General features: G+C 69.4%; 58 protein-coding genes, 1 tRNA gene and 1 riboswitch (2 of these 60 running past the window's edge). Of the genes, 34 read left to right on the top strand and 25 right to left on the bottom strand.

Annotated features, from left to right (window positions below; all coding sequences use genetic code 11):
- Positions 1-441, bottom strand: the 5' portion of a protein-coding gene (locus tag PKE85_RS07865) for an RNA methyltransferase (RefSeq protein WP_271204250.1). 369 nt of this gene lie to the left of the window's left edge; only the first 441 of its 810 coding nucleotides appear in the window; the start codon lies at positions 439-441; its stop codon lies beyond the left edge, outside the window.
- A 71-nt stretch (positions 442-512) separates the two neighbouring features.
- The gene (locus tag PKE85_RS07870) at positions 513-1709 is read right to left on the bottom strand and encodes an MFS transporter (protein ID WP_271204251.1); all 1197 of its coding nucleotides are present in this window, start codon (positions 1707-1709) and stop codon (positions 513-515) included.
- A 193-nt stretch (positions 1710-1902) separates the two neighbouring features.
- Between PKE85_RS07870 and PKE85_RS07875 the strand changes: the two genes are divergently transcribed.
- Entirely contained in the window at positions 1903-3114 is a 1212-nt protein-coding gene (locus tag PKE85_RS07875; protein ID WP_271204252.1) for an NADP-dependent isocitrate dehydrogenase, read from the top strand.
- Between the two features lie 181 nt (positions 3115-3295).
- On the opposite strand, the gene ahcY is transcribed toward PKE85_RS07875, so the two are convergent.
- Both ahcY and PKE85_RS07885 read right to left on the bottom strand, forming a co-directional pair.
- Positions 3296-4732 (bottom strand): adenosylhomocysteinase, encoded by a 1437-nt coding sequence (ahcY, locus tag PKE85_RS07880; protein ID WP_271204253.1) that lies wholly within the window; start codon positions 4730-4732, stop codon positions 3296-3298.
- A gap of 193 nt (positions 4733-4925) precedes the next feature.
- Positions 4926-5744 (bottom strand): outer membrane protein, encoded by an 819-nt coding sequence (locus PKE85_RS07885; RefSeq protein ID WP_271204254.1) that lies wholly within the window; start codon positions 5742-5744, stop codon positions 4926-4928.
- Positions 5745-5974: 230 nt separating this feature from the next.
- Here PKE85_RS07885 and PKE85_RS07890 point away from each other — a divergent pair, with 230 nt between their 5' ends.
- Positions 5975-7006 (top strand): TIM44-like domain-containing protein, encoded by a 1032-nt coding sequence (locus tag PKE85_RS07890; RefSeq protein ID WP_271204255.1) that lies wholly within the window; start codon positions 5975-5977, stop codon positions 7004-7006.
- A gap of 75 nt (positions 7007-7081) precedes the next feature.
- On the opposite strand, the gene PKE85_RS07895 is transcribed toward PKE85_RS07890, so the two are convergent.
- From PKE85_RS07895 to PKE85_RS07905, 3 genes are all read right to left on the bottom strand, one after another.
- Entirely contained in the window at positions 7082-7597 is a 516-nt protein-coding gene (locus PKE85_RS07895) for a DUF3617 domain-containing protein (RefSeq protein ID WP_271204256.1), read from the bottom strand.
- Between the two features lie 83 nt (positions 7598-7680).
- Positions 7681-9291, bottom strand: coding sequence for a phosphoenolpyruvate carboxykinase (locus PKE85_RS07900; protein ID WP_428981332.1), 1611 nt, complete (start codon positions 9289-9291; stop codon positions 7681-7683).
- Between the two features lie 265 nt (positions 9292-9556).
- Entirely contained in the window at positions 9557-10288 is a 732-nt protein-coding gene (locus tag PKE85_RS07905; protein ID WP_271204258.1) for a HugZ family pyridoxamine 5'-phosphate oxidase, read from the bottom strand.
- A gap of 144 nt (positions 10289-10432) precedes the next feature.
- Here PKE85_RS07905 and PKE85_RS07910 point away from each other — a divergent pair, with 144 nt between their 5' ends.
- From PKE85_RS07910 to PKE85_RS07930, 5 genes are all read left to right on the top strand, one after another.
- Complete coding sequence (locus PKE85_RS07910; RefSeq protein ID WP_271204259.1) at positions 10433-11152, top strand: response regulator transcription factor; 720 nt, start codon at positions 10433-10435, stop codon at positions 11150-11152.
- 210 nt (positions 11153-11362) lie between these two features.
- The gene (locus PKE85_RS07915) at positions 11363-13153 is read left to right on the top strand and encodes a sensor histidine kinase (RefSeq protein WP_271204260.1); all 1791 of its coding nucleotides are present in this window, start codon (positions 11363-11365) and stop codon (positions 13151-13153) included.
- Complete coding sequence (locus PKE85_RS07920) at positions 13150-13677, top strand: HPr kinase/phosphorylase (protein WP_271204261.1); 528 nt, start codon at positions 13150-13152, stop codon at positions 13675-13677. Before PKE85_RS07915 ends, PKE85_RS07920 begins: the two co-directional genes overlap by 4 nt.
- Before the next feature lie 68 nt (positions 13678-13745).
- A complete protein-coding gene (locus tag PKE85_RS07925) occupies positions 13746-14147 on the top strand; it encodes a PTS sugar transporter subunit IIA (RefSeq protein ID WP_271204262.1) in 402 nt (133 codons plus the stop codon).
- 73 nt (positions 14148-14220) lie between these two features.
- A complete protein-coding gene (locus tag PKE85_RS07930) occupies positions 14221-14502 on the top strand; it encodes an HPr family phosphocarrier protein (protein ID WP_271204263.1) in 282 nt (93 codons plus the stop codon).
- 173 nt (positions 14503-14675) lie between these two features.
- Here PKE85_RS07930 and PKE85_RS07935 read toward each other — a convergent pair whose 3' ends face one another.
- The 9 genes from PKE85_RS07935 to sciP all read right to left on the bottom strand — a co-directional run bounded on the left by PKE85_RS07935 (position 14676) and on the right by sciP (position 23544).
- Positions 14676-15605, bottom strand: a complete 930-nt coding sequence (locus PKE85_RS07935) for a glutaminase (protein WP_271204264.1) — start codon at positions 15603-15605, stop codon at positions 14676-14678.
- 5 nt (positions 15606-15610) lie between these two features.
- Complete coding sequence (locus PKE85_RS07940; protein ID WP_271204265.1) at positions 15611-17092, bottom strand: helicase HerA domain-containing protein; 1482 nt, start codon at positions 17090-17092, stop codon at positions 15611-15613.
- A gap of 116 nt (positions 17093-17208) precedes the next feature.
- Entirely contained in the window at positions 17209-17811 is a 603-nt protein-coding gene (locus PKE85_RS07945; RefSeq protein WP_271204266.1) for a L,D-transpeptidase, read from the bottom strand.
- Positions 17812-17992: 181 nt separating this feature from the next.
- Positions 17993-19357: a sigma-54-dependent transcriptional regulator FlbD gene (gene flbD, locus PKE85_RS07950; protein ID WP_271204267.1), complete on the bottom strand. Its 1365-nt coding sequence runs from the start codon at positions 19355-19357 to the stop codon at positions 17993-17995.
- A 16-nt stretch (positions 19358-19373) separates the two neighbouring features.
- On the bottom strand, positions 19374-19721 hold the full coding sequence (gene fliN, locus PKE85_RS07955; RefSeq protein WP_271204268.1) for a flagellar motor switch protein FliN: 348 nt from the start codon (positions 19719-19721) through the stop codon (positions 19374-19376).
- On the bottom strand, positions 19718-20365 hold the full coding sequence (locus PKE85_RS07960) for a FliH/SctL family protein (protein WP_271204269.1): 648 nt from the start codon (positions 20363-20365) through the stop codon (positions 19718-19720). Before PKE85_RS07960 ends, fliN begins: the two co-directional genes overlap by 4 nt.
- Positions 20366-20401: 36 nt before the next feature.
- Complete coding sequence (gene fliG, locus PKE85_RS07965; RefSeq protein WP_271204270.1) at positions 20402-21427, bottom strand: flagellar motor switch protein FliG; 1026 nt, start codon at positions 21425-21427, stop codon at positions 20402-20404.
- A gap of 4 nt (positions 21428-21431) precedes the next feature.
- Positions 21432-23111 (bottom strand): flagellar basal-body MS-ring/collar protein FliF, encoded by a 1680-nt coding sequence (gene fliF, locus PKE85_RS07970; RefSeq protein WP_271204271.1) that lies wholly within the window; start codon positions 23109-23111, stop codon positions 21432-21434.
- Between the two features lie 157 nt (positions 23112-23268).
- Positions 23269-23544 (bottom strand): CtrA inhibitor SciP, encoded by a 276-nt coding sequence (sciP, locus tag PKE85_RS07975; protein ID WP_271204272.1) that lies wholly within the window; start codon positions 23542-23544, stop codon positions 23269-23271.
- Between the two features lie 292 nt (positions 23545-23836).
- On the opposite strand from sciP, the gene fliK reads away from it, so the two are divergent.
- Both fliK and PKE85_RS07985 read left to right on the top strand, forming a co-directional pair.
- Positions 23837-25030, top strand: coding sequence for a flagellar hook-length control protein FliK (gene fliK / locus PKE85_RS07980; protein WP_271204273.1), 1194 nt, complete (start codon positions 23837-23839; stop codon positions 25028-25030).
- A 14-nt stretch (positions 25031-25044) separates the two neighbouring features.
- Positions 25045-25719: a flagellar hook assembly protein FlgD gene (locus PKE85_RS07985; protein WP_271204274.1), complete on the top strand. Its 675-nt coding sequence runs from the start codon at positions 25045-25047 to the stop codon at positions 25717-25719.
- A gap of 19 nt (positions 25720-25738) precedes the next feature.
- Here the strand turns inward: PKE85_RS07985 and fliP are convergent, their stop codons facing one another.
- Both fliP and PKE85_RS07995 read right to left on the bottom strand, forming a co-directional pair.
- Positions 25739-26431 (bottom strand): flagellar type III secretion system pore protein FliP, encoded by a 693-nt coding sequence (fliP, locus tag PKE85_RS07990; RefSeq protein ID WP_271204342.1) that lies wholly within the window; start codon positions 26429-26431, stop codon positions 25739-25741.
- Positions 26432-26525: 94 nt separating this feature from the next.
- The gene (locus PKE85_RS07995) at positions 26526-27707 is read right to left on the bottom strand and encodes a flagellar biosynthetic protein FliO (RefSeq protein WP_271204275.1); all 1182 of its coding nucleotides are present in this window, start codon (positions 27705-27707) and stop codon (positions 26526-26528) included.
- Positions 27708-28015: 308 nt separating this feature from the next.
- Here PKE85_RS07995 and PKE85_RS08000 point away from each other — a divergent pair, with 308 nt between their 5' ends.
- The 12 genes from PKE85_RS08000 (at position 28016) to nusB (ending at position 39573) form a co-directional block, all read left to right on the top strand.
- On the top strand, positions 28016-28351 hold the full coding sequence (locus PKE85_RS08000) for a flagellar basal-body rod protein FlgB (protein WP_271204343.1): 336 nt from the start codon (positions 28016-28018) through the stop codon (positions 28349-28351).
- Between the two features lie 23 nt (positions 28352-28374).
- Positions 28375-28785: a flagellar basal body rod protein FlgC gene (gene flgC, locus PKE85_RS08005; RefSeq protein ID WP_271204276.1), complete on the top strand. Its 411-nt coding sequence runs from the start codon at positions 28375-28377 to the stop codon at positions 28783-28785.
- 34 nt (positions 28786-28819) lie between these two features.
- Positions 28820-29125 carry a flagellar hook-basal body complex protein FliE gene (fliE, locus tag PKE85_RS08010; RefSeq protein WP_271204277.1) on the top strand — a complete coding sequence of 102 codons (306 nt, stop codon included), beginning with the start codon at positions 28820-28822 and terminating at the stop codon, positions 29123-29125.
- 25 nt (positions 29126-29150) lie between these two features.
- A complete protein-coding gene (gene fliQ, locus PKE85_RS08015; RefSeq protein WP_271204278.1) occupies positions 29151-29417 on the top strand; it encodes a flagellar biosynthesis protein FliQ in 267 nt (88 codons plus the stop codon).
- A gap of 19 nt (positions 29418-29436) precedes the next feature.
- Positions 29437-30198, top strand: a complete 762-nt coding sequence (fliR, locus tag PKE85_RS08020; RefSeq protein WP_271204279.1) for a flagellar biosynthetic protein FliR — start codon at positions 29437-29439, stop codon at positions 30196-30198.
- 12 nt (positions 30199-30210) lie between these two features.
- A complete protein-coding gene (gene flhB, locus PKE85_RS08025) occupies positions 30211-31275 on the top strand; it encodes a flagellar biosynthesis protein FlhB (protein ID WP_271204280.1) in 1065 nt (354 codons plus the stop codon).
- Between the two features lie 136 nt (positions 31276-31411).
- A complete protein-coding gene (cckA, locus tag PKE85_RS08030; RefSeq protein ID WP_271204281.1) occupies positions 31412-33937 on the top strand; it encodes a cell cycle histidine kinase CckA in 2526 nt (841 codons plus the stop codon).
- Positions 33938-34061: 124 nt separating this feature from the next.
- Positions 34062-35141: a recombinase RecA gene (gene recA / locus PKE85_RS08035; protein ID WP_271204282.1), complete on the top strand. Its 1080-nt coding sequence runs from the start codon at positions 34062-34064 to the stop codon at positions 35139-35141.
- 164 nt (positions 35142-35305) lie between these two features.
- Positions 35306-37957, top strand: a complete 2652-nt coding sequence (gene alaS / locus PKE85_RS08040) for an alanine--tRNA ligase (protein ID WP_271204283.1) — start codon at positions 35306-35308, stop codon at positions 37955-37957.
- Between the two features lie 13 nt (positions 37958-37970).
- Positions 37971-38585 (top strand): riboflavin synthase, encoded by a 615-nt coding sequence (locus PKE85_RS08045; protein ID WP_271204284.1) that lies wholly within the window; start codon positions 37971-37973, stop codon positions 38583-38585.
- Between the two features lie 38 nt (positions 38586-38623).
- Positions 38624-39109: a 6,7-dimethyl-8-ribityllumazine synthase gene (gene ribH / locus PKE85_RS08050; RefSeq protein ID WP_271204285.1), complete on the top strand. Its 486-nt coding sequence runs from the start codon at positions 38624-38626 to the stop codon at positions 39107-39109.
- Between the two features lie 2 nt (positions 39110-39111).
- On the top strand, positions 39112-39573 hold the full coding sequence (gene nusB, locus PKE85_RS08055) for a transcription antitermination factor NusB (protein WP_271204344.1): 462 nt from the start codon (positions 39112-39114) through the stop codon (positions 39571-39573).
- A gap of 72 nt (positions 39574-39645) precedes the next feature.
- Here nusB and PKE85_RS08060 read toward each other — a convergent pair whose 3' ends face one another.
- From PKE85_RS08060 to PKE85_RS08085, 6 genes are all read right to left on the bottom strand, one after another.
- Positions 39646-40245 carry a HupE/UreJ family protein gene (locus tag PKE85_RS08060; protein ID WP_271204286.1) on the bottom strand — a complete coding sequence of 200 codons (600 nt, stop codon included), beginning with the start codon at positions 40243-40245 and terminating at the stop codon, positions 39646-39648.
- A gap of 20 nt (positions 40246-40265) precedes the next feature.
- Complete coding sequence (locus PKE85_RS08065) at positions 40266-40781, bottom strand: hypothetical protein (RefSeq protein WP_271204287.1); 516 nt, start codon at positions 40779-40781, stop codon at positions 40266-40268.
- A gap of 12 nt (positions 40782-40793) precedes the next feature.
- Positions 40794-41999: an agmatinase family protein gene (locus PKE85_RS08070; protein WP_271204288.1), complete on the bottom strand. Its 1206-nt coding sequence runs from the start codon at positions 41997-41999 to the stop codon at positions 40794-40796.
- An 88-nt stretch (positions 42000-42087) separates the two neighbouring features.
- A complete protein-coding gene (locus PKE85_RS08075) occupies positions 42088-42867 on the bottom strand; it encodes an ABC transporter ATP-binding protein (RefSeq protein ID WP_271204289.1) in 780 nt (259 codons plus the stop codon).
- Positions 42864-43685 (bottom strand): ABC transporter permease, encoded by an 822-nt coding sequence (locus tag PKE85_RS08080; protein WP_271204290.1) that lies wholly within the window; start codon positions 43683-43685, stop codon positions 42864-42866. Before PKE85_RS08080 ends, PKE85_RS08075 begins: the two co-directional genes overlap by 4 nt.
- 73 nt (positions 43686-43758) lie before the next feature.
- A complete protein-coding gene (locus tag PKE85_RS08085) occupies positions 43759-44817 on the bottom strand; it encodes a putative urea ABC transporter substrate-binding protein (protein ID WP_271204291.1) in 1059 nt (352 codons plus the stop codon).
- A gap of 100 nt (positions 44818-44917) precedes the next feature.
- Positions 44918-45025: riboswitch (guanidine-I (ykkC/yxkD leader) on the bottom strand.
- Positions 45026-45284: 259 nt separating this feature from the next.
- On the opposite strand from PKE85_RS08085, the gene PKE85_RS08090 reads away from it, so the two are divergent.
- From PKE85_RS08090 to PKE85_RS08115, 6 genes are all read left to right on the top strand, one after another.
- Positions 45285-45731, top strand: coding sequence for an urease accessory protein UreE (locus PKE85_RS08090; protein WP_271204292.1), 447 nt, complete (start codon positions 45285-45287; stop codon positions 45729-45731).
- On the top strand, positions 45728-46426 hold the full coding sequence (locus PKE85_RS08095) for an urease accessory protein UreF (RefSeq protein ID WP_271204293.1): 699 nt from the start codon (positions 45728-45730) through the stop codon (positions 46424-46426). Before PKE85_RS08090 ends, PKE85_RS08095 begins: the two co-directional genes overlap by 4 nt.
- On the top strand, positions 46423-47055 hold the full coding sequence (ureG, locus tag PKE85_RS08100; RefSeq protein ID WP_271204294.1) for an urease accessory protein UreG: 633 nt from the start codon (positions 46423-46425) through the stop codon (positions 47053-47055). The genes PKE85_RS08095 and ureG overlap by 4 nt, the downstream gene beginning before the upstream one ends.
- A gap of 13 nt (positions 47056-47068) precedes the next feature.
- Complete coding sequence (locus tag PKE85_RS08105; protein ID WP_271204295.1) at positions 47069-47950, top strand: aldose 1-epimerase family protein; 882 nt, start codon at positions 47069-47071, stop codon at positions 47948-47950.
- 281 nt (positions 47951-48231) lie between these two features.
- Positions 48232-48316: transfer RNA gene (locus tag PKE85_RS08110), tRNA-Leu, on the top strand.
- Between the two features lie 617 nt (positions 48317-48933).
- Entirely contained in the window at positions 48934-49206 is a 273-nt protein-coding gene (locus tag PKE85_RS08115) for a hypothetical protein (protein ID WP_003168944.1), read from the top strand.
- A gap of 18 nt (positions 49207-49224) precedes the next feature.
- Here the strand turns inward: PKE85_RS08115 and PKE85_RS08120 are convergent, their stop codons facing one another.
- Positions 49225-50001 carry a 2-keto-4-pentenoate hydratase gene (locus PKE85_RS08120; RefSeq protein ID WP_003168943.1) on the bottom strand — a complete coding sequence of 259 codons (777 nt, stop codon included), beginning with the start codon at positions 49999-50001 and terminating at the stop codon, positions 49225-49227.
- A gap of 320 nt (positions 50002-50321) precedes the next feature.
- Between PKE85_RS08120 and PKE85_RS08125 the strand changes: the two genes are divergently transcribed.
- The 7 genes from PKE85_RS08125 to kdpF all read left to right on the top strand — a co-directional run.
- A complete protein-coding gene (locus PKE85_RS08125) occupies positions 50322-51467 on the top strand; it encodes a porin (RefSeq protein ID WP_003168942.1) in 1146 nt (381 codons plus the stop codon).
- Between the two features lie 64 nt (positions 51468-51531).
- Positions 51532-51840, top strand: coding sequence for a hypothetical protein (locus PKE85_RS08130; RefSeq protein ID WP_003168941.1), 309 nt, complete (start codon positions 51532-51534; stop codon positions 51838-51840).
- Positions 51841-52247: 407 nt separating this feature from the next.
- A complete protein-coding gene (locus tag PKE85_RS08135; RefSeq protein WP_062068714.1) occupies positions 52248-52610 on the top strand; it encodes a hypothetical protein in 363 nt (120 codons plus the stop codon).
- 35 nt (positions 52611-52645) lie between these two features.
- Complete coding sequence (dapA, locus tag PKE85_RS08140) at positions 52646-53554, top strand: 4-hydroxy-tetrahydrodipicolinate synthase (RefSeq protein ID WP_003168936.1); 909 nt, start codon at positions 52646-52648, stop codon at positions 53552-53554.
- 172 nt (positions 53555-53726) lie between these two features.
- The gene (locus tag PKE85_RS08145) at positions 53727-53930 is read left to right on the top strand and encodes a hypothetical protein (protein ID WP_003168934.1); all 204 of its coding nucleotides are present in this window, start codon (positions 53727-53729) and stop codon (positions 53928-53930) included.
- A gap of 54 nt (positions 53931-53984) precedes the next feature.
- Positions 53985-54233: a hypothetical protein gene (locus PKE85_RS08150; RefSeq protein WP_003168933.1), complete on the top strand. Its 249-nt coding sequence runs from the start codon at positions 53985-53987 to the stop codon at positions 54231-54233.
- 475 nt (positions 54234-54708) lie between these two features.
- A protein-coding gene (gene kdpF / locus PKE85_RS08155; protein ID WP_067179871.1) for a K(+)-transporting ATPase subunit F crosses the window boundary here: on the top strand, positions 54709-54761 show its 5' portion. The gene runs 37 nt beyond the window's last position; 53 of the gene's 90 nt are visible here — the first part of the coding sequence; its start codon is at positions 54709-54711; the stop codon falls past the right edge of the window.

The following is a 54761-nucleotide window of genomic DNA, read 5'->3' on the forward strand; positions in this document are numbered from 1 at the left end:
AAAGGTGACGATGCGCCCGGCGCGGGCCACCTCGTCGTTTTCGAGCCCCGCGCGCTCGCGGCCGAACAGCACGCCCGCGCGGCCCGCATGAGCCGCCAGCCGGACCGCCGCCTGTTCCGGCGTGTCCACGGGCTTGAACTGCCCCCGCTCCCGGGCGGTGGTGGCGAACAGCAGCGTCAGGTCGGCGACCGCGTCCTCCAGCGTCTCGAACGCCTGCGCGGCGTCCAGCACATGATGGGCGCCGGCGGCGAAGGCGCGGGCGGTCTCGGAGCCGATGTCCGCGCGGCCCTTGACCACGCGTAGCTCGGTGAGGCCGAAGTTCGCCATGGCGCGGGCGACTGCGCCCACGTTCTCCGCCAGCTGCGGCTGCACCAGCACCACGGCGGGCCCCGCCGGCAGGGCGGCGGCGAGGTCGGCTTTGCTGCGATTGGTTCCGGCCATGGGGCTCGCGTCGATGAGTTCCGGGACGAACGCGCCGCATAGCACGGCGGGCCCGGCTCCGCGACGTCCCGTCAGTCGCGGCCGTCGTCGCCCGCCGCGAAGGCGAGCGCGACGAGCGGCAGAAGGGTTCCGGCCGCGGCCACGCCCGGCCAGCCGAAGGTCTGCATCAGCGGGCTCACCATGGCGGAGCCGGCCGCGCCGCCGAAGAACAGGATCGCCACATAAAGCCCGTTGATGCGGCCGCGCGCCGCCTCGTCCAGCCCGTAGATGGCGCGCTGGCCGAGGATCATGTTGATCTGCACCCCCATGTCCACCACCACCGCGCCGAACAGCAGCGCCGCCACGCCGCCGAACCAGCCGTCGAAGCCCGCGACGGCGAAGCTGGCGGAGGACATGGCGAGCGCGGCGAGGGTGCCGGCGTAGGTGCGGCCCGAATCCGCCAGCCGCCCCGCCCAGGGCGCGACCAGCGCGCCGGCCGCGCCCGCTAGGGCGAACAGGCCGATCAGGCTGTGCGACCAGCCGTAGCCCTCGGCGAGGCGCATGGGAACGGCGGTCCAGAACAGGCTGAAGGTGGCGAACATGGCGGCCTGATAAGCGGCGCGCCGGCGCAGCACGCGATGGCGCTTCAGCAGCGTTCCCATGGAGGCGATGAAGGCGCCGTAGCCGAGGCCGCCGGTCGCGGAGCGCTTCGGCAGCATGGCGAACACAACGGGCGCGAGCAGGGCCATCAGCAGCGCCGACAGGCCGAACACCGCCCTCCAGCCAGCGTAGTCCGCGAGCACCGAGGCGACCGGCCGCGACAGCAGGATGCCGAACAGCAGCCCGCTCATCACCGTGCCCACCACACGGCCGCGCACGGCGGCGGGCGCCGCGCCCCCCACCACCGGCAGCAGCATCTGCGCCGCGGTGGAGGTGACGCCGATGGCGAAGGCGGCGAGGAAGAACAGCGCGGCGGAAGGCGCCAGCGCCGCGGCTGCGAGGGTCAGCACCGCGGCGGCGAGCGTGATCGCGATCAGCCGCCGCGCCTCCACCAGATCCACCAGAGGGGCGAGGAGGATGAGGCCGACGCCGTAGCCGATCTGCGTCAGCGACACCACGGAGCTGGCCGCGACCGGCGACAGCGCCAGATCGCGCGCGATCAGATCCACCAGCGGCTGGGCGTAATAGAGATTGGCGACGATGACGCCGCAGGCGACGGCCGCCATGAACACGAGGCGGCCGTCCACCTCCGTGGACGGGGCGGTCGGCGTCGCTGGGATTTCGGACATGGGCTGCTCCGGGATGCGTGGGCCCGATGTAAGGCGCCCGCGCGCCCCGGCGCAGGGGGAGGAGATGCAAGGCGGCCTTGCGTTCACGCCCGCGCCGCGGCTTCCCGACGCAGGGGCGGGGTGCTAAACACGCCTCTGCTGCGCCGCGAAAGGCGTCCAGGGCTCCGGTTCACCCCGAAAGGTTTTTCATTCCATGGCGAAGATCAAGGTCGAAAACCCGGTCGTCGAGCTCGACGGCGACGAGATGACTCGGATCATCTGGCAGTTCATCAAGGACAAGCTGGTCCACCCCTATCTCGACATCGACCTCAAATATTACGATCTCGGCATCGAGAACCGCGACGCCACCGAGGACAGGGTGACGGTCGAGGCGGCGGAAGCCATCAAGCAGTATGGCGTCGGCGTGAAATGCGCCACGATCACCCCCGACGAGGCCCGCGTCGAGGAGTTCAACCTCAAGAAGATGTGGAAGTCGCCCAACGGCACCATCCGCAACATCCTGGGCGGTGTGATCTTCCGCGAGCCGATCATCGCCAAGAACGTGCCGCGTCTGGTGCCGGGCTGGACCCAGCCGATCGTGGTGGGACGCCATGCGTTCGGCGACCAGTACAAGGCCACCGACTTCCGGTTCCCCGGCAAGGGCAAGCTGACCATCAAGTTCGTGGGCGAGGACGGGACCACCATCGAGCACGACGTGTTCGACGCGCCGTCGTCGGGCGTCGCCATGGCCATGTACAACCTGGACGAGTCGATCCGCGACTTCGCCCGCGCCTCGCTGAACTACGGCCTCGCGCGCGGCTATCCGGTCTATCTGTCCACCAAGAACACCATCCTCAAGGCCTATGACGGCCGCTTCAAGGACCTGTTCGCCGAGGTCTACGAGGCCGAGTTCAAGCAGAAGTTCGCCGAGAAGAAGATCTGGTACGAGCACCGCCTGATCGACGACATGGTGGCCTCGGCGCTGAAGTGGTCCGGCGGCTACATCTGGGCCTGCAAGAACTACGACGGCGACGTGCAGTCCGACACGGTGGCGCAGGGCTTCGGCTCGCTCGGCCTGATGACCTCGGTGCTGACCACGCCGGACGGCCGGATCATGGAGGCGGAGGCCGCCCACGGCACCGTCACCCGCCACTACCGCGAGCACCAGAAGGGCAAGGCGACCTCCACCAACTCCATCGCCTCGATCTTCGCCTGGACCCGCGGCCTCGGCCACCGGGCCAAGCTCGACGGCAACGCCGAGCTGAAGCGCTTCGCCGAGACGCTGGAGAAGGTCTGCGTCGACACGGTGGAGGCCGGCTTCATGACCAAGGATCTGGCGCTGCTGGTGGGCGACGAGCAGGGCTGGCTCACCACCACCGGCTTCCTCGACAAGATCGACGAGAACCTTCAGAAGGCCATGGGCTGATCGGCCGGCGGGGGCTCGATCGGCTCCCGGCCATCCTTCAGGAATGAAAAAGGGCGGCTCGGAGGCCGCCCTTTTTCATGTGCGGCGAAGGTCGCCGCAGCGAAACGCGGCCGCGCCGGAGCCCGCGTCATGCCCGAGACAAGCTCGGGCATGACGGAGATGGCGACCGGCCGGGAAACGCTCAGTAGCGGTAGGCTTCCGGCTTGAACGGGCCTTCCTGCGGCACGCCGATGTAGGACGCCTGCTTGGAGGACAGCTTCGACAGCTTCACGCCGATCTTGTCGAGGTGCAGCGCGGCGACCTTCTCGTCGAGGGTCTTCGGCAGCACGTAGACCTGGTTCTTGTACTTGCCGTCGCCGTTGTTCGCCCAGAGCTCGATCTGCGCCAGCGTCTGGTTGGTGAAGGACGCGGACATCACGAAGGACGGGTGGCCGGTGGCGTTGCCGAGGTTCACGAGCCGGCCTTCGGACAGCACGATGATCCGCTTGCCGTCGGGGAACTCCACCTCGTCCACCTGCGGCTTGATGTTGTCCCACTTGAAGTTCTTCAGCGCGCCGATCTGGATCTCGCTGTCGAAGTGGCCGATGTTGCAGACGATCGCCCGGTCCTTCATGGCGCGCATGTGGTCGACGGTGATGACGTCCACGTTGCCGGTGGCGGTGACGAAGATGTCGGCGCGGGTGGTCGCCTCCTCCATGGTCACGACCTCATAGCCCTCCATCGCCGCCTGCAGCGCGCAGATGGGATCGACCTCGGACACCAGCACGCGGCAGCCGGCCTGGCGCAGCGAGGCGGCGGAGCCCTTGCCCACGTCGCCGAAGCCCGCGACCATCGCCACCTTGCCGGACATCATGACGTCGGTGCCGCGGCGGATCGCGTCGACCAGCGACTCGCGGCAGCCGTAGAGGTTGTCGAACTTCGACTTGGTGACGCTGTCGTTGACGTTGATCGCCGGGAACAGCAGCTCGCCCTTCTTGGCGAACTCGTACAGGCGGTGGACGCCGGTGGTGGTCTCCTCCGTCACGCCCTTGATGGCGTCGGCGTTGCGGGTGTACCAGCCCGGATGGCTCTTGAGGCGCTTCCTGATGGCGGCGAAGAGGATGGTCTCCTCCTCGTTGGTCGCGCCGTCGAGGAACGCCGTGTCGCCGGCCTCGGCGCGCTTGCCGAGGTGGAGCAGGAGCGTGGCGTCGCCGCCGTCGTCCAGGATCATGTTCGGCGTGCCGCCGTCGGCCCATTCGAAGATCTTGTGGGTGTACTCCCAGTATTCCTCAAGCGTCTCGCCCTTGACGGCGAACACCGGCGTGCCGTTGGCGGCGATGGCGGCGGCGGCGTGGTCCTGGGTGGAGTAGATGTTGCAGGAGGCCCAGCGCACGTCGGCGCCGAGCGCCTTCAGGGTCTCGATCAGCATCGCGGTCTGGATGGTCATGTGCAGCGAGCCGGCGATGCGCGCGCCCTTCAGCGGCTGCGACGGGCCGAACTCCTTGCGGCAGGACATCAGGCCCGGCATCTCGGTCTCGGCGATGGCGAGCTCCTTGCGGCCCCAGTCGGCCAGCGAGATGTCCTTGACGATGTAGTCGTTGAGGGGGGCGTCCTTGAGGGCGGCGGCGCTCTGGCTCATGGCGGTCCTTCGCGAGGTTGGCCCGCGGCGGACGCGGGCGGGATCGAAACTCGCGGGTCTGGTAGCACGAGGATCGCCAGAGGGCAATAAAGACATAAAGAAGTCTTTATGTCATGGGGGCGGCGTCGTGCGGCGCCGGCCGACGCAAAAAGGGCGGCCCGGAGGCCGCCCTCGAATTCGCGCTCTGGCGGGATCAGAACCTGTAGTTCACACCGACGCGGGCGATGTGGCCGTCGTTCTCGAACCGGGACTTGTAGCCGGACTGGCCGAGCGGCGCCGCGGCGGTGCGGTTCACGTTCAGCGTGGTGTCGCCGAGGTCGTAATAGAGATACTCGCCCTTCACGCTGATGGCGTCGGTGACGGCGTACTCCACGCCGCCGCCCACCGTGTAGCCCACCTCCACATTGCTCTTGCTGTCGGAGAAGCCGAGCGCGCCGCCGCCGCCGGCCGGCGGCTGGTTGTTGAAGAAGCGGGCGGAGGTCTTCACCTCGCCATAGGCCAGACCGCCGGTGCCATAGACCAGCACGCGGTCGAAGGCGTAGCCGACGCGGGCGCGCACCGTGCCGAGATATTCCAGCTCCTGCTTGAACGTGGAGCGGATGTTGCCGGCGGCGGGCGCCAGCGGCGGGATGTCGTAGCGGCGGGTGTCGTCGATGTCGGCGTAGGAGATGTCCGCCTCGACGCCGAACACGATCGGGGAGCCGTCGAGCTGCATGTTGTAGCCGGCCTGCGCGCCGAACAGCCAGCCATCGCCGTCCACGCCGACGCTCGGCGGGCGCAGGCGGTTCTGGACGTTGAGGCGCGTCGCCGCGTCCTTGCCGCGGGTGCGGATGTCGTGATCGCCCCACACGTGGCCCGCATGGGCGCCCACATAGAAGCCGCTCCAGGTGAAGGACGGCACGGCGACCATGGCGGGCGCCGGCTCGTAGGCCGGCAGATCGGCGGCCGAAGCGGCGGTTGCGAACAGCAGCAGCGCGGCGGCCGAAACGGCGGCGCGGGCGGTGGCGGTCATGGCGTTCCCTCGTTGTTTCGCGATCAGTCGCAGAGCGGGTACGCGCAGGCGGATCAGCCGGTTTTTCTACGTTTTCGTGATCGCGTCCGCGCGCCGGGCGTGTGTCTTTCGGGAGACGCCCGTTCTGGTCACGGCCCGATCACACCCGCGTCAGACGTGCGCGAGGCCGATGACATCGCGGCCGCGCATCCCCACATTGCGGGCGACGCAACCGAGGAAATGCAACGCACATGTCCCGACCGACCCTTGCCCGCCGGTTCGCCGCGACCGCTCTCGCCGCGCTTGTCGCGGGCGTGACGCTGGCGCCGCTCGACGCCGACGCCCGCGCCGGCCGGAGCGGCGGCTTCGGCAGCCGCGGATCCAAGACCTTCTCGTCGCCGCCGCCCACCGCCACCTCGCCGGGCGCGGCCCCGATCCAGCGCTCGCAGACCCAGCCAGGCGCCGTTCAACCCGGCGCGCAGGGCATGGGGGCCGCGGCGCAGCAGCGCCGTCCGGGCATGTTCGGCGGCGGCTTCGGCGGCATGCTGATGGGCGGCCTTCTGGGCGCCGGCCTGTTCGGCCTGCTGTCCGGCTCCGGACTGTTCGGCGGCCTGGGCTCGCTCGCCTCGATTCTCGGCCTCGTGCTGCAGCTCGTTCTGATCTTCTTCGTGGTCCGCTTCGCCATGAACTGGTTCCGCAACCGCAAGGCGCAGCAGTCGCCGGCCTATCAGAGCGGCCCGGTCCGGCGCGACGCCGGCCCCCAGCCGGGCGACCGGCGCTTCGACGCGCCGCCCCCCGGCGGCGGCGCGGGCGGCTCGGGCTTCGGCGGGTTTGGCGGCTTCGGCGGCCGCGCCGCCGCAGCGCAGGCCGTGACGCCGATCCAGCTCGACGGCGGCGACTTCGACGCCTTCGAGCGCCTGCTGTCCGACGTTCAGTACGCCTATTCCGAACAGGATCTCGGCAAGCTGAGCCGTCTCGCCACCTCCGAGATGGTGGACGTGTTCCGCGACGACCTGGACCAGGACCGCGAGCGCGGCGTGGTGAACCGCGTGCGCGACGTGAAGCTGCTGCAGGGCGACCTGTCGGAAGCCTGGCGTGAGGACGCCCGCGACTACGCCACCGTCGCCATGCGCTATGGCCTCGTGGACGTGGTCGAGGATCGCGCCACCGGCCGCCTCGTGGACGGCGATCCCAACCGCCCGGTCGAGGCGACCGAGTTGTGGACCTTCGTGCGCCCTCGCGGCGGCGCCTGGACGCTGTCCGCGATCCAGCAGGCCGCCTGACGGCTCCGGCTCTCCTGACGAGAGCGAGACTTGAACGAAGCCCCGGATCGCCGATCCGGGGCTTTTGTCATGGGGTCAGCGCGGCGTGCCGGGCGTGGGGGCCACGCTGCCGTCCTCAAGGATGATGTCGCCCGGCTTCTGGCCGGGGCCGCAATCGCCGAGGCGCCGGTTCTCGATCACGGTCCTGCGCACCGAAGGGCCGGCGCCTTCGGGCAGACCGGTGAGCGTGGTGGTGGTCTCGATCGTCACGTGGGTCTTGAAGTCGCCGGTGATGACGCCGCGCCCCTCCGCGGTCAGCGGTCCCACCTTGCACAGCGTTTCGGTGGCGTAGCCGTCCGCGGTGCGGGTCACCGCGTTCTTCGAACAGCTCGCGGCGCCGGCGGTGATGTCCCGCGCCTTGCGGTCGGTGGTCGCGTCGATGCACTGGCGGGCGGTGGTGACGCCGTCCTCCGTGCGGCTGACGGACTCCCACAGGCCCGGCGCGCGGGTGGGAAGCTCGTCGTCCGCGCGGACGGCGCCGGGCGCGGCCAGCGCGCCGGCGAGAGCGAGAACGGCGATCGGCCGCCGCATGCGTTTCGGTCTGCTCGTCATGGCGCGTCTCTCCTGCGCGATCGCCGCAGGGGAAACAGATAGGGCGGCCATGGCCGGCCGCCCCTCCGCCATCGGATCAAGGCCTATTCCGCAGCGGCGCGGAAGCCGGGCGCGGCCTCGCGCACCTCAGCCTCCACGTCGGCGAAGCTCTCGAAGTTCTTCGCGAACATGTCCACCAGCTTGCGCGCGGCCCGGTCGTAGGCCGCCGCGTCCGCCCAGTTGTCGCGCGGACGCAGCAGCTCGGGGGCGACGCCCGGAACCTCCATCGGCACGGCGAAGCCGAAGTTCGGGTCCGTGTAGGTCTCGGCCTGACCCAGCCGGCCGTCGAGCGCGGCGGCGAGCAGCGCGCGGGTGGCCTCGATCGGCATGCGCTGGCCTTCGCCGTAGCCGCCGCCGGTCCAGCCGGTGTTCACCAGCCAGCAGTCCACCTGATGCTCGTCGATCAGGCGCTTCAGCAGCGCGCCGTAGACCTGCGGCGGCCGGGGCATGAAGGGCGCGCCGAAGCAGGTGGAGAAGGTGGCCTGCGGCTCCTTCAGCCCGGTCTCGGTGCCCGCAACCTTGGCGGTGTAGCCGGACAGGAAATGGTACATGGCCTGGGCCGGGGTCAGCTTCGCGATCGGCGGCATCACGCCGAAGGCGTCGGCGGTCAGCATGACGATGTTGCGCGGCAGGCCCGCGCGCCCGGTGGCGCTGGCGTTCTTCACGTAGCGCAGCGGATAGGCGGCGCGGGTGTTCTCGGTCAGCGAACCGTCGTCGTAGTCCGGCTGGCGCGTGACCGGATCGAGCGGCACGTTCTCGAGGATGACGCCGAAGCGGCGGATGGCGTTGGCGATCTGCGGCTCGGACTTCGGCCGCAGCCGGATGGTCTTGGCGTAACAGCCGCCCTCGAAGTTGAACACGCCGTCCCTGGACCAGCCGTGCTCGTCGTCGCCGATCAGCGTGCGCGACGGATCGGCTGACAGGGTGGTCTTGCCCGTGCCCGACAGGCCGAAGAACACCGCCACGTCGCCGTCGCGCCCCACATTGGCCGAGCAGTGCATGGGCATGACGCCCCGGTCCGGCAGCAGGTGGTTCAGCACCGAGAACACCGACTTCTTCATCTCGCCCGCATAGGCCGTGCCGCCGATCAGCACGATGCGCCGGGTGAGGTCGATGGCGATCACGGTTTCGGAGCGGACGCCGTGGCGTTCGGGATCGGCCTTGAAGCCCGGCAGGTCGACGATGGTGAGCTCGGGGGTGAAGCCCGCCAGATCGCCGCGCGCGGGCGGGATCAGCATGGTGCGGATGAACAGCGAGTGCCAGGCGTATTCCGTGTAGACCCGCACTCTCAGCCGGTGGGCCGGGTCGGCGCCGGCGTTGAGATCCTGCACGAACAGCTCGCGGCCCCGCGCATGGGCGATGAAGTCGTCCTTCAGGGCGTCGAACTGCTCGGGGGTCAGCGCCGCGGCGTTGTCCCACCAGATCGCGCTTTCGGTCTCCGCGTCGCGGACGATGAACTTGTCCTTGGGCGAGCGGCCGGTGTGGGCGCCGGTCTCCGCCGCCAGCGCGCCGCTGGAGGACAGCATGGCCTCGCCCCGGCGGAGCGCGCGCTCCACCAGCACGGGCGGCTCAAGGTTCCAGTTGAGGCCGGCGAGCCCGTCGAAGCCGAACGCCTCCGCGCCGTGCCCCTCGTTCCAGTCGCCGATCTGCCGCAAGGTCGTCTCCATTTTTCAATCCGCGCTTCTCCGCGCGCTCCTTCATGCCTTAGTGGCCAGATGAAACTGGCGTAAGCATGGCGGGGAACCCAAGTCGGCGGCAAGCTGGGCGCGGTTCCCCTTAGGTCTACATATGCGCGATCCCTTATCTGAATTTGTGGTCGACTTTCGCATGCGGCGGGACGCTGATGCGAAAACATGGCGACGACTTGTGAATATCTTCTGAAATCGCCGCGATCAACATGCAGTTTTGCTGAAGGGGAGGTCAGCTTCCGCCGCGGGCGACGCCCACCAGCCGCACCAGCTCCTTGCGCACGTCGGTCGCGCTCTTGGCCGGCTGGGCGAAGGGCAGATAGAGCGCGCGGCCGTCCAGCCCGATCTCGAAGCCGAGCGGGTCGCAGCCCTCGAAGCGCCACGCGCCGTCCGGCGCGCGCCCGAGCGCGGTGGCGTAGAGCCGGGTGGCGTCCGCATGGTCCTCGTTCATGTGCTCCGTGACGCCGGCTTCGGCCTCCAGAAGCGGTTCCGCGCCGGTAAGGTCGGTGGCGAGGTCGCTCCAGGGCAGCTCCACGATGCGGCCGAAGCCCGCCACCAGATGGGCGCTCGCAGGCTCCAGCCGCAGCATGCGGAAGTCGGCGAAGTCGAAATAGCCGGCCGATTCGGGCTGCCGCGCCAGCCAGCGGCCGCGATGCGCCTCCTTCTCAGCCGCGACCACGCGGCCGATCACGCTGACGCGCGGATGGGCGAGCGGATCGCCGGCGCCGCTTTCCGCGAACAGCAGGCTCGCCCGCGGGTCGCGCGCCAGATTGGCCGCATGCCGCGCGAGGTCCGACACCAGCAGCAGCGGCGCGCCATCCGGGGCTGTGGCGGCGGCCACCAGCGAGGCGTAAGGGGCGCCGTCGGCGTCGATGGTCGCGAGCATGGCCCGGCGTCCCGAGCGGATCAGCGCTCGGGCGGCGGCGACGGGCTCAAATGCGGCGGCGGGCGCGGCGGTCGTCATGGGAAAAGCTCCGGTCGAAAGCAGGTCCGGGAGGGAAGCCGACGATCGGACCGCTTGACAAGGCGCCATATTCGGGCGCGCCGTCACAATTAAGCCACGCCGCGCCGCTTCATGCGGGCGGGGTTTCAGGTTACAGGCGGGTCCATGCCCACGATCGCTCTGGTCGACGACGACCGCAACATCCTCACCTCCGTGTCCATCGCCCTCGAGGCGGAGGGCTACCGGATCCAGACCTACAACGACGGCGCTTCGGCCCTTGAGGGGCTGAAGGCGTCGCCGCCCGACCTCGCCATCTTTGACATCAAGATGCCGCGCATGGACGGGATGGAGCTGCTGCGGCGGCTCAGGCAGAAGTCCGAGCTGCCGGTGATCTTCCTCACCTCCAAGGACGAGGAGATCGACGAGCTGTTCGGCCTGAAGATGGGCGCGGACGATTTCATCCGGAAGCCGTTCTCCCAGCGCCTGCTGGTGGAGCGCGTGAAGGCGGTGCTGCGCCGCGCCGTGGCGCGCGAGGCCGCCGCCGCCACGCCCGGCGCCGCGGGCGCCAAGGGCCCCAACAGCAAGGCGCTGGAGCGCGGCTCGCTGATGATGGACCCCGAGCGCCACACCTGCACCTGGAAGGGCGAGGGCGTGACGCTGACCGTCACCGAGTTCCTGATCCTGCAGGCGCTCGCCATGCGTCCGGGGGTGGTCAAGAGCCGCAACGCGCTCATGGACGCGGCCTATGACGATCAGGTCTATGTGGACGACCGCACCATCGACAGCCACATCAAGCGGCTGCGCAAGAAGTTCAAGGCGGCGGACGACGACTTCGACATGATCGAGACGCTCTACGGCGTCGGCTACCGCTTCAAGGAGGTCTGAAAAGACCGTTGAAACCTGTCTCAGGGCTCGATCAACGTGTCCCATCATGCCCGCCGAAGGCGGCTATCCACGATTTTGGACGCTCCAACGCTTGTGGGTTCAAGTCGTGGACGCCCGAGACAAGCTCGGGCATGACGTCGAGCTTGGACAACCGCATAAGGTCCGAGCGCGCGGGCCAGATCGGCCCGTCCGCTCCGGTCGCGTGAGACGATGAGTTCAGACGCCGAACGCGCCGACGACCTGCCCCAGGCCGACGACGACGAAGCCGCGGCCCCGCGCACGCTGAGGGCGCGGGCGCGCGACGCGGTGAAGGCGCTTCGGGTGCTGGGCTTCTCCAGCCTCACGCGCCGCATCGTGGTGCTGAACCTCGCCGGCCTGCTCGCGCTGGCCTCCGGCATCCTCTACCTCAACCAGTTCCGCGCCGGCCTGATCGAGGCGCGGGTGCAGAGCCTGCTCATCCAGGGCGAGATCATCGCCGGCGCCATCGCCTCCTCGGCCACCGTCGAGACCAACCAGCTCTACGTGGACCCGGACAAGCTGCTGGAGCTGCAGCTCGGCGAAAGCGTCTCGCCCGGCGAGGAGGGGCTGCAGAGCCTTGAATTCCCCATCAATCCCGAGCGGGTGGCTCCGGTGCTGCGGCGGCTCGTGACGCCGACCCGCACCCGCGCCCGCATCTACGACCGCGACGGCGGCCTGCTGCTGGACAGCCGGTCGCTCTACGCCCGCGGCGACATCCTGCGCTTCGACCTTCCGGCGCCCAAGACTCGCGAGCCGAACCTGTTCGACGGCGTCGTCCACGCGGTGAAATCCTGGTTCCGCCGCTCCGACCTGCCGCTCTACGCCGAGCTCGGCGCCTCCAACGGCCGCGGCTATCCGGAGGTGAATCGGGCGCTGAACGGCGCGCCCGAAAGCGTGGTGCGCGTCAACGAGAACGGCGAGATCATCGTGTCGGTGGCTGTGCCGATCCAGCGCTTCCGGGCGGTGACCGGCGCGCTGCTGCTGTCGACCCAGGGCGGCGACATCGACGCCATCGTGCGGGCGGAGCGGCTGTCGATCGTGCGCTACTTCCTGGTGGCGGCGGCGGTGATGCTGGTGCTGTCGCTGCTGCTGGCGAGCACCATCGCCGGCCCGGTGCGCAAGCTCGCCGACGGGGCCGAGCGGGTGCGGCGCGGCATCAAGCACCGGGAGGAGATCCCGGACTTCACCAACCGCTCGGATGAGATCGGCCACCTGTCCGGCGCGTTGCGGGACATGACCAACGCGCTCTACGCCCGCATCGCCGCGATCGAGAGCTTCGCCGCCGACGTGGCGCACGAGCTGAAGAATCCGCTCACCTCGCTCCGGTCCGCCGTGGAGACGCTGCCGCTCGCGAAGTCGGACGACTCCCGCGCCCGGCTGCTGGGCGTGATCGAGCACGACGTGCGGCGGCTCGACCGGCTGATCAGCGACATCTCCGACGCGAGCCGCCTCGACGCCGAGCTGCAGCGGCAGGACGCCGAGCCGGTGGACGTGGTCAAGCTGCTCTCCACCGTGATCGACATGCAGAACAGCGTGCGCCGCGACGACGGCGTCGCCGTCAGCCTGAAGGTGGCCGAGGCGGCCCAGGGCCGCGACGCCTATCTGGTGCTCGGCCACGACTCCCGCCTCGCCCAGGTGGTCACCAATCTGGTCGACAACGCGCGCTCGTTCTCGCCGCGGGGCTCCAGTGTCACGGTGCGCTGCCGCCGCGCGCGCAGCTCCGTGGAGATCATCGTGGACGACGCCGGGCCCGGCATCCAGCCGGACGCCATGGAGAAGATCTTCGAGCGCTTCTACACCGACCGGCCCGAACAGGGCTTCGGGCAAAACTCCGGCCTCGGCCTGTCGATCTCCAAGCAGATCGTTGAGGCCCATGGCGGCGACATCCGCGCCCAGAACCGCATGACCAAGCCCGTGGCCGGCGAGGAGCCGAAGGTGGCGGGCGCGCGCTTCGTGGTGCGTCTGCCGGCGGCGCTGGCGTGACCCTGGCGCCCACGGTCCACGCCACCTGCGTGGTGGTGGGCGCGGCGGGCGTGCTGATCCGCGGCGCGCCCGGCGCCGGCAAGTCGAGCCTGGCGCTGGAGCTCATCGACGCCGCCCGCAGGGACGGCGGATACGCGGCGCTGGTGGCGGACGATCGGGTGCGGCTGGAGCAGATCTCGGGCCGTCTGCTGGCGACCTGCCCGGAGGCGCTCGCGGGCCTGATCGAGATTCGCGGCGTCGGAATCCGGGAGGCGCCCCATCTGCCGGCGGCGGTCATCCGACTTTTGGTGGATATGGAGCCCGAGCCCGCCCGGATGCCGGACGAAGACGCGGCGACCGACAGGGTGGAGGGCGTTGCGCTGCCGCGACTTGCGGTCGCGGAGCGCTCGCCCCTGGCCGTCGTTCTGGCGCGCCAGATGCTGGCCGCGCATGGTCTCTCTCCGGATTGTGGCGCTTCCGCACTTGCGTTCGCGCCGCAACATGGAAAAGTAAGGGTTCCGGCGCGCCTCGCGCCGTCGTTCTAGCGTCGGGCGCGCGGCTGAATGCGCGCCGGCCAAGGGATCTGGAGCGCACGCGTTTGCGCGGAGAATGCATGATAGGCCTCGTACTGGTCACTCACGGGCGTCTGGCCTGTGAGTTCCGCGCCGCGCTGGAGCATGTGGTTGGCCGCCAGCCTCAGTTCGCGACCATCACCATCGAACCCGACGACGACATGGAGCTGCGCCGCGGCGACATCCTCGCCGCCGTGCGGGAAGTGGACAGCGGCGACGGCGTCGCGGTGCTCACGGACATGTTCGGCGGCACGCCGTCCAACCTCGCCATCTCCTGCATGGAGGGGCGCCGGGTCGAGGTGATCGCGGGCATCAACCTGCCCATGCTGATCAAGCTCGCGAGCGTCCGGGCCGATCTGCCGCTGGACGCGGCGGTGGTTCAGGCGCAGGAAGCCGGGCGCAAATACATCAACGTCGCGAGCCGGGTGCTCTCCGGCAAGTGAGGCCGACCGCGGCCGGGCCATCCGGCGCGGCGGTATGACGAACCTGCGGCAAGACAGGGACGGAGCGAAACGAATGGCGCAGGACGGCGTTTCCCGCGAGCTTCCCATCATCAACCGGCGTGGCCTGCATGCGCGAGCTTCCGCGAAGTTCGTGCAGACGGTGGAGCGCTTCAACGCCAATGTGCGCGTCAGCCGCTCCGGCGAAACGGTCAGCGGCGGCTCGATCATGGGGCTGATGATGCTGGCCGCGGCGCCCGGCACCACCATCATGGTGGAGGCGAGCGGCGCCGAGGCGTCCGAAGCGCTCGAGGCCATCGCCGCGCTGGTGGCGAACCGCTTCGGCGAAGAGGAGTAGGACGCTCGTCTGACGGCGGGGAGGGGAAGGCCTCACGCCGTCATGCCCGAGCTTGCCTCGGGCCTCCACGACTTGAACGCTGAAGATTTCGCCCGGCGAAAAGTCGTGGATATCCGGCTGCGCCGGGCATGACGGGCGTTTTATCGCGCGCTACGTCCGTTCCTGGACAGACCTTACGGCCCGAAGATCGACCAGCCGGTGCGCTTGACCAGCATCTCCAGCGCGAGCCTCCCGAGATGGGAGTTGCCGGCGGCGTCGAGGCCGGGGGACCATGCGGCGATCGAGGCCTTGCCGGGCGCGACCGCGATGATGCCGCCGCCGACGCCGCTCTTGCCGGGCAGGCCGACCCGGTAGGCGAAATCGCCCGAACCGTCGTAATGGCCGCAGGTCAGCATGATGGCGTTGATGCGCCGGGCGCGCTCCCGCGTCACCACCGAGCGGCCCGTGGAGGGCTGCACGCCCGAATGGGCGAGGAAGCGGGTCGCCATGGCGAGCTGGCGGCAGCTCATGGCGATGGCGCAGTGGTGGTAGTAGACGCCGAGGGTGAAATCGACCGGGTTCTCGATCACCCCGAACGACTTCATGTAGTTGGCGAGCGCGGCGTTGCGGAACCCGGTGCGCTGCTCCGAGGCCGCCACCTTGTCGTCGATGGCGATGCTGTCGTCGTCCGCCAGGAACTGCATGAAGCGAAGGATCTCGCCCAGCGCCTCGCGCGGCTTGTGGCCGGAGACGATCACGTCGGTGACGGCGATGGCGCCGGCGTTGATGAACGGGTTGCGCGGCACGCCGTTTTCCCGCTCGAGCTGGACGATGGAGTTGAACGGGCTGCCGGAAGGCTCGCGGCCCACCCGCCGCCACAGCCGGTCGCCGATCTTGCCCAGCGCCAGCGTCAGGGTGAACACCTTCGAGACGCTCTGGATCGAGAACGGCGCGTCGCAGTCGCCGGCGGCGCTGACGCGGCCTTCGGCGTCGATCACGGCGAGCCCGAACTGGTTCGGGTCCACCCGCGCCAGTTCGGGGATGTAGCTCGCCACCTCGCCCCGGTCGGGACGCGCGCGCAGCTCCTCGGCGATCTCGCGGACAATGGCGTCGAGGTCGGCCATGGGCGTCAGCCGGCCTTCGCGAGGCCGTCGGGCATGCCCGGCGCCGTCTGCCAGCCGAGGTCGGGCAGCATCACGATGCGGGCGCCGCGCATGTCGGCGGCGCAGGCGAGGAAGCCGCGCTCCTCCATATAGGCCAGCAGCCGCCGGGCGCGGCCCGGCGAGCGGGTGCCGTAGGCGCGGGCGATCTCGCTGTCGGAGGGGCAGGGCGCCTTCTGCAGCGCGGCCTTGGCGATCAGCAGGAACACGCCCCGCACGTCCTCGGGCAGGGCGGCGGCGACCAGCGTCGCCTGCTCCCAGTCGGAGGCCGCGACGGAAGCCTCGTCCACGCCGGCCTTGGCGATGGCGAGCTCGCGCCGGAAGCGCGGCAGGTCCGGCGGCTCGCCGGAGAGGCGCGCGATGCGGCAGCGGACCAGGAAGTCCTGATAGAGCGTGGAGACCGGCTGAAAGCCTGCCTCGGGCTCGGCCATGATCGCCGTCATGATCTCGGCGATGGTCTTCTCGCGTTCGGCGTCGGCGAACAGGTCGACGGGCGCTTCCGGCGCGGCGGCGACCGCGGCCTCGCGGGAGCGGGAGAGCTGCGCCAGCACGTCGGCGGTGGAGGCGGTGGAGGCCGCCGCCCGCGGCAGGCTCTCGCCCTCAGAGCGGCGGAAGATCAGCCCGGCGGCGTCCTCGGCGGGCTTGTCGGGCAGGGGGGTGAGTTTCGGCGAGCCGCCGCGCCCCTGCGTCTCGGACGGCCCGATGCGCACCGCCTCGGGCTTGCGGCCGATCGCGGGCCCGAGCCCCACGAAGGCGCCCCGGTCGAGGTTGCGGAACGCCTCGGCCTGCCGGCGCTCCATGCCGAGCAGATCGGCGGCGCGGGCCATGTCGATGTCGAGGAAGGTGCGGCCCATCAGGAAGTTGGAGGCCTCGGCCGCCACGTTCTTGGCGAGCTTGGCGAGGCGCTGGGTCGCGATCACGCCCGCGAGCCCGCGCTTGCGGCCGCGGCACATCAGGTTGGTCATGGCGGCGAGCGACTGGCGGCGGCTCTCCTCGTCCACGTCGCCGGAGGCGGCGGGAGCGAACAGCTGCGCCTCGTCCACCACCACCAGCATCGGGTACCAGTGGTCGCGCTCGGCGTCGAACAGCCCGTTCAGGAACACGGCCGCGGCCCGCATCTGGCGGTCCACGTCGAGGCCTTCGAGATTGAGCACCACCGACACCCGGTGACGGCGCACCCGGTCGGCGATCAGGCTGAGGTCGCGCTCCACGCCGGCGGCGTCCACCACCACATGGCCGTAGGCGTCCGCGAGGGTGACGAAGTCGCCTTCCGGGTCGATGACGCATTGCTGCACCCAGGGCGCGCTCTGCTCCATCAGCCGCCGCAGCAGATGCGACTTTCCCGAGCCCGAATTGCCCTGCACCAGCAGGCGCGTGGCGAGCAGCTCCTCAAGGTCGATCACGGCGCGCTGGCCGCTGGCGCGCGCGCCGATGTCCACGCTCACCGTCATTCGGCCGCGACTCAGCCTCCGTGCGTCTTCAGCGATTGGAGGTCAACGGTTACCCGCCCCGGCGCGGGAGTCCAAGCGCCGTCCGCGTTGTCCCCAGCGATTCGAGGGGCGCGCCGTCAGCGCACCACCACCTTCGCCCCGATGGGGACGCGGGCGTAAAGATCCTCGACGTCGAAGTTGATCATGCGGATGCAGCCGGACGACATGGCCTTGCCGATGGTGTGCGGCTCGTTGGTGCCGTGGATGCGGAACAGCGTGTCGCGGCCGTTGCGGTGCAGGTAGAGCGCGCGGGCGCCGAGCGGGTTCTCCGGGCCGCCGGCCATGCGCAGCGGCAGGTCCGGCCGGCGCTGCAGCATCTCGGGCGGCGGCACCCAGTCCGGCCATTCCTGCTTGGCGCCCACCACCGCCTGTCCGGTCCAGCCAAAGCCTTCGCGACCCACGCCGACGCCGTAGCGCAGCGCCCGGCCGTCGGATTCGACGAGGTAGAGGTGCTTGGTGGAGGTGTCGATGACGATGGTGCCCGGCGCCTCGCCGGTGGGGTCCGACACCTCCTGCTTGCGGTATTCCGCGGGCAGGGCGGACGGGTAGCTGCGCGTCATGGCGGCCGCGATCGCGCCGCCGGACGAGGTGTTGAGGCTGGACGAGGTCTCGCATCCGGCGAGGGCGAAGCTCGCGGCGGCGAGCGCCGACGCGACGAACAGCTTGTACGAACCCGGCATGAGACTGGACGCCGCTCCCCGACGGACGCCGCGACGGGCGGCGCTGTGCGATGTTTTTCTTCAGTCCGCCCAGTAAAGAGGGCGCGGCCATGCGCAGGCGAGGCCTGTTCGGCGACGGCCGGCGCAATTCGCGGCCGCTGTCACGCCTTCGCCACACTTTCCGCCGGGTTGGCCCTCGCCGTCAGGCGGCGGCGACGCCCCCCTGCGGCGGCGTGATGGCGTAGCCCTCTTCGTCGTACTGGTTCAGCTTGTTGCGCAGCGTCCGGATCGAGATGCCGAGGATGTTGGCGGCGTGGGTGCGGTTGCCCTGGGTGTGGCCGAGCGTGTCGAGGATCAGCTCGCGCTCCACGTCCGCCACGGTGCGGCCGACGAAGCTGCGGGTGATCATCTCCGCGGTCTCGGCCGCGCGCGACGCCGCGTCGGCGGTCCGCGCCGGGGCCATTGGCCCGCCATCGGGGCTCAGAATCGCCTCGGCCCCGATCTCCGGCCCGCTCGCCAGCAGCACCGCCCGGTGGATGGTGTTCTCAAGCTCGCGCACGTTGCCGGGGAAGCGCCCGCGGGCGATCTGGGCGCGCGCCTCCGCCGACAGCGGCCGCACCGGCATGCCGTTGGCGACGGCGTATTTCTTCGCGAAATGGGTCGCGAGTTCGAGAATGTCCGACGGACGATCCCGCAGCGGCGGGATCTTCAGCGTCACCACGTTCAGGCGGTAGAGCAGGTCCTCGCGGAAGGTCCCGCGCCGCACCTCGTCCGCCAGCACCCGGTTCGAGGTGGCGATGACGCGGATGTCCACCGGCACGGGCTTGGAGCCGCCGACCCGGTCGATCACCCGTTCCTGCAGGGCGCGCAGCAGCTTGGCCTGCAGCCGCACGTCCATCTCGGAAATCTCGTCCAGCAGCAGCGTGCCGCCCGAGGCCTCTTCGAACTTGCCGATGCGGCGCGCGGAGGCGCCGGTGAAGGCGCCCTTCTCGTGGCCGAACAGCTCGCTTTCCAGCAGCTGCTCGGGGATGGCGGCGCAGTTGACCGAGACGAAGGGCTTGTTGGCCCGGAGCGACTTCTGGTGGACGTGGCGGGCCAGCATCTCCTTGCCCGAGCCGCTTTCGCCGGTGATGAGCACGCTTGCGGCGGAGCCGGCGATCTGGGTCGCGAGCTGCACCACCGCGATCATGGCCGGATCCCGGAACACCAGGTCGCGCTGGTCGTCGGCGACCGCCGCCAGCACCGCCGCGATGAGCTCCGGGTCGGGGGGGAGCGGGATGTACTCCTTGGCGCCGGACTGGATGGCGGCCACCGCCGCCCGGGCGTCGTTGTCCACGCCGCAGGCCACCACCGGCACATGGAAGCGCTCCGCCTCCAGTCCGGCGATCAGCTCCCGCACGTCGAGCGCCACGTCGACCATGATCAGGTCGGCGCCGCGGCCGGCGCGCAGGGTGCGCATGGCCTGGTCCACGGTCTCCGCGTGGGTCACGGCGGCGCCCCGGTCCATGGCGATGCGCGTGGCGGCGGTGAGCTGGCCCTTGAGCTGGCCGACGATGGTGAGCCGCATGGCGTCCTCCTGCCGTTCAGGCGCGGTCGGGCTTGATGATCTCGGTCATCGTCACGCCCAACCGCTCTTCGACCAGCACCACTTCGCCGCGGGCGACGAGCCGGTCGTTCACATAGATGTCGATGGCCTCGCCGACCTTGCGGTCGAGCTCGAGGATCGAGCCGGGTTTCAGCCGCAGCAGTTCGCCCACGTCGACCCGCGAGCGCCCGAGCACCGCCGAGACGGAGACCGGCACGTCGAACACGGCTTCGAGGTCTGAGGCGCCCCGGGGCTCGCCCGACGGCTCCGTTCGCGCGCCGGGCTTGTCCATCAGGTCAAGGTCGCCGGCGCCGAGGTCCGGAAGCGGCACGTCCTTGCTGGTCATGTGGCGTCTCCTTCCGGGCCGCCCTCTTCGGCGGCGAAATGGCGGGCGATCACGGTTTCGAGCGCGGCGGCCACGGCGGCCGCGTCGCGCACCACGCCGCCGTCGGCCCATTCGAGGCGGGCGTCGCCCACGGCGACATCGGGGTCGCCGAGCACGATCAGGCGGCCGGCGAAGCCGCGGGTCTGGGCGATGGCGGTCAGTTCGGCCTTCACGGACTCCACCAGCGCGGGCGCGACGCGCACCGCCACATGGGGCGCCTGGCGCAGCTCCGCGAAGCAGGCCTCGGCCGCGGCGGCGATCTCCGCCAGCGGCGCCCGCGCCATGGCCGCGCCGGCGAGCTTGCGGGCGAGCGCCAGCGCCAGATCGACCCCGGCGCGCTCCTGCTCCCGCGCGCGGCGGTCGGCGTCGTCGAGGCTTGCGGCGAGCCGGGCGCCCAGAGTCTCCACCGCCGCGACGAGGCGCGCGGCGTCGGAGTCGCGCATGGCGCGCCGCCCCTCCGCCTCGCCGCGGCGGAAGCCTGACGCCTCCGCCTGGGTCAGCGCGGCCTCGTGTTCGGCGAGCGCCACCACGGCGGGCGGCGGCGCCTTGGGCGCCGGCGCCGCGAAGTCGCGGTCGAACAGGAAGGGGGCGGGTTTCGACGTCACGCGCGCGCCGCTCCGTCCGCCTCAGGCGGGAGACGGTCAGTAGACAAGCTCGTCCTCCCCCTTGCTCTTGGAGATGCGGATTTCGCCGCGGGCGGCGAGGTCCTTGGTGAGGCTGACGAGCGCGGCCTGGGCTTCGTCCACCTCCTTCAGGCGCACGGGGCCCATGGCCTCCATGTCGTCGGACAGCATCTTGGCGGCGCGGCCGGACATGTTGCCCATGAGGAAGTCGCGCATGGTCTGGCTCGCGCCCTTCAGCGCCACGGCCAGCTTGTCGCGCGGCGCGTCGCGCAGCAGCGTCTGCACGCCGGCGGAATCGAGCTTCGCCAGATCGTCGAAGGTGAACATGAGCTGCTTGATGCGGTCGGCGCTGTCCTTGGACGCGTCCTCCAGCTTCGACAGGAAGCGCGACTCGGTCTGCCGGTCGAAGGCGTTGAAGATCTCCGCCATCTGCTCGTGGGCGTCGCGGCGCGAGGTCTGGGACAGGTTCGACATCAACTCGGAGCGCAGCGTCTGCTCCACCCGCTCCAGAATGTCCTTCTGCACCGCCTCCATGGCCAGCATGCGGCGCACCACGTCGAGCGCGAAGTCCTCGGGCAGGATGGCGAGCACCCGCGCGGCCTGCTCGGAGCGGATCTTGGACAGCACCACCGCGACGGTCTGCGGGTATTCGTTCTTCAGATAGTTGGCGAGCACCGCCTCCTGCACGTTGGAGAGCTTCTCCCACATGGTGCGGCCGGCCGGACCCCGGATCTCCTCCATGATGGCCCCGACGCGCTCCTTGGGCAGCAGCCGGGCCAGCAGGCGCTCGGTGGTGTCGAAGGTGCCCATCAGCCCGCCGGCCGAGGACAGCGACGACACGAACTGCATCAGCAGGTTCTCGACCGTGCTCATCTCCACCGGGCCGAGCGAGGCCATGGCGCCGGAGAGCGCGCGGATTTCGTCGTCGTCCAGCATCTGCCAGATCGGGGCGCCGTGCTCCTCGCCCAGGGCGAGCATCAGAACGGCGGCGCGATCCACGCCGGACAGGGGGCGGCCCGAGGCCCTCGCAAGGTCTTGCGCCATGGTCTTACGCGGGCTCCTGCATCCACTGGCGGATGATCGAGACGGTTTCGTTCGGGTTGCCGCGCACCAGATCGCCGATGCGCTGCACCGATTCCTGCTGCACGCGGCCGGCGATCTCGGCGGCGGCGATCATGTTGGCCGGCGCGGGGCCGCCCGCTGCGGCGGGGACGACGCCCGCGCCCGCGGGTCCGGCGAGCGCCGGCTGGTCGGGACCTGCGAGCGACGGCGTTCCGTCGGCGCCGAGCGCGATCGGGGCAAGCCCCGCGCCCGCGGCGGCGCCTGCGAGCGCCGGGGTCTCGTCGCCTTCCGGCGACAGCGCCTTGCGCAGCAGCGGCCGCACCACCACCAGCGTCACCACCAGCGTGAGCAGGGCCAGCACGCCGAGCTCCGCCCAGCGCATCATGTCCTCGCGGGAGAAGGCGAACGGGCTCTCGGGCTCGCCCGCGGAGCCGGCCTGGGGCAGGTCGGCGAAGCGCAGGTTGACCACCTCCACCGTGTCGCCGCGGCCCTGATCGAAGCCGACGCCCGCCCGGACCAGCGCGCCGATCTGGTCCAGCTCCGCTTGCGCGCGGGGCGCGTAGGACACGTCGCCGTTGGCGGCGCGGGTGTAGACGCCGTCCACCAGCACGGCCACCGACAGGCGCTTGAGCTGGCCGGCGTCCTTCACCTCGGTGCGGGTGGTGCGGGAGATCTCGTAGTTCACGACCTCTTCGGTCTTGTTGGACTGGTCGCGGTTCTGGGCGGCGCTCGCGGCGTTGGCGGCGGCGTTGGGAAGCTGGTTGCCCACGCTCACGCCCTGCTCGGCGGGCTCGCTGGTCTGGGAGCTTTCCTCCCGGGTCTGCGTGGAGCGCACCACCCGGCTCTCGGGGTCGAAGTTGTCGGCGGTGACGGTGGACTTGGTGTTGTCCATCTCCGCGCGCACCTCGACGCGCGCCCGATCGGCGCCGACCACCCGGCCGACGATGGCCTCCACCCGCTCGCGCAGGCGGCGTTCAAGATTCGTCACCCGATCGTCGCCGGCGCCCGCGCCGGATTCGGAGTCCGAGCCGTCGGCGAGCAGACGCCCGGCCTCGTCCACCAGCGATACCTTCTCCGGCTTCAGTCCCTGCACGGCGGAGGCCGCCAGATGGCGGATGGCGCGGATCTCGCCAGTCTCGAGCTCGCCCCGGGAGCGGATGACGATGGAGGCCGAGGGCTGGGGCGCGTCGCGGGTGAACAGCGGCCGCTCGGGGATCACGAGGTGCACGCGGGCGGCCTCGACCCGGTTCAGCGACCGGATGGAGCGGGCGAGCTCGCCCTCGAGCGCGCGCAGGTGGTTGACGTTCTGCACGAAGCTGGTGGCGGAGAAGCCGTCGCCCTTGTCGAAGATCTCCCAGCCCACGCCGCCGCCGGAGGGCAGGCGGGCTTCCGCCATCTTCATGCGCAGCTTCGCCGCCTGATCCTGGGGCACCAGGATGCCGGCGCCGTTCTGGCGCAGCTCGTACGGCACGTTCTGCTGGTCGAGCTCCTTGACGATCGCCGAGGCGTCCTCGGGCGACAGGTCGCTGAACAGCGGCGTCATGGCCGGCTGCGAGAAGCGGATGATCGTGAAGGCGAAGAAGCCGATCAGCGCGATCGCGACCGCAAGCAGGGCCGCGACGCGGCCGACGCCGAACGAGCGGAGAAATGCGACGAAGCCGTTCAACGGGGCGTTCTCCGGGCGCGGAGGGAGCGTTGCGCCACCCGGCAAGAATTGCCCGGCTTTTGGTAAACGACCCGTTAACGCGGCCATCGCGGCCGGTCCGGAAACGAAAACGCCGGCCACGAGGGCCGGCGTCGGTGTCGTCGAAATCTTGGAAGGGTCAGGAGCGATACTGCTGGATGCGCGTGGTCCGCAGCCCCGCCAAACCGTGCCTGTCGATCGAGGCCTGCCATGACAGAAACTCCTCGACGGTCAGCGTGTAGCGCTGACAGGCCTCCTCGAGGCTGAGAAGGCCCCCGCGCACGGCGGCCACCACTTCAGCCTTTCGGCGGATCACCCACCGCTTTGTGTCGGACGGGGGCAGGTCCGCGACGGTCAGCGGACTTCCGTCCGGCCCGATCACGTACTTGGCCCGCCCACGTTGCAACTCGGTCATAAGGTACTCTCACGCGCATCAGACCCGTTATGAGAGAACCTAGAGATGCTCATTTAACATTTGACTAAGCGATGAAGTAGCATTCGACGCATCTTCAAACGTTAACGAGTAGTAATTTAAATCCTAACGATTTGTATTCATTTTAAGTAACCCAAACGTTACCGTGTGGGGGCATTTTTTGCCGGCCAGCGGCGGAACCTGCCGGGCGCCGGCGGCGCGGCCTGCTCGAATCCCAAGGGAAACCGCTGGCACGCAGATTGCGACGGGATCTGCGAATCCGGATCCGCCGTCCATGACCCCTTCCGTCGCCCCCGCCCCAGCGCCCCAGCCGTCCCCGGCCCCGACGTCGCGCCCGCAAACCGAGGCGGATGATTCCTTCGCTCGCGCGCTGGAGGAGGCGGACCAGACGGCGGAGAAAAACCGCGTCGACGCGCAGGGCCTGACGACCGCGCTCGCGGATGTCGCCACGGCGCTGATCGCAGCGCCTCAGCCCGTCCGGACGCCCGACGAAACCGGCGCAGACCCTGCGGCCGCCGCCACGCGCGAACCTGCCGGCAAGGGCGTCGCCGGGGCGCCGACGCCCTCCCGCGCCGCCTCCGCCCTTCAGAACGCCGAGGCAGTTCCGGAGTCCGAGCCCACGGCGGCGGACGCGGCGACCACGCTCAAGATCGTCGGCCAAAGCCTTGAGGAGAGCGCCGCCGCGCCGGAGGCGGCGTCGCCGACGCCTCCGAAGTCGGCGCCGCTCGGTCCCGACGGGCCTCGCATGCCGGCGCCGGTCGCCGCCGTCCTGCCGCAGGACATTGCGGCGCCGGACGGCCAGGCGGAGGGCGCCGATGGAGACGGCGAGCCGTCCAAGCCGGAGGTCGCGCGCGCCGCTTCCGCATCGACTCAGGTTGACCGGGACGCCGACGCCGGAGCCGATGGCGGGTCCGACGCCGCGCCCGACGGCGGAGACGGGCCGGCCCGAACGGCGGACGCGGCGAGGGCGTCCGGCCCCGCGGGCGCCTTCGACGCGGCGCTGCACGGCCGCGGCGCCTCGACCGCCGCCGGCGCGTCCGCGGCCCAGACCGCCGCGGCGGTGGTGGCGGCCGCCATCGCCGCGCCGTCGGGAAGCGGCGCCCGGCGCACCCGCTTCGACGTGGAGCTTGAGGACGGCGATCTCGGCCGGGTGGACGTGCGCCTCGACATCGCGGCCGACGGCCGTGTCTCGACCCGGCTCATGGCCGACCGGCCGGAGACGCTGACGCTGCTGCGGCAGGACGCCGACGAGCTGGCCCGTCTGCTCGGTCAGGCGGGGTTCCAGCTCGGCGAGGGCGGCCTGTCGTTCGAATTGCGGGACGGCGGCGCCCCCTGGCGTGACGACGGCGGGCGCCCGGCGTCCGCCTTGACATTCGAGGATGTGGGCGACGACGGAGCGCGCCTTGCGGCTCCGCTCGCCTATGGCGCCCGGGGCGCGGCCTCCGCCGCGCTGGACGTGACGGTTTAGATCGGGAGAGAACCATGGCGATCGACGCCGCCAGCAGCGCCGCCGCGACCTCCGCGACGACTGCGACCACCACGAGCGCCAAGACGCTCGCCAGCAACTTCGACACGTTCCTCACGCTGCTGACCACGCAGTTGCAGAACCAGAACCCGCTCGATCCGCTGGACACCAACCAGTTCACCCAGCAGCTGGTGCAGTTCGCGTCCGTGGAGCAGCAGCTCAAGACCAACGACACGCTCACCGCGCTGCTCTCGGCGGCGCAGAGCAGCGGCGCGGACGCGGCGATCAGCCTCGTGGGCAAGCAGGTGACGGCGAGCGGCGACACCTCGGCGCTGTCCAGCGGCAAGGCGACCTGGAGCCTGAACGCGCCGAAGGACGGCGTCACGGCCACGATCGAGATCCGCAACTCCGGCGGAACGCTGGTGGCGACCCGTCAGGCGACGCTGTCCTACGGCGACCAGGAGTTCGCCTGGGACGGCAAGACCACCAGCGGCGCCCAGGCCTCCGACGGGCTCTACTCCATCACCGTGACGGCCAAGGACGCGGCCGGATCGGCGGTCTCCGTGTCGAGCGAGGTCGCCGGCGTGGTGGACGGCGTCGACCTTTCCAGCGGGACCGCGGCGCTCACCATCGGCGGGCTGACCGTGCCCATGAGCGCGGTGAAGGCGGTGCGGGCGGCGCCGTCGACCTGAGCGGCGGGCTGACGGCGGCTCAGCCGCCGTAGCTCTGCACCAGCGACCCGGCGATCAGGTTCCAGCCGTCCACCAGCACGAAGAAGATCAGCTTGAACGGCAGCGAGACGATCGCCGGCGGCAGCATCATCATGCCCATGGACATGAGCACCGACGCGACCACCAGGTCGATCACCAGAAACGGCACGAACAGCAGGAAGCCGATCTCGAACGCGCGCCGCAGCTCCGAGATCATGAAGGCCGGCACCAGCACCCGAAGCGTCACCTGCTCGGGGCCGGCGGGCGGCGGCTCCCGCGACAGGTCCTGGAACAGCGCGAGGTCCTTCTCGCGCACATGGGCCAGCATGAAGGTCCGGAACGGCGCGACGCCGCGCTCGAGGGCGGTGGCGTCGTCGATCTGGCCGGCGAGCCGGGGCGCGATCGCCTGATCGTAGGCGGCCTGGAAGGTCGGAGCCATCACGAAGGCGGTCAGGAACAGCGCCAGCGCCGTCACCACCGTGTTGGGCGGCGCGGTCTGGGTGCCGATCGCCGTGCGCAGCAGCGACAGCACCACCACGATGCGGGTGAAGCAGGTCGCCATCACCAGAATCGACGGCGCGAGGCTCAGCACCGTGATCAGCGCCACGAGCTGAAGCGCGCGCTCGCTGACGCCGCCGCCCTGGCCGAGGTCCAGCGTCACGGTCTGGGCGGCCGCCGCGCCGCCGAGACCCAGAGTGAGGACCGCCGCGCCGAGCCCGAACGCGAGGCGGCCGAACGGCCGGCGGTTCACGCGCGGGCCTGCGGCGCGGCGCGAGCCCCGCCGCGCCTCACGGCTTGGGCTTGGACAGGTCGCGGCCGAGCAGGTTGGCCATTTCGGCTTCGAGCGAGGCGAGCGGATCGTCGTCCACGGGCGCGGGCGCGGGCTGGGCGGCCGGCCGGGGTTCGGCGCGCACGGCCGGGGCCGGCTTCGCCACGGCGGCGGGCGTCGGGGCGGGGCGGGCGGCGGGAGCCGCCACGGCGGGCGCCTTCGGCGCGTCCGGCTTCACCGCTTCGACCTTGGGGGCTTCCACCTTCGGGGCGTCGGCTGTGGGCGCGTCGGGCTTGGGAGCCTCCACCCTGGGGGCTTCGACCTTGGGCGGGGCCGCCACGGGCGCGGGCTTCGCGGCGGCAGGCGCCGGAGCGGCGGCGGGCTTCGGCTCCGCCTTGACCTCGGGAGCCGCCGCGGGGGCGGGCCGCGCCGGAGCGGCGGTCGTCGGGGTCACGGGACGCTTGAGCGCCGCCGCCAGACGATCGGCGATCTCGCTTCGGCCGGTGTCCGGGGCGGCGGGCGCCGCCGGAGCGGGCTTGGGGGCCTGAGGCGCCACAGCCGCCGGCTGGGGCGCAGCCGCGACCGCGGCCGCCGGACGGGCCGGCGCCTCCACCGGAGCGGCGGGCGCCCGCGGCGCCGGGGCCACGACGGGTTTCGCGGGCTGGGCCGGCGCCGCGGGAGCAGGCCGCGGGGCCGCGACCGGGGCGGGCCGGGCCGGCTCGGCGGGACGCGCGGGTTCCGGCTTGATCGTTTCCGGCCTGGGGGCCTCGGGCTTCGCCGGCTGGGCCTGCGGCGCGGGCGCGACGGGGCGCGCGGGCTCGGGAGCGCGCGGCGCGGGGGCCGGCTGCGGCGGCGGCGTGACGCGGCCTTCGCTCGGGAAACTCGGCGCCTCGCGCTGCACAGGCGCGCGCAGGATGCCGCTCTCGACCACCACGTCGTTCGGGCCGCCGATCATGACGAGATGTTCGACATTGTCGCGGCGGACGATCACCAGCCGGCGGCGGCCGTCGATCGCGAGCACGTCGAGCACGCCGAGCCGGGGCTGGCGCGAGCGCCCGCTCCCCGCGCCGCCGCCGATGCGCCGCCCGCCGAAGGCGCGCAGAGCCCAGGTTACGACCACGACCAAAAGTATAAGCCCGACGAACAGCAGGATGAAGCCGACGGGGGCGGGAATCTCGACGCCGAAAATCTGGTTCAGCACGCGGTCGTTCCTCGATCTCTGATGGCGCGGCGCCGGCGGACGTCGCCCACGTCGCGTCGCCCGCCGACAGAAAGGCGACGAACGGTTCTCGTCATAGACAAAGTCATGGACGAAATGAACGAAAAGTTAACGCCATTAACAGTCTGTTAACCATCCGCAGGGCAGATTTTGCCGGGGTCGGGCGGCATTTTGCAAATTGCGTCCCTTCCTTCGCAGCCGTGGTGAGACGTCGAGACAGTCCCCGCCGGAGAAGAGTGTCGGTGACCAGCGCCCTTGAACCGCCGCTGCTGGCGGCCCTGAAGACCCGCATGCAATGGCACTCGGCCCGTCAGGGCGTGCTGGCGGAGAACGTCGCCAACGCGACCACGCCCGGCTTCCGTTCCCACGATCTCGCGCCGTTTCCCGCGGAGAACGACGGCCTCGCCGTGCGCCGCACCGACGCCCGGCATCTGACTCTCGCCTCCGCCGGGCCGGACGGCCGGCCGCAGGCGGCGGGCTCGTTCGAGCGCACGCCAGACGGCAACGCGGTCGTGCTCGAAGAGCAGATGATCAAGTCGGCCCAGAACCAGATGGACCATCAGATGGTCTCGTCGCTCTACGGCAAGAGCCTCGGCCTGCTGCGCACCGCGATCGGGCGCCGCTGAGCGGCCGGAAGAGGAGAGCGACCATGGACTTCACCCGCGCGCTCGGCGTCGCCGCCTCCGGCCTCAAGGCCCAGGCCGGCCGCATGCGCATCATCGCCGAAAATCTCGCCAACGCCGATTCGGTCGGCCGCACCACGGGGGCCGAGCCCTATCGGCGCAAGATCCCGACCATCGGCTCGGAGTTCGATCGGGAGCTGGGCGCCCAGGTGGTCGAGCTTGGCCGGGTGGAGCGCGACCGCTCCAATTTCCGCATCAAGCACGAGCCCGGGCACCCGCTCGCGGACGCCAACGGCGACGTGCGGCTGCCCAACGTGGATCCGCTCATCGAGCAGATGGACATGCGCGAGGCCCAGCGCACCTACGAGGCCAACCTCAACATGGTCGGGTCCGCCCGCCGCATGATCGCCCGCACGCTCGACATCCTCCGCGCCTGATTTTTTCCCGACGCCCCTCGCTGGAACCGCCGCCATGACCACGCCCGCTCTCGCCGCAAGCGCCTACGCCAGCCTGGCCGATCTCGGCTCGGGCGCCTCTTCCGGCCGCTCCGCCGCCGCCGGCGGCGGCTTCGGCGACATGCTCGAACAGGCGATCGCAGGCGTCGCCGACCAGGGCCGCGCCAGCGAGGCCCGCGCCATGGAGGCCGTCTCCGGCCGCGGCGACGTGGTGGACGTGGTGACCGCCGTCGCCGAGAGCGAACTGGCGCTCGAGACGCTGGTCAGCGTGCGCGACAAGGTCATCGCGGCCTATGAGGACGTGATGCGGATGCCGATCTGACCACGGCTCCCGCAGGAGAGGCGCCATGAACGGCGGCGAGGTGCTCGACGTGGCCCGGGACGGGCTGTGGACCATCCTGCTGGTGGGAGGGCCGCTGATGGCGGTCACGCTGGTGGTGGGCGTGGTGGTGTCGCTGTTCCAGGCGCTGACCCAGATCCAGGAGATGACGCTCGTCTTCGTGCCGAAGATCCTGGCGCTGTTCCTGGCGCTGCTGCTCGCGCTACCCTTTATGGGCGACGCCATGGCGGGCCACATGGCCCGAATCGCCGGGCGCATCGCGTCGGGCGGCTGAGCGGCCCGCGGAGAGGGCCATGCGCATCGAGTTCCTGCCCACGGACGTGGCGGCCTTCGTCTTCATCTTCGCCCGCGTCGGCGCGATGGTGATGCTGATGCCGGCGCTGGGCGAGGAGAACGTCTCCGCCCGTTTCCGCCTGACCATCGCGCTGCTGCTCGCGCTGGTGTTCTGGCCGTTCGCCCGGCCGCTCTACGCGCTCGACGCGATGCAGCCGATCGGCCTGCTCGGGCTGCTGCTGGGCGAGATCGCGGTCGGGCTCACGCTCGGGGTGGTGGCGCGGCTGGTGATGTCGGCGCTCTCCACCGCGGGCTTCGTGATCGCGAACCAGCTCGGCCTCGGCTTCGTCACAACCGTCGATCCGACCCAAGGCCAGCAGGGCGCGCTGATCGGCACCTTTCTCACGCTGGTGGGCGTGGCGCTGATCTTCGCCACCGACCTGCACCACCTCGCCATCTCCGCCATCGCCGGCAGCTACGACGCGTTCCGGCCGGGCGTGATTCCGGACACGGGCGACGCCGCCCAGCTCGCGCTGAAGACCGCGGCGGAGGCGTTCCGCATCGGCGTCCAGATCTCGGCCCCGTTCCTGGTGTTCGGGCTGGTGTTCAATCTCGGGCTCGGCGTGCTGTCCCGGCTGATGCCGCAGCTCCAGGTGTTCTTCATCGCGACGCCGCTCACCATCGCCGCCGGTTTCCTGCTGCTGATGCTGGTTCTCGGCCTGATGATGGGGGTGTTCCTGACCGACATGGGCGAGACGCTGCGCAGCCTGTCCGGGCGCTAAGCGGAGGGGCGGATGGCGGGCGAAGACGAAGGCGGCGAAAAGACCGAAGAACCGACCCAGAAGAAGCTGGACGACGCCCTGAAGCGCGGCGACGTGGCGAAAAGCCAGGAGCTGAACACCTGGTTCGGCATGGCGGCGGCGACGCTCGCGGTCTCGATCTTCGGCGACGGAGTGGCCTCGAACCTCGCGCACGCGCTGCGGCGGTTTCTCGCCGAACCGCATCTCTACGCCATGGACGGCGGCGCGCTGATCCGCATGGCCGGCGGGCTCGGCCTCGCCATCGCGGCCGCGCTCGCCCTGCCCATGCTGGCGCTGATGGCCGCGGCCATCGTCGGCAACCTGGCGCAGCACCGCTTCGTGTTCTCCACGGAATCGCTCACGCCCAAGCTGTCGAAGATTTCGCCCGCCTCTGGCTTCAAGCGGCTGTTCTCGGCGGAGAGCCTCGTCAACTTCCTGAAGGGGCTGGTGAAGATCGGCGTGGTGGGCGCGGTGATCACCATGATCGTGTGGCCGGCGCGGGCGCAGGTGGCCTCGCTGGTCGCGGCCGATCCGGCCCAGATGCTGGGGGCGATCAAGGCGCTGGCGCTTCGGGTGCTGACGTCCGCCGCCGCCGTCTACGCCGCGGTCGCCATCGGCGACTACATCTGGCAGCGGCGGCGCTGGAACGAGCGGCTGCGCATGTCGGTGCAGGAGATCCGCGACGAGCACAAGCAGCAGGAGGGCGATCCGCACGTCAAGGCGCGCATCCGCCAGATCCGGGTGGAGCGTTCGCGCAAGCGCATGATGGCCCAGGTGCCCGGCGCGACGGTGGTGATCGCCAACCCGACCCACTACGCCGTGGCGCTGAAGTACGAGCCCGGCATGAACGCGCCGCTGTGCGTGGCCAAGGGCGTGGACTCCGTGGCGCTGCGCATCCGCAAGGTGGCGGAGGAGGCGGGCGTCGAGGTGGTGGAGAACCCGCCGCTCGCCCGCTCGCTGCACGCGGCGATCGAGATCGACCGTGAGATTCCGTCCGAGCACTACAAGGCGGTGGCCGAAGTCATCGGCTTCGTCATGCGCAAGAAGAAGCGCCGGTGAGCGATGTCTCCGCGCATGGCGCTGCATCGTCGTCTTGCCATGAGGCGCTAGCGTCTCCATGGTCCGGAAGCGCGCCGTGGCGGGGGCGAATCGCTCCGCCGCAGGCGACCGGGCAGAGAGCGTGACACGAGGGTCCATGAGCAGCGTCGCCGAAGGAGGCCCGATGCGCGGCGAGCCGCCGATCGACCGCAGCGGGCGTTCCGGCTCCGTCGGGCTTGTCGTGCTGCTGGCGGCCGCTCTTGTGGGCGCGGCGATCGCCGTGTCCTTCCTGAGCGGCGAGACCGCACAGCCCTGGATTCTCACGCTGCTCGCCGCTCTGTCCATGGTCGGCGTGTTCGCGCTGTTCGCGGGCGCCGTGGGTCTGATCCAGCTTTCCGGCCGCGGACGCCGGGACGATCTCGCCCGCGCCATCGCCGCCACCTCCGACGAGGGCGTGCTGGTGACCGACGCCGGCGGCCGCATCGTCTACGCCAACGACGCCTATCTCGACCTCACCCGCGCGGAGGGCGCGAACTCCGCCCGCACGGTGGAGCGGGTGTTCGCCGGCAACGCCGACGTGGCGGAGGCGATCTACCGCCTGTCGCAGGCGGCGCGCGCCGGCCGCCGCGCCCATGAGGAGACCCGCGTCACCCTCCCCGAGGGGCGGGGCGCGTGGTTCCGCATCGGCGTGCGCTCGATCGAGCGGCCCGGCGGCGGCGGAACCGAGACCGTGTGGACGCTCGCCGACGTGACCCGAGAGCGGGAGCGGCATGAGAACGTGTTCCAGGAGCTGCAGCACGCGGTCGATTTCCTCGACCACGCGCCGGCGGGCTTCTTCGCCGCCGAGGGCGACGGCTCCATCGTCTATATGAACGCCACGCTCGCCGGCTGGCTCGACCAGGACCTGACGCGCATCGGCGACGGCCTGAGGCTGCGGGAGATCCTCGCCGGCGACGGCGCGGCGCTGGTGGAGGCGGTGCCGGCCAAGCCCGGCGAGGTGGCGACCGAGATCATCGACGTGGACCTCAGGGCCCGCAGCGGCAGGTCGCTGCCGGCGCGCCTGCTGCATTCGGTGGCCTGGGCCCATGACGGCACGCCGGGCGCCTCGCGCACGCTGGTGCTCGACCGCGGCCCTGGCGCCGACGTCTCCGAGCCGCTGCGCGCGGCGGAGGTGCGCTTCGCCCGCTTCTTCAACAACACGCCGCTCGCCATCGCCACCGTGGACGCGCGCGGGCGGGTGATCCGCACCAACGCGCCCTTCGCCAAGCTGTTCGGCGACCGGCTGCGCGGCGACGCGGCCGAGCGCTCCATCGTCTCCGCCCTCGACGGCGAGCGCGAGCGGACGGCGCTGGAGGCCGCGGTCGCGCTCGCCGCCGGCGGCGCCGGCGAGGTGGAGCCGGTGGACGCGACGCTTGCGGGCGAGGGCGGCCGCTCCGCGCGCCTGTTCGTGACGCGGGTGGACGACGCCGACGGCGACGGCGAGGCCGCCGTGGTCTACGCGCTCGACACCACCGACCAGCGGGCGCTGGAGGCCCAGTTCGCCCAGAGCCAGAAGATGCAGGCGGTGGGCCAGCTCGCCGGCGGCGTGGCGCACGACTTCAACAACGTGCTGACCGCCATCATCGGCTACTCCGACCTGCTGCTCGCCAACCACCGGCCGACCGATCCGTCCTTCCAGGACATCATGCAGATCAAGCAGAACGCCAACCGGGCCGCGAGCCTGGTGCGGCAGCTGCTGGCGTTCTCCCGCCGCCAGACCCTGCGGCCGCAGGTGATCGCGCTCGGCGACGTGCTGGCGGAGCTGCGCATGCTGCTCTCCCGCCTGCTGGGCGAGAAGGTGAAGCTGGAGCTCGTCCACGGCCGGGACCTCTGGCTGGTGAAGGCGGACCTCAACCAGTTCGAGCAGGTGATCATCAATCTGGTGGTCAACGCCCGCGACGCCATGGCGGACGGCGGCGTGGTGACGATCCGCACCCGCAACGTGGCCGCGGCCGAGATACCGGCGATGGGACACCGCGGGCTCGCGGCCGCCGATTACGTGATGATCGACGTGGAGGACACCGGCTCCGGCATTCCGGTCGAGATCATCGACAAGATCTTCGAGCCGTTCTTCTCCACCAAGGAGGTGGGCAAGGGCACGGGCCTCGGCCTCTCCACCGTCTACGGCATCGTCAAGCAGACCGACGGCTACGTCTTCGCGCTGTCCGAGCCGGGCAAGGGCGCGATTTTCCGCATCTTCCTGCCGCGCCACACGCCGGCGGAGGCGGAGGAGGCCAAACCCGCGGCGGTCGCCGCCGCGCCGCAGGACATGACCGGCCGCGGCACCGTGCTGCTGGTGGAGGACGAGGACGCCGTGCGCGCCTTCGGCGCCCGCGCTCTGGCGTCGCGCGGCTACACCGTGCTGGAGGCGCGCTCCGGCGTCGAGGCGCTGGAGCAGATGGAGAGCCACGGCGCGGAGGTGGAGCTGGTGGTCTCCGACGTGGTCATGCCCGAGATGGACGGCCCGTCGCTGCTGCGGGAGCTGCGCAAGAAGCAGCCGGACCTCAAGATCATCTTCGTGTCCGGCTACGCCGAAGACGCCTTCAAGAAGAACCTGCCCGAAGGCGAGAGCTTCGCCTTCCTGCCGAAGCCGTTCACGCTGAAGCAGCTGGTGCAGGCCGTGAAGGAGACCATGGGCGGCTGAAGGTCCGCGCGGGCGCGGCTCGCGGTCGAACGCAGGTCTGTTCCTGTTGTGTTCCAAGAACGGAAGTGGTACGAAGGGCTTCATTGAAGGTCCGGCGCGGGCCGTGCCATAAGGAGCCGACGCGATGTCTCAAGCCAATCTCCGCCTCGTCGAAGGAAGCTCCATGGACAAGACCAAGGCGCTGGACGCCGCGCTCGCCCAGATCGATCGGGCGTTCGGCAAAGGCTCGATCATGCGTCTCGGCGGCGCGCAGACCGCGCTCGACATCGAGACGGTCTCCACCGGCTCGCTCGGTCTCGACATCGCTCTCGGCGTGGGCGGCCTGCCGCGCGGGCGCATCGTCGAGATCTTCGGGCCGGAAAGCTCCGGCAAGACCACGCTCGCGCTGCACACGGTGGCGGAGGCCCAGAAGAAGGGCGGCGTCTGCGCCTTCGTGGACGCCGAGCACGCGCTCGATCCGGTCTACGCCCGCAAGCTCGGCGTGAACCTGCAGGACCTGCTGATCTCACAGCCCGACACCGGCGAGCAGGCGCTGGAGATCGCCGACACGCTGGTGCGTTCCGGCGCGATCGACGTGCTGGTGATCGATTCGGTGGCGGCGCTGACGCCGCGCGCCGAGCTCGAGGGCGAGATGGGCGAGGTCCAGCCCGGCCTGCAGGCGCGGCTGATGAGCCAGGCGCTGCGCAAGCTCACCGGCTCCATCTCCAAGTCGCGCACCATGGTGATCTTCATCAATCAGATCCGCATGAAGATCGGCGTGATGTACGGCAGCCCGGAGACGACCACCGGCGGCAACGCGCTCAAGTTCTACGCTTCGGTCCGCCTCGACATCCGCCGCATCGGCTCGATCAAGGAGCGCGACGAGGTCGTGGGCAACCAGACCCGCGTCAAGGTGGTGAAGAACAAGGTCGCCCCGCCGTTCAAGCAGGTCGAGTTCGACATCATGTATGGCGAGGGCGTGTCCAAGCTGGGCGAGCTGATCGATCTCGGCGTCAAGGCCGGCATCGTGGAGAAGTCGGGCGCCTGGTACTCCTTCGACAGCCAGCGGCTCGGCCAGGGGCGCGAGAACGCCAAGTCGTTCCTGCGGGAGAACCCGGAGGTCGCCGACCGGATCGAGTCGGCGGTGCGGCAGAGCGCGGGCGTGCTGGCCGAGAAGATTCTCGACCGCGTCGATCCGAACGACCCGGACGTGGACGCCGACTGACCTTGGAGGCGGAGGGCGGCGCCCGCCCGGCGCCGCTGCGACGCCGCGTTCCGAAGGCTTTCTGGACAGTCGCGTGGGCCGCCCCCTATGGTGCGCCGCGTTTCAGGCCGGCGTGACCGCCGGCCGGTCCACTTCTGTCCCGAGCGAGCGGTTCGACCACAGCGATGAGCGGCGTCAACGAGATCCGAAAGACCTTCCTGGACTACTTCCGGAAGGAGGGCCACGCGGCCGTCGCCTCGGGCCCTCTGGTCCCCCGCAACGATCCGACGCTGATGTTCACCAGCGCCGGCATGGTGCAGTTCAAGAACCTGTTCACCGGGGTCGAGCGCCGCGACTACGCCAGGGCGACCACCGCGCAGAAGTGCCTGCGCGCCGGCGGCAAGCACAACGATCTGGACAATGTGGGCTACACCGCCCGGCATCACACCTTCTTCGAGATGCTCGGCAACTTCTCGTTCGGCGACTACTTCAAGGAGCGCGCGATCGAGCTGGCCTGGGGGCTGGTGACGAAGCATTTCGATCTGCCGAAGGACCGCCTGCTCGTCACCGTCTACATTGACGACGACGAGGCCTACGGCCTGTGGAAGAAGATCGCCGGCTTCTCCGACGACCGCATCATCCGCATCGCGTCCTCGGACAACTTCTGGGCGGCCGGCGACACCGGCCCCTGCGGCCCGTGCTCCGAGATTTTCTTCGATCAGGGCGACAAGCTCGCGGGCGGGCCTCCCGGCAGCCCGGACGAGGACGGCGACCGGTTCCTTGAGTTCTGGAACCTGGTCTTCATGCAGTACGATCAGGTCGCGCCTGGCGAGCGCCAGCCGCTGCCGCGCCCGTCCATCGACACCGGCATGGGCCTCGAGCGCATCTCCGCCATCCTGCAGGGCGCGTCGTCCAATTACGACATCGACCTGTTCAAGGCGCTGATCGCCGCGGCGGTCGAGGCGACGGGCGTGCCGGCGGAAGGAGCGGCGCGGGCGAGCCACAGGGTCATCGCCGATCATCTGCGCGCGTCGAGTTTCCTGGTGGCGGAAGGCGTGCTGCCGTCCAACGAAGGCCGCGGCTACGTGCTGCGCCGCATCATGCGCCGCGCCATGCGCCACGCCCAGCTGCTGGGCGCGGCGGAGCCGCTGATGTGGCGGCTGGTGCCGGCGCTGATCCGTGAGATGGGCGCCGCCTATCCGGAGCTGGTGCGCGCCGAGGGGCTGATCTCCGAGACGCTGCAGCTTGAGGAGGTGCGGTTCCGCACCACGCTGGCGCGCGGGCTCGGGCTGCTGGACGAGGCGTCGGCCGGGCTCGGAGAGGGCCAGAGCCTCGCGGGCGAGACCGCCTTCAAGCTTTACGACACCTATGGCTTCCCGCTCGACCTGACCCAGGACGCGCTGCGCGCGCGGGGCGTCTCGGTGGACGTGGACGGCTTCAACGCGGCCATGGCGCGGCAGAAGGCGGAGGCCCGCGCCGCCTGGGCGGGCTCGGGCGAGGCCGCGACCGAGACCGTCTGGTTCCCGATCCGGGAGCGAGTCGGCGCGACCGAGTTCCTGGGCTATGGCGCAGAGCAGGCGGACGGCCAGGTCGTGGCGCTGCTGAAGGACGGCGCCGAGGTGACCACGCTCTCCGCGGGCGAGAGCGGTCTGCTCGTCGCGAACCAGACGCCGTTCTACGGCGAGTCCGGCGGCCAGGTCGGCGACGTGGGCGTGCTGAGCGCGCCCGGCGTCGAGGCGGTGGTGAGCGACACCCAGAAGAAGCTCGGCGACGTGTTCGTGCACACGGTCGAGGTGCGCGAAGGGTCGATCGCCGTCGGCGACGGGCTGACCTTCACGGTGGACCACGAGCGGCGGCGCAAGGTGCGCGGCAACCACTCCGCCACCCATCTGCTGCACGAGGCGTTGCGGCTCACGCTCGGCGACCATGTGGCGCAGAAGGGCTCGCTGGTGGCGCCCGACCGGCTGCGCTTCGACTTCAGCCATCCGAAGCCGATCTCGGACAGTGAGCTTGAGCGCATCGAGGCCATCGCCAACGGGGTGGTGCTGCAGAACGCGCCGGTGGTGACGCGCGTCATGGGGCTGGAGGAGGCGCGGGCCTCCGGCGCCCGCGCGCTGTTCGGCGAGAAGTACGGCGACGAGGTCCGGGTCGTGTCCATGGGGCGCGGGGCGGACGACGCCACCTATTCGGTCGAGCTCTGCGGCGGCACCCATGTGGGCGCGACCGGCGAGATCGGCGCCATCACCATCGTGGGCGAGAGCGGCGTCGCCGCGGGCGTGCGCCGGGTCGAGGCGCTGACCGGCGAGGCGGCGCGGCGGCATTTCGAAACCCAGAACGCGCGCGTCGCTGACGTCGCTGCGCTCCTGAAGGCGCCCGAGGCCGAGATCGTGGAGCGGATCGAGACGCTGCTCGATGAGCGCCGGAAGCTTGAGCGCGAGCTGGTCGACGCGCGCAAGAAGCTCGCCATGGGCGGCGGCGGGGCCGACGGCGCCGACGCGGTGCGCGAGGTCGGCGGCGTCAAGCTGTTCGCCCGCGCGGTCGAGGGCATCGAGATGAAGGACCTCAAGAGCCTCGTGGACGAGGCCAAGAAGTCGCTCGGTTCCGGGGTCGCGGCGATCGTGGGAGTCACCTCCGAGGGCAAGGCCGGCGTGGTGGTCGGCGTCACCGCCGACCTGACGTCGCGGTTCAACGCGGTCGATCTGGTGCGCGCGGCCTCCGCCGCGCTCGGCGGATCGGGCGGCGGCGGCCGGCCGGACATGGCGCAGGCGGGCGGCCCCGAGGGCGCCAGGGCCGCGGAGGCGCTCGACGCCGTCGCCGCCCGGCTGTCGGCGGCCTGAGGCGCGGGCGGCCATGTTCACCGGCATCGTCACCGACGTGGGCGAGATCGTCGCGCGGGAGGCGGAGGACGAGGTGATCCGCCTCGTGGTCGCCGCGCGCTATGAGGCGGCGGGAATCGCGCTCGGCGCCTCCATAGCTTGCGACGGCGTCTGCCTGACGGTGACGGCGGTGGAGCCGGAGGGGGCCGGCTGCCGTTTCACGGTCCAGGCCGGGCCGGAGACGCTGGCGCTCACCACCGTCGGCGGCTGGGCGGTCGGCCGGCGGATCAATCTGGAGCGGGCGCTGAGGATCGGCGACGAGCTCGGCGGCCATGTGGTGCTCGGCCATGTGGACGGCGTGGCGGAGATCACGGCGCGCGAGGACGGGCCGGAGACGGCGCGCTTCATCTTCGAGGCGCCGGCGGAGATCGCCCGCTTCGTGGCGGTGAAGGGCTCGGTCTGCCTCGACGGGACGTCGCTGACCGTGAACACGGTGGAGGGGCGGCGCTTCAGCGTCCATCTTATCCCGCACACGCTCAAGGAGACGACCTGGGGCGGGCGCGGGGTCGGCGACCGGGTCAACATCGAAGCCGACATGATGGCCCGCTACGCCGCGCGCCTTGCCGAGGCGCGCGACCTCGGGTACTGAGCCGTCCTCATTCCAAGATTTCGAGGCTTGTCGTCCCCATGGCCGAACCCAAGCGCCGCGTCGGCGGCGTAGAGCAGACGCCCGCGCGCGTGCTCCTCGTCGAGGCGCGGTTTTACGACGCCCTCGCGGATGAGCTTCTGAAGGGCGCGCTGCGCCGGATCGAGGCGGCGGGCGCCCATTGCGACGTGGTCAGCGTGCCGGGCGCGCTGGAGATTCCGGCGACCATCGCCATTCTGGTGCAGGCGGCCTCCGCGCGGCACCAGCCCTATGACGCGGTGGTGGCGCTTGGAACCGTCATCCGCGGCGAGACCACCCATTACGAAATCGTCACCGAACAGAGCGCCCGCGCGCTGATGGACCTGTCGGTCTCGCTGCGGCTGCCGCTCGGCAACGGCATCCTGACGGTGGAGAACGAGGCGCAGGCCATCGCCCGCGCCAGCGTCGACCACATGGACAAGGGCGGCGACGCCGCCGAGGCGGCGCTCGCGGTGCTGCGCATCAAGCGCGCGGCGGGGTGCGTCTGACCATGGCCAAGGGCGAGAACCGTTCCGCCGCCCGCCTCGCGGCGGTGCAGGCGCTGTATCAGATGGACATCGCGGGCACGCCGCTGCCGGAGACGCTGGCCCAGTTCGAGTCGCACTGGATCGGCAAGGAGATCGACGGCGAGGAGTACAAGCCGGCCGAGGCCGCGTTCTTCCGCGATCTCGTGGGCGGCGTGCTGAAGGAGCAGCGCGCGCTGGACCCGCTCATCGACCGCACATTGCAGGCCGGCTGGCCGCTGAAGCGGGTGGAGGCGATCATGCGCGCCATCCTGCGCGCCGGCGCCTTCGAACTCGGCAAGCGCAAGGACGTGCCGGTGAAGGTGGTGATCACGGAATATGTGGACATCGCCCACGCCTTCTTCGAGCGGGACGAGGCCGGCATGGTCAACGCGGTGCTGGACGCGCTGGCGCGTCAGGCGCGCGCGGACGATTTCGCCAAGGGCTGATCGTTCTGCAGGATATGCGAAGACTGACGAAGGCCGGGACGGGCGGACCGTCCCGGCCTTCGTCGTTTCCGGTCAGGCCACGCCGGTCAGGATCGCGAGCCCGACCACGGCGGCGAGGCCGCCGGCGGCGCGGGTGACGAGCCCGCCATGGGCCTCGCTCGCCTTGCCGATCAGCAGGCCGAAGCCCACGCCCGCGGCGTGCAGCAGGGCGGTGGCGAGCATGAAGCCGGCGGCGTAGGCGGCCCCGCCGGCGGTCTCCGGCATTTCGGCGCCGTGGGCGTAGCCGTGGAACACGGCGAACAGGCCGACGAGCGCCATGGCGGCGGCGACCGGCGCCTTCACGCCGAAGGCCACCACCGCGCCGAGCACCACGATCGACAGCGCGATGCCGGTCTCCACGAAGGGAACCGCGACGCCCGCCATGCCGAGCGCGCCGCCGATGGCCATGACGCCGACGAAGGCCGCGGGCACGGCCCAGAGCGCCCGGCCGCCGAGCTGCGCGGCGAACACGCCCACCATCACCATGGCGAGCACATGGTCGAGGCCGCCGATCGGGTGGCCGACGCCGGCGGCGAAGCCGAAAGCGTCGCCGTGGCCGGGGTGGGCGAAGGCGAGCGAGGGGGCGAGGGCGGTCGTGGCGACGACGGTCGCGCGGAGAAGGGAACGGCCCATGATGCGGTCTCCTGGGAGGGTCATGCGGAGCGGGTTTCGATCTGAGAGGCCTCCGTGCGGTCGTTGAGCGCCCGCGCGGAAGCGTAAGGGAGGCGGACCACCTGCTGGCCGTCGTGGAACACGAAGGCGAGTCGACGGCGGCGCGAGGTCATCTTGGCCGGAAGCGGGTCGTAACGCACCCCCCCGCCGCCAAGCAACGGGGCCACGGCGCCCACGTCCACCATGTCCTCCAGCTCCACGCGCAGCAGGTGAAGGCGGCGTCCCGCGGCGTCCTCGCCCACGAAGGGCACGCCCGCCATGCGCAGGAAGCTGGTGACGTCGGAGGCGGAGGCGAAGCCCTCCGCGAAGGCCGCCTCCACCAGGTCGAGATCGGTCGCGCGCGGGTCGTCCGGCGCGTCGTGAACGTGGTCGTGGGGCAGGTGCGGCGTCTGCCACTGGGTGGCGCGCGCCGGCGGGTGGTTGTGTCCGTGCCCATGGGCGTGGCCATGGGAGTGGTGGCCGCCGTGGTCGTGGGCGTGGTCGTGTCCGTAATGCATCGGCTTAAGCCCTCAGTAGCTCACCGGCTTGTCGATGATGGACTTGTGCTTGCCGAGCGTGCCGTGGGCCACCATGGAGCCCAGCGCCTCCACGATCACGCGGGTCGCGAACAAAGCGGTGATGTCGGAGGTGTCATAGGGCGGGGAGACCTCCACCACCTCGAGGCCGCAGATGCCCGGCGCGGTGACCAGTCCGAGGATCTTCAGCGCCTCCCGGGGCAGGAAGCCGCCGGGCTCCGGCCAGCCGGTGCCGGGCACGAAGCCGCAGTCGATCGAATCCACGTCGAACGAGACATAGACCGCGTCGGCGTCCTTCCAGGCGAGCTCCAGCGCGATCTCGGCGGTCTTTTCGAGCCCGTATTTCTCGATGTCCTCGATGGTCAGCACGTTGGTGTCGCGGCGGCGCGCCTCGGAGACGCCGTAGCGGGGCACCTGCCAGCCGCCGATGCCGAGCTGCACCAGATTGGTCGGACGCACGTTCGGCAGGTTGGTCGCCCAGAACCAGGGCGTGGTGTGCATGCGCTCGTCGAGATCCTTCTCCTGGATGTCGATGTGGCGGTCGAAATGGATGATGCCGATGCGCTTGGAGGTGCATTCGGCGATGCCGCGCACGCAGGGGAAGCCGATGGAGTGGTCGCCGCCGATCATCACCGGCAGCGCGCCGGAGGAGGCCACATGGGCCACGCCGCGGGTGATCTGGTCGAACGATTTCTCGAGGTTCGCCGGGATGGTGAACACGTCGCCCGCGTCGCACAGCGTCATGGATTCGCGCAGGTCGACGCCGAGTTCGTAATTGTAGGGCGTGTAGAGCGCGGAGATGCGGCGCACGCCCTGCGGGCCGAAGCGGGTGCCGGGGCGGTAGGTGGTGCCGCTGTCGAACGGGATGCCGAGCACGGCGGCGTCGTATTTGCCCACGTCCCGCACGTTCTCCACGTAGGGCGCCTTCATGAAGGTGTTGATGCCGGCGAAATGGGGCAGCTCGCCGCGGGCGAAGGTCGGGATCGACTTGTCGGTGATGGAGTCTGCGCCGGGCAGGCCCATGTCCAGCGCCCACTGCTGCTCCTTGCGCCACATGGTCTCCGGCAGCCGGCTTTCGGCGTCGAGCGCCTTCCAGCCCTGGGTGTCCATCTTGGAGAAGTCGGGGTGGTGGCGGCGGCGGCGGGTGCGCGCGGGCGCAAGGCCGGCGAGGCGGGTCCGGCGGACAGGCGATGAGGTCATTCGGCGTCTCCTTGGGAAAGGCTGGCCGTCTTCCCGGGGCCCGGGAACGTCATCAGCGGGGGAACTCGGCGCTTCTGGGCGCGCGGCGTCATTGCGCGGCCATGGTTTCGGCGGGGGGCTTCAGGAAGCCCAGCACCGGCACGGGACTGTCGCGGGTGAGGTCGAGGTCGTAGGTGATCTTGGCCCCGAAGCGGCCGGGCGCCTGGGGGTCATGGCGGGTCTTGTCGAAGGCGATGACGCGGGTGCCAAGGCCGAAGGCCTCCTTCAGGTCGTGCGTCACCATGATCACGGTCATGCCGAGCCGGGCCCAGAGCGGCTTCAGCAGCGCGTGCATCTGGGCGCGGGTGCCGGGGTCCAGCGCGCCGAAGGGCTCGTCCAGCAGCAGCACCTTGGGGTCCTTCGCCAGGGCCTGGGCGATGGCGAGGCGCTGCTGCATGCCGCCGGACAGCGCGCTGGGGTACTTGGTCCGGTGGGGCGCGAGGCCCACCGCCGTGATCAGGTCGTCGGCCTTCTCGATGGCGGCCCGACGCTTCGCCCCGAACAGGCGGGCGGCGAAGCGCGACTCTCCGAGCTCATAGGCCGCCAGCACGTTGCCGAGCACGGTGAGGTGCGGGAACACCGAATAGCGCTGGAACACCACGCCCCGGTCGGCGTCGGGCTCGTCGCGCAGCGGCTGGCCGTCCAGCGTCAAGCTCCCGCGGGTCGGCCGGTCCTGCCCCAGCACGAGGCGCAGGAACGTGCTCTTGCCGCAGCCGGAGGGGCCGACCACCGACACGAAGGAGCCGGAGGCGATGTCGAGGTTCAGGTTCTCGATCACGATCTGGTCGCCGAACTCGACCCAGACGTCGCGGACGGAGATGGCGCTCATCGGCGTTCCCCCACATAGGCCCAGGGGAAGGCGCCGCGGGCGAGCTTCGCCAGCGCGAAGTCCATCAGGAAGGCGAGCAGGGTGATCCAGGCGACGTAAGGCAGGATCACGTCCATGGCGAGGTAGCGCCGCACCAGGAAGATGCGGTAGCCGAGGCCGCTGTCGGCCGCGATCGCCTCCGCCGCGATCAGGAACAGGAAGGCCGGTCCGATCTGCAGCCGCACGGTCTCGATCAGCCGCGGCAGCGCCTGCGGCAGCGCCACGCGCAGCACCGTGGTCCAGGTGGAGGCGCCCAGCGTCTGGGCCTTCACCAGCTGCTCCACCGGGATGGCCTGCACCGTCATGGCGATGTCGCGCACGATCGGCGGCGCGACGCCGATCACGATCAGCACCACCTTCGACATCTCGCCGAGCCCGAACACGATGAACAGGATCGGCAATATCGCCATGGGCGGGATCATGGAGATCACCGCCACCAGCGGGCCGCCCATGGCGTTCGCGGCCGGCAGGACGCCGAGCGCCACCCCGAGCGTCAGGCCGATCAGCGTGGCGAGCCCAAGCCCGAGCGCCAGCCGCTGCAGGCTCGCGACCGTGTCGGAGACCAGCACGATCTCGCCCGAGCGGCGGTCCGGCTCGGTCGCCATGCGGGCGGTGGTGTCCGCCATTTCGGAGATCGGCGGCAGCAGCTTGTCGTTGGGGTTGGCGGCCCGCCGCTCGGCGGAGCCGAAGACATAGACCAGCGCAAGCAGCAGGAAGGGCATCAGGGCCAGCAGGACGCGCGCGCCCCCGCCCGGCCTTATGTTCATCGCACGACGCATGGAGTTCTCCGATGGGCTGCGGGCATGCGTTGCAGGCCCGGACGGCTCTGGGGGAGAGCCGTCCGGGCGAACGTCAGAGCCTTCCGTCGGCGGCCATCTGCATGAAGGTGGGGTCGAAGCGCAGCTTCACATTGGCGGCGTCGCCCAGCGTCTTGTCCCCGGCGAAGCCGATGCCGACCACGTCCTTGCTCTTGGCGCCGTCGCCCAGCAGACCGTGGTCGAAGGAGAAGGTGCGGACGAGGTCCATGGTCTTCATGATGTCGGGGCTGGTGGCGAAGGCGACCGCGTCCGCGGGTTTGGCGAACAGCTTGGTGGCGGCGAGCTGCGCCTCGAAGCCGGCGAGGTCGGTGCCGGACTGCTTGGCCATGGCTTCGCGGGCCTCCTTGCCCTTGGCGCCGGGGTCGGCGACGAGCGCGAGCGTCTCGTACCAGATGCCGGCGAGCGCCTTGCCGAAGTCCGGGTTGTCCTTGAGCGTCTCGGTGTTCACGCCGAGCAGGTCGATGATCTCGCCGGGGATCTTGGAGCTGTCGAACACGGCGTTCGCGCCGGGCTCGGCCTTCACCTCCGCCAGCAGCGGGTTCCAGGTGACGACGGTGGTGGTGTCCGGGGCCTTGAAGGCGGCGACCATGTCGGCGTCGGAGGTGTTGACCACCTTGACATCCTTTTCCGCCAGGCCGGCGCCGTCCAGCGCGCGGGCGAGCAGGTAATGGGAGACCGACAGCTCCACCAGATTGATGCTCTGCCCCTTCAGCTCCGCCACCGTCTTGGCGGTCTTGGAGACGACGCCGTCATTGCCGTTGGAGAAGTCGCCGACGATCAGCGCGGTGGTGTCGACGCCGCCCGCGGCCGGAATGGTCAGCGCGTCCATGTTGGTCAGCGTCACCCCGTCGAACTTGCCGGCGGTGTACTGGTTGATGGACTCCACGTAGTCGTTGATCTGCGTGACCTTGATGTCGATGCCGTATTTGTCGGCCCATTTCTTCACGATGCCGCTGTCCGCGGCGTAGGGCCACGGCATCCAGCCCACATAGATCGTCCAGGCGATGTCGAAACTCTTCTTCGGCGCGGCCTCCGCCGGCGCGGCGAGCGCCGCGGCGGAAAGGGCGAGGGCGGCGATGAACCTGCGCAGCATGGGGACTCCTCGGATCGTTCGGCCCGCGGGCCGGTGGCGTCGTCAAGGAGTTCGCGCGCACGGGACGGAGGTCGGTCCGTGGCGACGAACCCGTGCAGTGACCTCCCGGGTTTTTCCCCCGCCGTGTCTCCCCGCATGCGCTCGCGGGAAGAGCGTCTCTTGGACCAGCGCCGCATGACCTGCGGCCGGAACCCTAGACGCTCTGCACGCCAACGACAGAGCAAGCGGCGTGCCAGAAAGGCCCGCGCCGCCCAAACGCTTTGCAACCCGTTCATTCCACAGCGACGCGAGGGGGATCGCCGCCGCGATCCGAAGCTGGCCGCCGCTGTTTGAGGCGCCGCCCCGTCGGGCATTCCGGCGCGGCGGGCGCCGCGAAGTTGGGCGCGGGCGTTTCTGGACAGGCCGGCCGGGGGCGCCCATAGTCCCCGCGGTTTCTCCTCCACGCACGAAATCGGTCATCCGACGCCATGATCCGCGCCACCGCCGTCCTTCGCCGCGCCGCGGTCCGTCCCGAGGCGGCGGCCGACGCGGTGACGCTGGATCACGACGGCCGGCAGCGACGGCGCATGACGCTCACCTGCGACGGCGGGCTGGAGCTGCTGCTCGATCTGGAGCGGCCGGCGGGGCTTCAGGACGGCGACGCCCTGAGGCTTGAGGACGGCCGCACGGTGCTGGTGCGCGCCGCGGCCGAGCCGCTGCTGGAGATCACCGCCGAAACGCCGCTGCGGCTGGCGCGGCTGGCCTGGCACATCGGCAACCGCCACACCCCGGCCGAGATCGGCGAGGACGCGATCTGGATCGAGCCGGACCATGTGCTGGCCGAGATGGCGCGCGGGCTCGGCGGAGCCGTGCGCGAGGTGACGCGCCCCTTCGCGCCCGAGCGCGGCGCCTATCACGGCCACGCCCACGCATGAGCGCGGCCTCCGCCGGCGACGACGTCGGCCTGCTGCGGCTGCTGACCTGGCTGTCGCCGTCGTTTCCGGTCGGCGCCTTCTCCTACAGCCACGGGCTGGAATGGTCGGTGGAGACGGGCGACGTCGCCGACCGCGCCGCGCTGGTCCACTGGCTTGAAACGCTGCTCGCCCACGGCGGCCTCGGCTCCGACGGGGTGGTCTTCGCCCGCGCCTACGACGCCATGGCGGACGGCGACGCGCGCGCCCTGCGCGAGGCGGCGGAACTCGCAGCCGCGTTCCAGCCGAGCCGGGAGCGGCGGCTGGAGACCCTCAACCAGGGCGCGGCCTTCGTCACCGCCATCCGGGCGGCGTTCCCCACCGCCGCGCTCGACCTGCTGGCGCGGGCCTGGGACGGGCCCGTGGCCTATCCGGTGGCGGTCGCCGTCGCCTGCGCCGGCCATGGCGTGGCGCGGCGGCCGGCGCTGACCGCGTTTCTCCACGCGGGCGTCGCCAATCTGGTGTCGGCCGCGGTCCGGCTTGTCCCGCTCGGCCAGACCGACGGCCTGCGGGCGCTCGCGAGCCTTGAACCCGCCATCGGCCTTGCGGCTATAAAGGCGGAGGCGACGCCGCTGGCGCGCCTGTCGGGGGCGGCGCTGCGCTCCGACATCGCGTCCATGCGCCACGAAACCCAACGCACGAGGCTGTTCCGCACATGACCGCGACCTCCCAGAACGGCCCCTTGCGCGTCGGCGTCGGCGGCCCGGTCGGCTCCGGCAAGACCGCGCTGATGGACGCGCTGTGCAAGGCCCTGCGCGATCGGGTGCGGCTCGCGGCCATCACCAACGACATCTACACCAAGGAGGACGCCGAGTTCCTCACCCGCTCCGGGGCGCTGGCGCCCGAGCGCATCCTGGGCGTGGAGACCGGCGGCTGCCCCCACACCGCCATCCGCGAGGACGCCTCCATCAACCTCGCCGCGGTGGACGACCTCAACCGCCGCTTTCCCGATCTGGAGCTGGTGCTGATCGAGAGCGGCGGCGACAATCTGGCCGCCACCTTCTCGCCGGAGCTTGCGGACATCACCATCTACGTCATCGACGTGTCCGCCGGCGACAAGATCCCCCGCAAGGGCGGGCCCGGCGTCACCCGCTCCGACCTGCTGGTGATCAACAAGATCGACCTCGCCCCCCATGTGGGCGCGAGCCTCGAGGTGATGGACCGGGACGCGAGCGCCCAGCGGCGCGGCAAGCCCTTCGTCTTCGCCAACATGAAGACGGGCGAGGGCCTCGACGCCATCGTCGGCTTCATCGCGCGCGCCGGCGGCCTCGCCGCGGCGGCGGAATGAGGGGAGGGCGGCCATGAGCGACGATGTATGGGAGATCGCGGGCGCCGGCGTCACGGCGCGGGTGAAGGCGGCGGGCGCGGAGCTCGTCAGCCTGAAGGACGCGGACGGCCACGAGCTGCTGTGGCGGGCCGGCCCGGAATGGCCGCGCCACGCGCCGGTGCTGTTTCCCATCGTGGGCCGGCTCAAGGGCGACGCGCTGCGCCACGGCGGCGAGGCGCGGCGCCTGACGCAGCACGGTTTCGCCCGCGACCGCGCCTTCGGCTGGGTGGAGCGCAGCGCGACCCGCGCGGTCCTGCGCCTGTCCGACGACGCGGAGACCCGCGCGGTCTACCCGTGGCCGTTCCTTCTGACGCTGGACTATGCGGCGGACGGCTCGACGCTGAGCGTTGGCGCCACGGTGGAGAATCCCGGCGCCGCGACGCTGCCCTTCGCGCTCGGCGCCCATCCGGGCTTCCGCTGGCCGCTGGTGGACGGGATCGCCAAATCCGACCATGCGCTGGTCTTCGCCGCGCGCGAGACCGGGCCGCGGCTGCCGGTGGTGGACGGCCTGCTGGGCGCGCCGGCGCCGTTGCCCTTCGACGGCGAGACCCTGACTCTGAGCGAAGAGCTGTTCGCGGACGACGCGCTGGTGCTGCCGAACGTCGTGAGCCGCGGGCTGCGCTACGAGGCGCGGGGGAGCGATGGCGCGCCGCTGCGGGCGCTGACGTTTTCGTGGGAGGGCTATGGCGATCTCGGCGTCTGGTCCAAGCCCTCCGGCGCCCCGTTCCTGTGCGTCGAGCCCTGGGCCGGCATGGCGAGCCCCGTGGACTGGGACGGCGCGTTTGCGGACAAGCCCGGCCTGACGCTGCTGCCGCCGGGCGCCTCCGCCCGCTTCGTCTGGAGCGTCACGGTCTGAGGCGCCGGACGTCTGGCGTTTCGCCGGGCGGCGCCGTATAGCGGGCGAAGGCGTGGTCGCCTCACCGCGACCGCCGCGGCGCCGTGCGGGCGTGGCGGAACTGGTAGACGCAGCGGACTCAAAAAGGGGTTTGTCTACCAATCCACAAAAAATCACGGCGAGTTTAAAGCGTCGTATTTTCAGGGGCTTGGGAAAGAAGGAAAATTCGCTGCGGATATTCGGTTTTCGCTCTAGGTGCAGTATAGGTGCAAAGAGCGTCGGCTAGAATCGGCGGCAAGTGTGCGGGTGTGGTGGAACTGGTAGACGCGCCGGATTCAAAATCCGGTTCCGAAAGGAGTGTCGGTTCGATTCCGACCACCCGCACCATCTCTTCAATCGAGTCATCGCTTCGCGTCCCAGAGGGCCAGTCCGCGCTGATTGCACTTGCGGGTGATGCTCGTCAGCCTGTCAGAATGTGAAGGCTTGCGAAATGCGTGTTTTCATTCGACGGCTTCGTCCACCCAGGTGAGCGAACCGTTGATGGCGCTCCCTTAGCGTGACCAAAGCTGGCCGTGGAAACTGCGGATTGCTTTAGCCGCTGCTATGCGCGCGTGAGCATTGCCAAGCACATATACGCGACGGCTCGACAGCAACGAATCGTGGGATATCGGCACCGCCCAATGAGCTTTTTCCGGTAAAGTCATACGCTGGCTCAGAAGTAAAATCCATTTACTTCGCTGACGTGCCGTCCCTCTCGAATTCCTATGCAGCAGCATCCTAGAAATAGCTGCGCACTGGAGCGCCGAGGGAGCGCTCATCGCAAATGGCTGGAAATGATAGGGTCCGGAAGAATCAGAACGAGGCGCCGCACCCTCAGAAAGAGCCAGGGAATGGTGGGCTTGGCTTGCTGCTTGTCCTGGCGATTACCGCGATCGGCGTTGGGTATGTCGGCTACCGGCTGTCCCTCGTCTTCGGCCTGATCTAACGAACGATCCAGGCGTGTTATGCGGTTAGACGAGCAGTCGCGAGAGCACATTGGGCGCTATGGCATCAAGCTGGTCGTCGCTGCGGCAATCGCCTACATTCTGAAGAGCGAGAACTTCCTTGCCACATTCGCGCTGTGGACCGGCATATACGGCGTAATGGCCGTCGCTTACGCAGTTCATCGCGGCGAACGATTCGGCAAGACCAGGTTCACCTATTGGGATGAGGCTCTATGGTTGGCGGCGACGGCGTTGGGTCTCTACATTTTCAGTGGCCATCAGTTGGCCGTCTGATCGGCTGCTTCTGTTGGTTCAAAGAAACCGTGCGGATGCGTCGCCAACGCCTGACAACTCGACCTTCAGTTCCTGACCAGGAAGGACTTGCAGCAGCATCGGGATGATCGATCCGGTTGCTACGATATCGCCGGCGCTGAGATAATTGCCTCTGGCGATCAGGTCATTCACGAGCCAGAGCGCAGAGTTGATCGGATCAACCAGCCCCTCTCCCGATGCCGACTGAAACACTGGAACGTTGTTGATCGACGCTCGCATGTCGATTCTGTCCATGGCCTCCAGGCCTGTTGGCTCATGATATTTGTCGACGATCGTCGAAACATGGAACGCATAGTCAGCAATGGCGGCCAGGTGTGGTTGCCCAGTCAGGTGACCACGTCGCCCGACAAGACAGATAGACGGTTGGTAGCTCAGGATCGCCTTGCAAAATTGATCGCGAGTGATGGGCCAATGGTCCGCCCCCAGGGGACCGCCCATCGTAAAGACGATTTCGCATTGTGCCCCGATGAAGCCTTGGGGAAGCCGGAACGGCCCGTGGGAGTCCTGAAGAACTGTTCCGACAGGGATCGGGCAGTAGATGGGACTGGCAAGGCCAAGCGTGCCGCGGATGGCGGGGCAAGTGCCTATCAGGGCGTAGCCTACCGCGTCATTGGCGAAGGCCGAGATTGCTGCTGACTGCACCGCCCAGGCGTCATCCTCGCTTCGAAGCAGATCGAACGGGATATCTGAGGTAATTCCCTGCCGACGGTTTTGGCAAAGCAAGTTAGCGAGATAGTCGAGATTCTGGTCAATCATAGAAGCACACTCCCGCGCGAGAAAGGGCGCAAAGTCGTGCTCAGTCAAATAAAAATCCGACTATATAAGTACGTATATTTTTGTCAGGTCCTTTTCTTATGAAAATACTATCGCAGCGCGGCTGAGCTCCCGTCGAAATAATATGCGGCTCTATCTAGCTTGAGGGTCCCACCAAACCGGAAGGACCTGAAGGTATGAAGCCGCTTAAACCGTCCCTCGCACCCGCCGCAACGGCCACAGCCGAGGCCGGTCGTCCAACAAGACCGGGGTCGGAGCGTCGGAAGACGCTTTGCCGGAGCGCGGTTGGCGCGGTCGCGATCATGGCCGGTTCGATGATGGGTCTTGGCCAGGCAGCGGCCGAACCCCTGAGCGCGCCGAGCTTTGGTGGCCCTCTGCGCCCGAACCCCGATCCGATGAGCATGGATGCGGGCGTGTTTGGTCGCCTTCATATCACCGGCCAGCTCACAGGCATCGGGAATGCGCAGACGAACGGCATTCCCGGCGTCGATCCGCGAACGACAGATCCCCTCGTCGATATCGGCAATGCCCAAATTCAGGTGCAGACAACCGGGGCGCCCTTGACGTTCTTCGTCCAGGGCGGTGTCTACTCGCTGCCTTCTTTGGGCTCGGCCTATACCCGCGCAACCGACGTCACCGATCAGTTGTACGGGCCGGTGCCGGTTGCTTATGGCAAGCTCGAGCTGTCGCCGAATTTCTCAGTGCAGGCGGGTTTGCTGCCGACGTTGATCGGCGCGGAATCGACCTTCACCTTCCAGAATATGAATATCGCGCGCGGCCTGCTCTGGAACCAGGAGCCGGCGATCAGCCGCGGTGTTCAGGTGAACTATAGCAATGGACCGGTCAACGCCTCGGTGTCGGTCAATGATGGTTTCTACTCAGGGGATTACAACTGGGTATCCGGTCTGGTGTCTTATGCGGCGACGCCGTCGAGCACGATCACGCTGGTCGCCGCAGGCAACTTTGCAGAGTCGGGCAAGACCGGCGCCGCGACGCCACTGGCGCAGAACAACAGCAGCATCTTCAATGTGATCTACACCTATGTCGACGGCCCGCTGACGCTCCAGCCCTACCTGCAATACACAACGGTCCGCTCGAACAGGGACATCGGTATTGATCGCTCGGCCGAAACATTCGGCGGAGCGCTGCTGGCTCGCTATGCCATCAATGAGAATTTCTCGATCGCTGGACGTGCCGAGTACATCGCTTTAAGCGGAGGAGATTGCGGCGTCGCCGCAGACTGCGCCCCCACCAATCTGCTCTACGGGCCGAAAAGCAGGGCGTGGTCGCTGACGGTGACGCCGACCTACCAGCGCGGGATCTTCTTCGCGCGTACCGAGCTTTCGTACACCCGCATCGATCGGGTCACCGAAGGCTACGGCTTTGGGTCCAACTTCGACAAGCGCGACCAGGTACGCGGGATGTTTGAGGCCGGGGTGCTTTTCTAGGACGGGCGCGGGCGGAAATGCGGAGCCACCGGCTCCGCAGACCCACTGCGAGCTTAGGTGAAACATGGGTTTGGAACAGATCATATCGAAATTGGAGGCTCCTCAAGCCACAGCGACTGTGTATCCGGTCCTGCCCGTTCTCTGGGTCTATCGGAACTATGATGATCGCTGGACTGTGCATCTTGAAGGTGAAGACTCCGAATGGTGCCACCCGACGCGCAATGATGCGGTCGGTGCGGCAAGGCTGATAGGCGAGAGCTACGGCTGCTACCGCCTCTATCTTCAACTGACAGACGGTCGCTTCTGCCTGGAGATGATGAACCTCAGTCGGCGGCGCGAGCCGCGTCAGATGGGGAGCGAGGGCGAAAATTGAGCCGGGCTGTACCAAGCAAGCGCCAAGTCTCCCGACACGTCTTCCGCTGCGCCGTGGAGATCATCGCTCTGGTGGTGATCGCCGGTTGCGCTGTTCTTGCTTCCGCAGGCCCCAGCATCTACCTGGTGCTCAGAAATGGCGGCTGAATGCAGATTTTCGGGCCGTCCTGCTCACCCCAGGTTGCCACGACCGAAACCGAGGTTCAGCAAACGCGAGCGACGCCGTAGATCGGAATACCTGCTTCTGATGTTTGCTGCGAGCTGTGCCGCGGTGCAGGTCGTCGCCATAGTTTTTCTGAGAGCGGCATGACACGCCCTGCTGCTCCCGCTCTCCAACCCGACGACCGAAGGCGGGCTATCGGTGAAAGCCGTCTGGCTGAGTTGCCAGGCCTGAGGACGCAGTTGGAGATGGCCAGAGTCCTCAAGGAGCACCACATCTGGCTGGCTGTGAGGATTATCGAGGAGCGCGAAGACCAGCCGCAGTTTCGACGGCACCGCCGGCTCCGGGATCTGCTCGAAGCAAATGCGTTGCTTGAAGCGGTTCTCGAACTCGGAGCGCATCTGCAGCCAACGCGGCACCCTTGGTCGATGGGCCGCTCGGGAGATCGGTGGCGGTGTCGCATGGCCTGGAACGATCGCGGCAATTTGCGCAGGTGCGTGGGCCGACACGACGATCTGGCCGCTGCCATGCTGATCGCATTGCTGGGCTCCCTCGATCGTCGCCGGCGCCGGCCGAAAGAACTCTCGCAAGGTGGAGAAGAGGCAGCATGAAACCCAGTGGCGACCCTCCGTTATTCGGCGGTCTGATGACCGCACTTGTCACCCCGTACAGGGGTGAGGCTATCGATTTCGACGCCTTGGCGGAGCTGGCCAACTGGCAGATCGACCAGGGCGTACAGGGTCTTGTCGCCTGCGGCACTACGGGCGAGGCGCCGACCCTGTCTCATCCGGAATGGGCGGCGGTGATCCGCTTGTGCGTCGAGGTCTCCAATGGCCGTGTGCCGGTGATCGCCGGCTCGGGCACCAACGACACCCGGCGTACCGTCGAATTGACCTGCGAGGCGGCTCGCCTTGGCGCGGACGGAGCTTTGGTCGTCACGCCTTACTATAGTCGGCCGAGCCAGGAGGGCCTGTTCCGGCATTTCGAGAGCGTCGCGCAAGCTGCCGAGCTGCCGATCATCATCTATAATGTGCCTTCCCGGACGGCCGTCGATATCAAGATCGAAACGCTCGACCGCCTTGCGCACCTGCCCGGTCTTGTCGGCGTCAAGGACGCAAGCGGAGATCCGACGCGGGTAAGCACGATGGCCGTCCGCTTCGGCGATCGTTTCACGCAGCTTTCCGGCCATGACCGATCCATGCTGGCTTTCATGGCGACCGGCGGCGACGGCGCCATTTCGGTCGTGTCGAACGTCGCCCCGATGCTGACAGCGGCGATGATCGGCGCGGTGCGGAAGAGTGCCTATCTGGAAGCTCGGCGCATCAACGCCCATCTTTTCCCGCTGATCGAGGCGCTGGAGCTTGAAAGCAATCCATGCCCGATCAAGCTCGCGTTGCATTGCGCGCGCGGATACTCGCCCGCCGTCCGCCTTCCGCTGGTCGAGGTTTCCGATGGCACCGCAGCAAGAATACGCGCGACCGTGGCGGAGATCGACTCCTTGGAGATCGATACGTCTCTGGTCGCCGAGAGGTCTCTCGTCCCCCTCTCGGCCTGACCGGGTCTCCTTATAAGAACAGCATGATGCTGCTGTGTTCTCCAATGAAAATACTATGAAATCCGGCTGTCCGTGAAATGGAGAACAAATCCCGACATCTTTAAATTCAACGTATCGGCAAAAGGCATCATTTGACTCGACGCGTGGAATGGCCTGCCGATACCGAGAAAGGATGTCTGCGATGTACCCTCGTGGTTACTATTTCTATGCGATGCAACAACAGAACAAGGCCAACCCTGGGCGGACGGATGGCGAAGCCAAGGTTGCCGTGCGCTCGGATGAGCCGATGGCCGACGTTGGAATGTTCCTGCGGCTCGGAGTCGTGATGGCCCTCGTGATTGCGGCTGTCGCCACAGTCACCGCGTTGGCCGGCTAGCGCGCCAACGACGTCCACAGCTCACTCTTCAACGAACAATCAGGATCATCTTCCATGGCAAGCGCCATTCAGCCGAAAGAGCCTCCCCAACCTCTGAACCATTTTTTCGTCGGCCAGGACAACCGAGGATGCTGGACCGTCCGCGATGAGCGTAACCTCGTCGGCGGCTGCTTTGTCAGCAAGGATGCGGCGATTCACTTCGCCCGTCAGGAAACCAATAACGCGCCAGGGGCTGTGATCTGCATGGCCGAAAGCCAGCGCCTGAGCCTTGACCCGCTGTTTGGACGCCGGGCCGCCGCCTAGCCGGTTGCTATCGATGACCCGCTCACGCTCGCTGACGTTACCGTGACGAGTGAGATGGAGAAGTAACTCTTCTCGTTGACATAAGCAAAGCCTGCCGCCTCTACCGAGTCGGCGGGCTTTTTGCTTGCCAATGGGCGGTTTGGCAGAAATTCCTATGGAATTTTTATGCGCGCCGCCAAAATAACTATTGGATTCCTATTTTTTGAGGCCCCGTCCTCTCTCGAACCTATATGCGGTTCGCGTCCATATTTCCGCCAAATTCCTCCTCCGGCACCCGTGCGTACGCAAGGGCGCGCTGGAAGAATTATAGCTGTGGCTTGCCAGGTCTTCCGTCTTGGCTGGTCATTCGTATCAACTTCGGCGCCGGAGGCGAAAGCAATGGACGTTATTGTGCTGGCAATAGGTGTTGGATTTTTCGCACTGATGTTTGGATACATCAGAGTTTGCGAAAAGCTCTGACCGGGAGAAATCAATCATGATCTTGGAATACTTCCTCGGAGCAGCCGTTGCGGTCTTTGTGACTGGCTA

The organism is Methylopila jiangsuensis (assembly GCF_027922305.1).
In the GTDB taxonomy this organism is placed as follows: Bacteria; Pseudomonadota; Alphaproteobacteria; order Rhizobiales; family Methylopilaceae; genus Methylopila; species Methylopila jiangsuensis.

What these genes read in the sequence shown, in the direction of transcription:
- PKE85_RS07870 (WP_271204251.1), bottom strand. Translation starts at nt 1,709, where the DNA reads ATGTCCGAAATCCCAGCGACGCCGACCGCCCCGTCCACGGAGGTGGAC.
- PKE85_RS07875 (WP_271204252.1), top strand. Translation starts at nt 1,903, where the DNA reads ATGGCGAAGATCAAGGTCGAAAACCCGGTCGTCGAGCTCGACGGCGAC.
- ahcY (WP_271204253.1), bottom strand. Translation starts at nt 4,732, where the DNA reads ATGAGCCAGAGCGCCGCCGCCCTCAAGGACGCCCCCCTCAACGACTAC.
- PKE85_RS07885 (WP_271204254.1), bottom strand. Translation starts at nt 5,744, where the DNA reads ATGACCGCCACCGCCCGCGCCGCCGTTTCGGCCGCCGCGCTGCTGCTG.
- PKE85_RS07890 (WP_271204255.1), top strand. Translation starts at nt 5,975, where the DNA reads ATGTCCCGACCGACCCTTGCCCGCCGGTTCGCCGCGACCGCTCTCGCC.
- PKE85_RS07895 (WP_271204256.1), bottom strand. Translation starts at nt 7,597, where the DNA reads ATGACGAGCAGACCGAAACGCATGCGGCGGCCGATCGCCGTTCTCGCT.
- PKE85_RS07905 (WP_271204258.1), bottom strand. Translation starts at nt 10,288, where the DNA reads ATGACGACCGCCGCGCCCGCCGCCGCATTTGAGCCCGTCGCCGCCGCC.
- PKE85_RS07910 (WP_271204259.1), top strand. Translation starts at nt 10,433, where the DNA reads ATGCCCACGATCGCTCTGGTCGACGACGACCGCAACATCCTCACCTCC.
- PKE85_RS07915 (WP_271204260.1), top strand. Translation starts at nt 11,363, where the DNA reads ATGAGTTCAGACGCCGAACGCGCCGACGACCTGCCCCAGGCCGACGAC.
- PKE85_RS07925 (WP_271204262.1), top strand. Translation starts at nt 13,746, where the DNA reads ATGATAGGCCTCGTACTGGTCACTCACGGGCGTCTGGCCTGTGAGTTC.
- PKE85_RS07930 (WP_271204263.1), top strand. Translation starts at nt 14,221, where the DNA reads ATGGCGCAGGACGGCGTTTCCCGCGAGCTTCCCATCATCAACCGGCGT.
- PKE85_RS07935 (WP_271204264.1), bottom strand. Translation starts at nt 15,605, where the DNA reads ATGGCCGACCTCGACGCCATTGTCCGCGAGATCGCCGAGGAGCTGCGC.
- PKE85_RS07940 (WP_271204265.1), bottom strand. Translation starts at nt 17,092, where the DNA reads ATGACGGTGAGCGTGGACATCGGCGCGCGCGCCAGCGGCCAGCGCGCC.
- PKE85_RS07945 (WP_271204266.1), bottom strand. Translation starts at nt 17,811, where the DNA reads ATGCCGGGTTCGTACAAGCTGTTCGTCGCGTCGGCGCTCGCCGCCGCG.
- flbD (WP_271204267.1), bottom strand. Translation starts at nt 19,357, where the DNA reads ATGCGGCTCACCATCGTCGGCCAGCTCAAGGGCCAGCTCACCGCCGCC.
- fliN (WP_271204268.1), bottom strand. Translation starts at nt 19,721, where the DNA reads ATGACCAGCAAGGACGTGCCGCTTCCGGACCTCGGCGCCGGCGACCTT.
- fliG (WP_271204270.1), bottom strand. Translation starts at nt 21,427, where the DNA reads ATGGCGCAAGACCTTGCGAGGGCCTCGGGCCGCCCCCTGTCCGGCGTG.
- sciP (WP_271204272.1), bottom strand. Translation starts at nt 23,544, where the DNA reads ATGACCGAGTTGCAACGTGGGCGGGCCAAGTACGTGATCGGGCCGGAC.
- fliK (WP_271204273.1), top strand. Translation starts at nt 23,837, where the DNA reads ATGACCCCTTCCGTCGCCCCCGCCCCAGCGCCCCAGCCGTCCCCGGCC.
- PKE85_RS07985 (WP_271204274.1), top strand. Translation starts at nt 25,045, where the DNA reads ATGGCGATCGACGCCGCCAGCAGCGCCGCCGCGACCTCCGCGACGACT.
- PKE85_RS08000 (WP_271204343.1), top strand. Translation starts at nt 28,016, where the DNA reads ATGCAATGGCACTCGGCCCGTCAGGGCGTGCTGGCGGAGAACGTCGCC.
- flgC (WP_271204276.1), top strand. Translation starts at nt 28,375, where the DNA reads ATGGACTTCACCCGCGCGCTCGGCGTCGCCGCCTCCGGCCTCAAGGCC.
- fliE (WP_271204277.1), top strand. Translation starts at nt 28,820, where the DNA reads ATGACCACGCCCGCTCTCGCCGCAAGCGCCTACGCCAGCCTGGCCGAT.
- fliQ (WP_271204278.1), top strand. Translation starts at nt 29,151, where the DNA reads ATGAACGGCGGCGAGGTGCTCGACGTGGCCCGGGACGGGCTGTGGACC.
- fliR (WP_271204279.1), top strand. Translation starts at nt 29,437, where the DNA reads ATGCGCATCGAGTTCCTGCCCACGGACGTGGCGGCCTTCGTCTTCATC.
- flhB (WP_271204280.1), top strand. Translation starts at nt 30,211, where the DNA reads ATGGCGGGCGAAGACGAAGGCGGCGAAAAGACCGAAGAACCGACCCAG.
- cckA (WP_271204281.1), top strand. Translation starts at nt 31,412, where the DNA reads ATGAGCAGCGTCGCCGAAGGAGGCCCGATGCGCGGCGAGCCGCCGATC.
- recA (WP_271204282.1), top strand. Translation starts at nt 34,062, where the DNA reads ATGTCTCAAGCCAATCTCCGCCTCGTCGAAGGAAGCTCCATGGACAAG.
- alaS (WP_271204283.1), top strand. Translation starts at nt 35,306, where the DNA reads ATGAGCGGCGTCAACGAGATCCGAAAGACCTTCCTGGACTACTTCCGG.
- PKE85_RS08045 (WP_271204284.1), top strand. Translation starts at nt 37,971, where the DNA reads ATGTTCACCGGCATCGTCACCGACGTGGGCGAGATCGTCGCGCGGGAG.
- ribH (WP_271204285.1), top strand. Translation starts at nt 38,624, where the DNA reads ATGGCCGAACCCAAGCGCCGCGTCGGCGGCGTAGAGCAGACGCCCGCG.
- nusB (WP_271204344.1), top strand. Translation starts at nt 39,112, where the DNA reads ATGGCCAAGGGCGAGAACCGTTCCGCCGCCCGCCTCGCGGCGGTGCAG.
- PKE85_RS08060 (WP_271204286.1), bottom strand. Translation starts at nt 40,245, where the DNA reads ATGGGCCGTTCCCTTCTCCGCGCGACCGTCGTCGCCACGACCGCCCTC.
- PKE85_RS08065 (WP_271204287.1), bottom strand. Translation starts at nt 40,781, where the DNA reads ATGCATTACGGACACGACCACGCCCACGACCACGGCGGCCACCACTCC.
- PKE85_RS08070 (WP_271204288.1), bottom strand. Translation starts at nt 41,999, where the DNA reads ATGACCTCATCGCCTGTCCGCCGGACCCGCCTCGCCGGCCTTGCGCCC.
- PKE85_RS08075 (WP_271204289.1), bottom strand. Translation starts at nt 42,867, where the DNA reads ATGAGCGCCATCTCCGTCCGCGACGTCTGGGTCGAGTTCGGCGACCAG.
- PKE85_RS08080 (WP_271204290.1), bottom strand. Translation starts at nt 43,685, where the DNA reads ATGCGTCGTGCGATGAACATAAGGCCGGGCGGGGGCGCGCGCGTCCTG.
- PKE85_RS08085 (WP_271204291.1), bottom strand. Translation starts at nt 44,817, where the DNA reads ATGCTGCGCAGGTTCATCGCCGCCCTCGCCCTTTCCGCCGCGGCGCTC.
- PKE85_RS08090 (WP_271204292.1), top strand. Translation starts at nt 45,285, where the DNA reads ATGATCCGCGCCACCGCCGTCCTTCGCCGCGCCGCGGTCCGTCCCGAG.
- PKE85_RS08095 (WP_271204293.1), top strand. Translation starts at nt 45,728, where the DNA reads ATGAGCGCGGCCTCCGCCGGCGACGACGTCGGCCTGCTGCGGCTGCTG.
- ureG (WP_271204294.1), top strand. Translation starts at nt 46,423, where the DNA reads ATGACCGCGACCTCCCAGAACGGCCCCTTGCGCGTCGGCGTCGGCGGC.
- PKE85_RS08105 (WP_271204295.1), top strand. Translation starts at nt 47,069, where the DNA reads ATGAGCGACGATGTATGGGAGATCGCGGGCGCCGGCGTCACGGCGCGG.
- PKE85_RS08115 (WP_003168944.1), top strand. Translation starts at nt 48,934, where the DNA reads ATGCGGTTAGACGAGCAGTCGCGAGAGCACATTGGGCGCTATGGCATC.
- PKE85_RS08120 (WP_003168943.1), bottom strand. Translation starts at nt 50,001, where the DNA reads ATGATTGACCAGAATCTCGACTATCTCGCTAACTTGCTTTGCCAAAAC.
- PKE85_RS08125 (WP_003168942.1), top strand. Translation starts at nt 50,322, where the DNA reads ATGGCCGGTTCGATGATGGGTCTTGGCCAGGCAGCGGCCGAACCCCTG.
- PKE85_RS08130 (WP_003168941.1), top strand. Translation starts at nt 51,532, where the DNA reads ATGGGTTTGGAACAGATCATATCGAAATTGGAGGCTCCTCAAGCCACA.
- PKE85_RS08135 (WP_062068714.1), top strand. Translation starts at nt 52,248, where the DNA reads ATGGCCAGAGTCCTCAAGGAGCACCACATCTGGCTGGCTGTGAGGATT.
- dapA (WP_003168936.1), top strand. Translation starts at nt 52,646, where the DNA reads ATGACCGCACTTGTCACCCCGTACAGGGGTGAGGCTATCGATTTCGAC.
- PKE85_RS08145 (WP_003168934.1), top strand. Translation starts at nt 53,727, where the DNA reads ATGTCTGCGATGTACCCTCGTGGTTACTATTTCTATGCGATGCAACAA.
- PKE85_RS08150 (WP_003168933.1), top strand. Translation starts at nt 53,985, where the DNA reads ATGGCAAGCGCCATTCAGCCGAAAGAGCCTCCCCAACCTCTGAACCAT.